56 protein-coding genes and 1 tRNA gene (2 of these 57 cut by a window edge) are annotated in these 55,760 nt (G+C 68.1%); 42 read left to right on the top strand and 15 right to left on the bottom strand.

What is annotated here, in order from left to right:
• From G5B31_RS13100 to ribD, 23 genes are all read left to right on the top strand, one after another.
• On the top strand, positions 1-1,485 hold the 3' portion of the coding sequence (locus G5B31_RS13100; RefSeq protein ID WP_165018357.1) for a CTP synthase. It extends 159 nt beyond the left edge of the window; the window shows 1,485 of its 1,644 coding nt (coding positions 160-1,644); its start codon lies beyond the left edge, outside the window; its stop codon occupies positions 1,483-1,485.
• A gap of 23 nt (positions 1,486-1,508) precedes the next feature.
• Positions 1,509-2,333, top strand: coding sequence for a hypothetical protein (locus tag G5B31_RS13095; RefSeq protein WP_165018355.1), 825 nt, complete (start codon positions 1,509-1,511; stop codon positions 2,331-2,333).
• 3 nt (positions 2,334-2,336) lie between these two features.
• Positions 2,337-3,116, top strand: coding sequence for a 23S rRNA (adenine(2030)-N(6))-methyltransferase RlmJ (gene rlmJ / locus G5B31_RS13090; RefSeq protein WP_165018352.1), 780 nt, complete (start codon positions 2,337-2,339; stop codon positions 3,114-3,116).
• A complete protein-coding gene (locus G5B31_RS13085; protein WP_165018350.1) occupies positions 3,113-3,997 on the top strand; it encodes a PhzF family phenazine biosynthesis protein in 885 nt (294 codons plus the stop codon). Before rlmJ ends, G5B31_RS13085 begins: the two co-directional genes overlap by 4 nt.
• 39 nt (positions 3,998-4,036) lie before the next feature.
• Positions 4,037-4,486: a TerB family tellurite resistance protein gene (locus tag G5B31_RS13080; RefSeq protein ID WP_165018348.1), complete on the top strand. Its 450-nt coding sequence runs from the start codon at positions 4,037-4,039 to the stop codon at positions 4,484-4,486.
• Positions 4,483-5,253 (top strand): phosphate/phosphite/phosphonate ABC transporter substrate-binding protein, encoded by a 771-nt coding sequence (locus G5B31_RS13075; RefSeq protein WP_165018346.1) that lies wholly within the window; start codon positions 4,483-4,485, stop codon positions 5,251-5,253. Before G5B31_RS13080 ends, G5B31_RS13075 begins: the two co-directional genes overlap by 4 nt.
• A 141-nt stretch (positions 5,254-5,394) precedes the next feature.
• Positions 5,395-6,165: an ABC transporter ATP-binding protein gene (locus tag G5B31_RS13070; protein ID WP_165018344.1), complete on the top strand. Its 771-nt coding sequence runs from the start codon at positions 5,395-5,397 to the stop codon at positions 6,163-6,165.
• Between the two features lie 4 nt (positions 6,166-6,169).
• Positions 6,170-6,880 carry a transporter substrate-binding domain-containing protein gene (locus G5B31_RS13065; protein WP_165018342.1) on the top strand — a complete coding sequence of 237 codons (711 nt, stop codon included), beginning with the start codon at positions 6,170-6,172 and terminating at the stop codon, positions 6,878-6,880.
• A 50-nt stretch (positions 6,881-6,930) separates the two neighbouring features.
• Entirely contained in the window at positions 6,931-7,683 is a 753-nt protein-coding gene (locus G5B31_RS13060; protein WP_165018340.1) for a transporter substrate-binding domain-containing protein, read from the top strand.
• Positions 7,684-7,790: 107 nt separating this feature from the next.
• Entirely contained in the window at positions 7,791-8,672 is an 882-nt protein-coding gene (locus tag G5B31_RS13055; protein ID WP_165018338.1) for an ABC transporter permease, read from the top strand.
• Positions 8,669-9,496, top strand: coding sequence for an ABC transporter permease (locus G5B31_RS13050; protein ID WP_165018336.1), 828 nt, complete (start codon positions 8,669-8,671; stop codon positions 9,494-9,496). The genes G5B31_RS13055 and G5B31_RS13050 overlap by 4 nt, the downstream gene beginning before the upstream one ends.
• 195 nt (positions 9,497-9,691) lie before the next feature.
• Complete coding sequence (locus tag G5B31_RS13045) at positions 9,692-11,026, top strand: glutamine synthetase family protein (protein ID WP_165018575.1); 1,335 nt, start codon at positions 9,692-9,694, stop codon at positions 11,024-11,026.
• A 134-nt stretch (positions 11,027-11,160) separates the two neighbouring features.
• A complete protein-coding gene (locus G5B31_RS13040; RefSeq protein WP_165018334.1) occupies positions 11,161-11,883 on the top strand; it encodes a type 1 glutamine amidotransferase in 723 nt (240 codons plus the stop codon).
• A 40-nt stretch (positions 11,884-11,923) separates the two neighbouring features.
• Positions 11,924-13,279, top strand: a complete 1,356-nt coding sequence (locus tag G5B31_RS13035) for a glutamine synthetase family protein (protein ID WP_165018332.1) — start codon at positions 11,924-11,926, stop codon at positions 13,277-13,279.
• Between the two features lie 5 nt (positions 13,280-13,284).
• On the top strand, positions 13,285-14,589 hold the full coding sequence (locus tag G5B31_RS13030; RefSeq protein ID WP_165018573.1) for an FAD-binding oxidoreductase: 1,305 nt from the start codon (positions 13,285-13,287) through the stop codon (positions 14,587-14,589).
• Positions 14,590-14,759: 170 nt separating this feature from the next.
• Positions 14,760-16,715: a DNA primase gene (gene dnaG / locus G5B31_RS13025; RefSeq protein ID WP_165018330.1), complete on the top strand. Its 1,956-nt coding sequence runs from the start codon at positions 14,760-14,762 to the stop codon at positions 16,713-16,715.
• Between the two features lie 91 nt (positions 16,716-16,806).
• The gene (gene rpoD / locus G5B31_RS13020; protein ID WP_165018328.1) at positions 16,807-18,798 is read left to right on the top strand and encodes an RNA polymerase sigma factor RpoD; all 1,992 of its coding nucleotides are present in this window, start codon (positions 16,807-16,809) and stop codon (positions 18,796-18,798) included.
• Between the two features lies 1 nt (position 18,799).
• Positions 18,800-19,159 (top strand): hypothetical protein, encoded by a 360-nt coding sequence (locus G5B31_RS13015; RefSeq protein ID WP_165018326.1) that lies wholly within the window; start codon positions 18,800-18,802, stop codon positions 19,157-19,159.
• Between the two features lie 45 nt (positions 19,160-19,204).
• Positions 19,205-19,480, top strand: coding sequence for a type II toxin-antitoxin system Phd/YefM family antitoxin (locus tag G5B31_RS13010; RefSeq protein ID WP_165018324.1), 276 nt, complete (start codon positions 19,205-19,207; stop codon positions 19,478-19,480).
• Positions 19,477-19,731 carry a Txe/YoeB family addiction module toxin gene (locus G5B31_RS13005; protein ID WP_165018322.1) on the top strand — a complete coding sequence of 85 codons (255 nt, stop codon included), beginning with the start codon at positions 19,477-19,479 and terminating at the stop codon, positions 19,729-19,731. Before G5B31_RS13010 ends, G5B31_RS13005 begins: the two co-directional genes overlap by 4 nt.
• 67 nt (positions 19,732-19,798) lie before the next feature.
• Entirely contained in the window at positions 19,799-20,281 is a 483-nt protein-coding gene (locus tag G5B31_RS13000; RefSeq protein WP_165018320.1) for a hypothetical protein, read from the top strand.
• A 165-nt stretch (positions 20,282-20,446) separates the two neighbouring features.
• Entirely contained in the window at positions 20,447-20,914 is a 468-nt protein-coding gene (nrdR, locus tag G5B31_RS12995; protein ID WP_165018318.1) for a transcriptional regulator NrdR, read from the top strand.
• A 38-nt stretch (positions 20,915-20,952) separates the two neighbouring features.
• A complete protein-coding gene (gene ribD / locus G5B31_RS12990; protein ID WP_165018316.1) occupies positions 20,953-22,017 on the top strand; it encodes a bifunctional diaminohydroxyphosphoribosylaminopyrimidine deaminase/5-amino-6-(5-phosphoribosylamino)uracil reductase RibD in 1,065 nt (354 codons plus the stop codon).
• 69 nt (positions 22,018-22,086) lie between these two features.
• Here the strand turns inward: ribD and G5B31_RS12985 are convergent, their stop codons facing one another.
• The 3 genes from G5B31_RS12985 to G5B31_RS12975 all read right to left on the bottom strand — a co-directional run bounded on the left by G5B31_RS12985 (position 22,087) and on the right by G5B31_RS12975 (position 24,881).
• Positions 22,087-22,515 carry a VOC family protein gene (locus G5B31_RS12985; protein WP_165018314.1) on the bottom strand — a complete coding sequence of 143 codons (429 nt, stop codon included), beginning with the start codon at positions 22,513-22,515 and terminating at the stop codon, positions 22,087-22,089.
• Positions 22,516-22,590: 75 nt separating this feature from the next.
• Positions 22,591-23,949: a lipopolysaccharide assembly protein LapB gene (locus tag G5B31_RS12980; protein WP_165018312.1), complete on the bottom strand. Its 1,359-nt coding sequence runs from the start codon at positions 23,947-23,949 to the stop codon at positions 22,591-22,593.
• Positions 23,946-24,881, bottom strand: coding sequence for a hypothetical protein (locus G5B31_RS12975; RefSeq protein WP_165018310.1), 936 nt, complete (start codon positions 24,879-24,881; stop codon positions 23,946-23,948). Before G5B31_RS12975 ends, G5B31_RS12980 begins: the two co-directional genes overlap by 4 nt.
• A 199-nt stretch (positions 24,882-25,080) precedes the next feature.
• Here G5B31_RS12975 and thyX point away from each other — a divergent pair, with 199 nt between their 5' ends.
• From thyX to G5B31_RS12955, 4 genes are all read left to right on the top strand, one after another.
• Positions 25,081-25,986: an FAD-dependent thymidylate synthase gene (thyX, locus tag G5B31_RS12970; RefSeq protein WP_165018308.1), complete on the top strand. Its 906-nt coding sequence runs from the start codon at positions 25,081-25,083 to the stop codon at positions 25,984-25,986.
• A gap of 36 nt (positions 25,987-26,022) precedes the next feature.
• Positions 26,023-26,607, top strand: coding sequence for a hypothetical protein (locus G5B31_RS12965; protein WP_165018305.1), 585 nt, complete (start codon positions 26,023-26,025; stop codon positions 26,605-26,607).
• A gap of 139 nt (positions 26,608-26,746) precedes the next feature.
• Positions 26,747-26,980: a hypothetical protein gene (locus G5B31_RS12960; protein ID WP_165018077.1), complete on the top strand. Its 234-nt coding sequence runs from the start codon at positions 26,747-26,749 to the stop codon at positions 26,978-26,980.
• A gap of 107 nt (positions 26,981-27,087) precedes the next feature.
• Positions 27,088-27,408, top strand: a complete 321-nt coding sequence (locus G5B31_RS12955; protein ID WP_165018303.1) for an arsenate reductase family protein — start codon at positions 27,088-27,090, stop codon at positions 27,406-27,408.
• A gap of 18 nt (positions 27,409-27,426) precedes the next feature.
• On the opposite strand, the gene G5B31_RS12950 is transcribed toward G5B31_RS12955, so the two are convergent.
• Positions 27,427-27,633, bottom strand: coding sequence for a cold-shock protein (locus tag G5B31_RS12950; RefSeq protein ID WP_165018301.1), 207 nt, complete (start codon positions 27,631-27,633; stop codon positions 27,427-27,429).
• A gap of 211 nt (positions 27,634-27,844) precedes the next feature.
• The gene (thrS, locus tag G5B31_RS12945) at positions 27,845-29,791 is read right to left on the bottom strand and encodes a threonine--tRNA ligase (protein ID WP_165018299.1); all 1,947 of its coding nucleotides are present in this window, start codon (positions 29,789-29,791) and stop codon (positions 27,845-27,847) included.
• Between the two features lie 202 nt (positions 29,792-29,993).
• On the opposite strand from thrS, the gene G5B31_RS12940 reads away from it, so the two are divergent.
• Genes G5B31_RS12940 through G5B31_RS12930 form a run of 3 tightly spaced genes read left to right on the top strand, consistent with a single transcriptional unit; the run spans position 29,994 to position 32,134 of the window.
• Positions 29,994-30,656 carry a DNA-3-methyladenine glycosylase I gene (locus G5B31_RS12940; protein WP_165018297.1) on the top strand — a complete coding sequence of 221 codons (663 nt, stop codon included), beginning with the start codon at positions 29,994-29,996 and terminating at the stop codon, positions 30,654-30,656.
• A gap of 27 nt (positions 30,657-30,683) precedes the next feature.
• The gene (locus G5B31_RS12935) at positions 30,684-31,430 is read left to right on the top strand and encodes a carboxylesterase (RefSeq protein WP_165018295.1); all 747 of its coding nucleotides are present in this window, start codon (positions 30,684-30,686) and stop codon (positions 31,428-31,430) included.
• Positions 31,427-32,134, top strand: coding sequence for an alpha/beta fold hydrolase (locus G5B31_RS12930; RefSeq protein WP_165018293.1), 708 nt, complete (start codon positions 31,427-31,429; stop codon positions 32,132-32,134). Before G5B31_RS12935 ends, G5B31_RS12930 begins: the two co-directional genes overlap by 4 nt.
• Before the next feature lie 55 nt (positions 32,135-32,189).
• Here the strand turns inward: G5B31_RS12930 and phaZ are convergent, their stop codons facing one another.
• The gene (phaZ, locus tag G5B31_RS12925; RefSeq protein ID WP_165018291.1) at positions 32,190-33,470 is read right to left on the bottom strand and encodes a polyhydroxyalkanoate depolymerase; all 1,281 of its coding nucleotides are present in this window, start codon (positions 33,468-33,470) and stop codon (positions 32,190-32,192) included.
• A gap of 99 nt (positions 33,471-33,569) precedes the next feature.
• On the opposite strand from phaZ, the gene G5B31_RS12920 reads away from it, so the two are divergent.
• From G5B31_RS12920 to G5B31_RS12905, 4 genes are all read left to right on the top strand, one after another.
• Positions 33,570-35,372, top strand: coding sequence for an alpha/beta hydrolase (locus tag G5B31_RS12920; RefSeq protein WP_165018289.1), 1,803 nt, complete (start codon positions 33,570-33,572; stop codon positions 35,370-35,372).
• Between the two features lie 608 nt (positions 35,373-35,980).
• The gene (locus G5B31_RS12915; protein ID WP_165018287.1) at positions 35,981-36,430 is read left to right on the top strand and encodes a Phasin; all 450 of its coding nucleotides are present in this window, start codon (positions 35,981-35,983) and stop codon (positions 36,428-36,430) included.
• Positions 36,431-36,569: 139 nt separating this feature from the next.
• Entirely contained in the window at positions 36,570-37,124 is a 555-nt protein-coding gene (gene phaR / locus G5B31_RS12910) for a polyhydroxyalkanoate synthesis repressor PhaR (RefSeq protein ID WP_165018285.1), read from the top strand.
• A 3-nt stretch (positions 37,125-37,127) separates the two neighbouring features.
• On the top strand, positions 37,128-38,069 hold the full coding sequence (locus G5B31_RS12905) for a LysR family transcriptional regulator (RefSeq protein ID WP_165018283.1): 942 nt from the start codon (positions 37,128-37,130) through the stop codon (positions 38,067-38,069).
• A gap of 76 nt (positions 38,070-38,145) precedes the next feature.
• Here the strand turns inward: G5B31_RS12905 and G5B31_RS12900 are convergent, their stop codons facing one another.
• The 8 genes from G5B31_RS12900 to G5B31_RS12865 all read right to left on the bottom strand — a co-directional run bounded on the left by G5B31_RS12900 (position 38,146) and on the right by G5B31_RS12865 (position 47,413).
• Positions 38,146-39,333, bottom strand: a complete 1,188-nt coding sequence (locus G5B31_RS12900) for a DegT/DnrJ/EryC1/StrS aminotransferase family protein (RefSeq protein ID WP_165018281.1) — start codon at positions 39,331-39,333, stop codon at positions 38,146-38,148.
• 376 nt (positions 39,334-39,709) lie between these two features.
• Positions 39,710-40,255, bottom strand: a complete 546-nt coding sequence (locus tag G5B31_RS12895; RefSeq protein WP_165018279.1) for a sarcosine oxidase subunit gamma family protein — start codon at positions 40,253-40,255, stop codon at positions 39,710-39,712.
• The gene (locus tag G5B31_RS12890) at positions 40,248-43,175 is read right to left on the bottom strand and encodes a sarcosine oxidase subunit alpha family protein (protein WP_165018277.1); all 2,928 of its coding nucleotides are present in this window, start codon (positions 43,173-43,175) and stop codon (positions 40,248-40,250) included. Before G5B31_RS12890 ends, G5B31_RS12895 begins: the two co-directional genes overlap by 8 nt.
• Positions 43,172-43,444 (bottom strand): sarcosine oxidase subunit delta, encoded by a 273-nt coding sequence (locus G5B31_RS12885; RefSeq protein WP_165018275.1) that lies wholly within the window; start codon positions 43,442-43,444, stop codon positions 43,172-43,174. Before G5B31_RS12885 ends, G5B31_RS12890 begins: the two co-directional genes overlap by 4 nt.
• A gap of 4 nt (positions 43,445-43,448) precedes the next feature.
• A complete protein-coding gene (locus G5B31_RS12880; protein WP_165018273.1) occupies positions 43,449-43,943 on the bottom strand; it encodes a hypothetical protein in 495 nt (164 codons plus the stop codon).
• 9 nt (positions 43,944-43,952) lie between these two features.
• Positions 43,953-45,203 carry a sarcosine oxidase subunit beta family protein gene (locus tag G5B31_RS12875; RefSeq protein WP_165018271.1) on the bottom strand — a complete coding sequence of 417 codons (1,251 nt, stop codon included), beginning with the start codon at positions 45,201-45,203 and terminating at the stop codon, positions 43,953-43,955.
• Positions 45,204-45,354: 151 nt separating this feature from the next.
• On the bottom strand, positions 45,355-45,888 hold the full coding sequence (locus tag G5B31_RS12870; RefSeq protein ID WP_165018269.1) for a dihydrofolate reductase family protein: 534 nt from the start codon (positions 45,886-45,888) through the stop codon (positions 45,355-45,357).
• 91 nt (positions 45,889-45,979) lie between these two features.
• Positions 45,980-47,413 (bottom strand): Glu/Leu/Phe/Val dehydrogenase, encoded by a 1,434-nt coding sequence (locus tag G5B31_RS12865; protein ID WP_165018267.1) that lies wholly within the window; start codon positions 47,411-47,413, stop codon positions 45,980-45,982.
• 429 nt (positions 47,414-47,842) lie between these two features.
• On the opposite strand from G5B31_RS12865, the gene G5B31_RS12860 reads away from it, so the two are divergent.
• The 8 genes from G5B31_RS12860 to G5B31_RS12825 all read left to right on the top strand — a co-directional run bounded on the left by G5B31_RS12860 (position 47,843) and on the right by G5B31_RS12825 (position 55,725).
• Entirely contained in the window at positions 47,843-49,495 is a 1,653-nt protein-coding gene (locus G5B31_RS12860) for a TadE/TadG family type IV pilus assembly protein (RefSeq protein ID WP_165018266.1), read from the top strand.
• Positions 49,492-50,019, top strand: a complete 528-nt coding sequence (locus G5B31_RS12855) for a TadE/TadG family type IV pilus assembly protein (RefSeq protein WP_205911932.1) — start codon at positions 49,492-49,494, stop codon at positions 50,017-50,019. The genes G5B31_RS12860 and G5B31_RS12855 overlap by 4 nt, the downstream gene beginning before the upstream one ends.
• 34 nt (positions 50,020-50,053) lie before the next feature.
• Complete coding sequence (locus G5B31_RS12850) at positions 50,054-50,671, top strand: TadE/TadG family type IV pilus assembly protein (RefSeq protein WP_165018264.1); 618 nt, start codon at positions 50,054-50,056, stop codon at positions 50,669-50,671.
• Between the two features lie 91 nt (positions 50,672-50,762).
• Entirely contained in the window at positions 50,763-51,068 is a 306-nt protein-coding gene (locus tag G5B31_RS12845) for a hypothetical protein (protein WP_165018262.1), read from the top strand.
• Between the two features lie 74 nt (positions 51,069-51,142).
• Positions 51,143-52,432: a homoserine dehydrogenase gene (locus G5B31_RS12840; protein ID WP_165018259.1), complete on the top strand. Its 1,290-nt coding sequence runs from the start codon at positions 51,143-51,145 to the stop codon at positions 52,430-52,432.
• Positions 52,433-52,521: 89 nt separating this feature from the next.
• On the top strand, positions 52,522-53,487 hold the full coding sequence (glpX, locus tag G5B31_RS12835) for a class II fructose-bisphosphatase (protein ID WP_165018257.1): 966 nt from the start codon (positions 52,522-52,524) through the stop codon (positions 53,485-53,487).
• Between the two features lie 344 nt (positions 53,488-53,831).
• Positions 53,832-55,580, top strand: a complete 1,749-nt coding sequence (recJ, locus tag G5B31_RS12830) for a single-stranded-DNA-specific exonuclease RecJ (RefSeq protein ID WP_165018256.1) — start codon at positions 53,832-53,834, stop codon at positions 55,578-55,580.
• Between the two features lie 70 nt (positions 55,581-55,650).
• Positions 55,651-55,725: transfer RNA gene (locus tag G5B31_RS12825), tRNA-Glu, on the top strand.
• Between the two features lie 5 nt (positions 55,726-55,730).
• Here the strand turns inward: G5B31_RS12825 and G5B31_RS12820 are convergent.
• On the bottom strand, positions 55,731-55,760 hold the 3' portion of the coding sequence (locus G5B31_RS12820; protein ID WP_346763914.1) for a tyrosine-type recombinase/integrase. The gene runs 984 nt beyond the window's last position; only the last 30 of its 1,014 coding nucleotides appear in the window; its start codon lies off the right edge, out of view; its stop codon occupies positions 55,731-55,733.

Here is a 55,760-nt window from a genome sequence, read left to right as displayed (position 1 = left end):
TTCGAGCATGGCGAGGTCTTCGTCACCGACGACGGCGCCGAGACCGACCTCGACCTCGGCCATTACGAGCGCTTCACCGGGGTCTCGGCCCGGCAGACCGATTCCATCTCCTCCGGCCGGATCTATTCCAACGTGCTGGAGAAGGAGCGGCGGGGCGACTACCTCGGCAAGACCATCCAGGTCATCCCCCACGTCACCAACGAGATCAAGGACTTCCTCCGCATCGGCGACGAGGAGGTCGACTTCATGCTCTGCGAGATCGGCGGCACCGTCGGCGACATCGAGGGCCTGCCCTTCTTCGAGGCGATCCGCCAGTTCATCCACGAACGCCCGCGCGGCCAGTCGATCCTGATGCACCTGACGCTGCTCCCTTACCTGGCCGCCAGCGGCGAGTTGAAGACCAAGCCGACCCAGCATTCGGTGAAGGAGCTGCAAAGCATCGGCCTTGCCCCCGACGTGCTGGTCTGCCGCTCGGAACACCCGATCCCGGAGCGGGAGCGCGAGAAGATCGCCCTCTTCTGCAACGTGCGGAAGGAGGCGGTGATCCCGGCCTACGACCTGTCCACCATCTACGAGGCGCCCCTGGCCTATCATCGCGCCGGGCTCGACCAGGCGGTGCTGGACGCCTTCGGCATCACCCCCGCACCGAAGCCCAACCTTGCCCGCTGGGAAGACGTGATGGACCGCATCCAGCACCCGGAGGGCGAGGTCCGCGTCGCCGTGGTCGGCAAATACACCCAGCTGGAAGACGCCTACAAGAGCATCGCCGAGGCGCTGACCCATGGCGGCATGGCGAACCGGACCAAGGTCCGCGCCGAATGGATCGACAGCGAGATCTTCGAGCGCGAGGACCCCGCCCCCTGGCTGGAGGGCTTCCACGCCATCCTGGTCCCCGGCGGCTTCGGCGAGCGCGGCACCGAGGGCAAGATCAAGGCCGCCCGTTTCGCGCGGGAAAAGAAGGTGCCCTACCTGGGCATCTGCCTCGGGATGCAGATGGCGGTGATCGAGGCCGCCCGCACCCTGGCCGGGCTGTCCGACGCCGGATCGGAGGAATTCGACCACGAGCGCGGCGGCAAGCGCTTCACCCCGGTGGTCTACCACCTGAAGGAATGGGTGCAGGGCAACCACACCGTCCGCCGCAAGGCCGACGACGCCAAGGGCGGCACCATGCGGCTGGGGGCCTATACCGCCAACCTGAAGGACGGCTCGGCGGTGGCCCGGATCTACGGCGCCACGGTGATCGAGGAACGCCACCGCCACCGCTACGAGGTGGACATCCGCTACAGGGACCAGCTGGAGCGCTGTGGCCTGATCTTCTCGGGCATGAGCCCGAACGGCCGCCTGCCCGAGATCGTCGAGGTCAAGGACCACCCCTGGTTCATCGGCGTCCAGTTCCACCCGGAACTGAAGTCGAAACCCTTCGCCCCCCACCCGCTGTTCGCGGATTTCGTGCGGGCGGCGGTGGAGGGGGCAAGGTTGGTGTGAGGGAGATGAGACAGGAGAGTGACGTGGGACCCATCACCGGGAAAGAGCTTTTTGATCGTGCCTGTGACTTTGCAGATAAGATAACCGACGGGCACAGAGAGAAAATTCTTGCCCATGCAACAGCCATGACGGTCCACTCGCGTCATGAGACAAAAAAAGCGCTGTTTTTCCGACTTCTAGGTTCGGTGACAAATGCCAACATGAAGGCGAAGGTCATTTGGGGATCGGGTGCGACCATCCAACAGACCGCTAACGAATTGAGGAAAGCACTGTTGGATTATGACGCATCCGAAGTGCTGAAGAAATGGGGGGCAGGACACGAAGCCCTGCTGGAACACCTCAAGAAAGGCGTTACGCGGGCCAAAGATGCCCGGGACAGCGGTGATCGAAGTATCTGGCTCCAGTTCGCCAAATCCACCCTTTCGGCGGCAGCATTTGTCGAAAGCTTTCCCGAGGTTGGCGATTTCTATCGCTGGGCAGAACAGTTGATCGAAGACCCGCGCAACTCTGCCGCTTTGCCCCTTGTCATCTCGCAGGAGGTCTTCGGCCTCGGCTATACCCTTGCATGCGATTTCATCAAGGAATCCGGATTTCCCGGCTATGGTAAACCGGATACCCATATCCGCAACCTTCTCTTCGACCTGGAGCTTTGCCCACGGGATGCGCCGGATTATGTGGTCCAGCGGCGACTGATCGAACTGGCGAAAGAGGCAGACGTAACCCCCTACACGTTCGACAAGGTTCTGTATCTGATCGGCAGCGGCCGCTTCGATGACGCAGGCCTTGCGAAAATCAAGGGGCAACGCGCCCAGTTCGTCGAGTCGGTGCGCAGGCAAGCCCAGAGATAACCCATGCTCTCCTACCAGCACGCCTATCACGCCGGGAACCTGGCCGATGTCCAGAAGCACGCGCTGCTGGCCTGGGTGCTGGATTACCTGACGCGCAAGGAGAAGCCGCTCAGCTATATCGAGACCCATGCCGGGCGGGGGCTCTACCGGCTGGGCGGGCCGGAAGCGCAGAAGACCGGGGAGGCGGCGCAGGGCATCCTCAAGCACGGCGGCTGGTTCGCCGAGGGCCATCCCTACCGCGAGCGGCTGGACGAGGTGCGGGCGATGTATGGCGCCGACGCCTATCCCGGCTCGCCGCTGATCGCCGCGCTCGGGCTGCGGGAAAGCGACAGCCTGCATCTGGCGGAGTTGCATCCGCAGGAACACGCGGCATTGGCCGAGACGCTCTCCTCCTGGGGGGCGCATGTCCACAAGGCGGACGGGCTGGACCTGGCGCTGGCGATCTGCCCGCCGACGCCGCGCCGCGGCCTCCTGCTCTGCGATCCCTCATACGAGGTGAAGGAGGATTACGACCGCATCCCCAGGGTCTTCGCGCAAGTCGCGCGGAAATGGAACGTCGGCATCCTGATCCTGTGGTATCCGATCCTGCGCGGGGCGCCGCACCTGCCGATGCTGCGCGCGCTGGAGGCGCAGCATCCCGGCCACCTGCGCCACGAGGTCCGCTTCCCCCCGGCGCGCGAGGGGCACCGGATGGAGGGCTCGGGCCTCTTCTTCGTCAACCCGCCTTGGGGGCTGGCGGAGGAGGCCGCCCGGCTGAGCGCGCTTTACGAGGGCCTGAGATGATCCGCTTCCACACCCTGGATGTCTTCACCGAGACGCCTTTCGCCGGCAACCCGCTGGCGGTGGTGCCGGGGGCGGACAGCCTGACCGCGGCGCAGATGCAGACCATCGCGCGCGAGTTCAACCTGTCGGAGACCATCTTCGTCATGGCCCCGCGCGACGCAGGCAATACCGCCCGGGTCCGCATCTTCTTCCCCACCGCCGAGATCCCCTTCGCCGGCCACCCGACCATCGGCTGCGCCATCCTGCTGGCGGAAGAGGCGCATCAAGGCGACTTCTCCGCCACGATCACGCTGGAGGAAGAGGCGGGGCTGGTCCCTGTCGCCGTCACCCGGCAGGGCGGGCGGACCCTCGCGGAACTGACCGCCCCGGTGGTCCCTTTCCCCGCCGGCGCCGCGCCCGATCCGGCGCTTATGGCCGCGGCGCTGGACCTTGCGCCGGAAGACCTCGGCCCGCACTCCCCCGGCTGTCACGAGGGCGGGCCGCGCTTCCTCTATGCCCCCGTCCGCAGTCTGGACGCCTTGGCCCGGGCCAGGCCGGTGGAGCCGCACTGGTCGCGGCTGATGGCGGCCCATGGCGTCGACAGCGCCTATCTCTACGCGCCGGGCGCGGATTGCGACTACCGCGCCCGCATGTTCAGCCCCACAGCCGGCATCCCGGAGGACCCGGCGACCGGATCGGCCACCGCGATCCTGGCCGCGCAGCTTCTGGCCAACGGCGCGATTGCGGACGGAACCACGGTCCTGACGCTGCACCAGGGGGTAGAGATGGGCCGCCCCTCCCTGCTGCGGCTGACCATCGAAGCGGCGGGCGGCGCGCTCACCCGCGTCCGCATCGCCGGCAGCGCGGTGCGGATCGGCGAAGGGCGCTTGCGGCTGCCGTGACGGCTGGCGCGCGCAGCGCAAAGCCCCTATCTTCCGCCCATGTTCGAGAATTTCCTCCGCCGTCTCCTCGCCCCCGAACCGCCCGCCCTGCCCGAGGCCGAGGCGCATCTGGCGCTGGCCGCGCTGATGGTGCGCGCCGCCCGCACCGACGGGCTTTACGCCGCCGAGGAGGTGGAGCGGATCGACCGGGTGCTGATGCAGGACCTGTCGATCGGCCCCTTCGAGGCGGCCAGGCTGCGGGCCGAGGCCGAGGTGCTGGAGGCCGAGGCCCCCGACACCGTGCGCTTCACCCGCGCCCTGAAGGCGGCGACGGCGCTGGAGGACCGCGCCCGGCTGGTGCAGGCGCTGTGGTCGGTGGCGCTGGCCGACGGCCTGCGCGAGGCCGAGGAGGACCGGCTGATGCGGCTGGTGGCGAACCTGCTGGGCCTGTCCGATGTCGAGAACGCGCAGGCGCGGCAGGCCGCCGAACGGGCGATGGGGCGGGAATGATCGCCAGCCTCGGCATGTATGACTTCGGCCCGGCGCAAGCGGCGAACGACCGGCTCTGGGCGCTGACCCGCGATGCCCTGCGGGCGGCGGGGCATCGGGCGCCCGAGGCGCTGACCCGCGGCGAGGGCGCCTATTGGCCGGCCTGGGAAGACCCCGGCCTGGTGCTGTCGCAGACCTGCGGCTATCCCTACCGCGCCCGGCTGCACGGGCATGTCACGCTGGTCGGCACCCCCGACTACGGCCTGCCCGGCTGCCCGCCCGGGCATTACCTCTCCGTCTTCGTCGCCCGCCGGGAGGACCCGCGCGAAACCCTGCGGGACTTCGCGGATGCCCCGATGGCCTTCAACGAGGACCTGTCGCAATCCGGCTGGGCCGGGCCGGCGCAGCACCTGCTGTCGCTGGGCCTGACGCCGCGCCCCGCGCTGCGCAGCGGCGGCCACCGGCTCTCGGTGCAGGCGGTGGCGGAGGGGCGGGCCGACCTGGCCGGGGTGGACGCGCTGACCTGGGCGATGCTGCAGGGGCAGGAGCCCGCCGCCGACCGGCTGAAGGTCGTCGCCGAGACCGCGCCGACCCCCGCCCTGCCCTATATCTCCGCCGCCGGCGCCGATGGCCCGTCGCTCTTCGCCGCGCTGCAAGGGGCCATCGCCGCGCTGGCGCCGGAGGACCGCGCAACCCTGCACCTGCGCGGGCTGGTGGCGATTCCCGCCGCGGCCTATCTGGCGGTTCCCACCCCGCCGCCGCCCCGGCACTTCGGCATGACGAATTGATCAAATCGACGCCACGGCAGGCTTTTCCGGGCTGAATCTCCGTTGCAATGCGGCGAAAACTGCGCCCTATTGAACCAAAGACAGCACCCGGACAGGCGCATCAGAACGCCGCCGGACCATCAGGGGAACCGAAGGGGAGCCATGGCCGACACCCCCGTCATCGAAATTCGCGACCTGCACAAGTCCTACGGCAACCTCGAGGTGCTGAAGGGCGTCGACCTGGTGGCGCCGCGCGGCAACGTGATCTCGCTGATCGGCTCCTCCGGGTCGGGCAAGTCCACGCTGCTGCGCTGTTGCAACCTCCTGGAGGACAGCCAGCAGGGCACCATCCGCTTCGAGGGCGAGGAGGTGCACTGGAAGGGCGCGGGCCACCACCGCCACCCGGCCGACCGGGCGCAGGTGACGCGCATCCGCACCAACCTGTCGATGGTGTTCCAGCAGTTCAACCTCTGGGCCCACATGACCATCCTGCAGAACGTGATGGAGGCGCCGGTGACGGTGCTGCGGCGCGACCCGAAGGAGGTGGAGGCCAAGGCGCGGGAATACCTTGCCAAGGTCGGCATCGCCGACAAGGCCGATGCCTGGCCGGCGCAGCTGTCGGGCGGCCAGCAGCAGCGCGCCGCCATCGCCCGGGCGCTGTGCATGGAGCCCCGGGCGCTCTTGTTCGACGAGCCGACCTCGGCGCTGGACCCCGAGCTGGAGCAGGAGGTCGTCCGGGTCATCAAGGCGCTGGCCGACGAGGGCCGCACCATGCTGCTGGTCACCCACGACATGAAGCTGGCCGCCGATTGCAGCGACCACGTGATCTTCCTGCACAAGGGCAGGATCGAGGAAGAGGGCGCGCCCGCCACCCTGTTCGGCAACCCGCAGACCGAACGGCTGCGCGGCTTCCTGTCGGCCACGGCGGCCTGATCCGATGGGCTGCTTCGCCTCCGTCTCTGCCCTCGGCGCCACGCTGACCCTTGCGGCGGCGGGCGACGGGCATGTGACCATCGGCACCGACGCCCCCTTCCCGCCCTACATGATCGTGGATGAGAACGGCGGCCTGACCGGCTTCGAGCAGCAGCTGATGGCGGAGATCTGCAGCCGCGAGCATCTGGCCTGCGACTGGCGGCGGGTGGCCTTCGAGGAGCTGATCCCCGGGGTGATGGACGGCCGTTTCGACGTGGTCCTGGGCGGCATGGCGATCACCCCGGAACGGCGGGCGCTGGTCGACTTCACCATCCCCTACCAGCAGACCGACGACACCGAATGGTTCGTCGGTCCCCCCGGCGCGCCCGCGCCGGACAGCGCCCATATCGCCGTGCAGTCCGGCACCCTGCACGAAGCCTGGCTGCGCGACGAGGGGCTGGACTACCGCGCCTACACCACCGAGGACCAGACCCTGCGGGCGGTGGAGGGCGGCGCCGCCGACCTGGCCTTCGGCCCCTTCGAGATCCGCCCCGACCTCGCGCCCCGCTTCGCGGCCGGGGGGCTGGACCTGCTTTATGAGGTGCAGATCGGCGACGAGGGCACCGCCATGGCGGTCTGCAAGGGCAACGACGACCTTCTGGCCCGGCTGAACGGCGCGATCCGCGCCATGCAGGCCGACGGCACCATCGCCACACTCGAATCCCGCTGGTTCTGAAGATGGAACCGGCGGCCGCGACAACCGAAGCAAACCAACGGGAGACCCTGATGAAAAAGCTGCTTCTCACCGCCGCCGTGCTGACGCTCGGCACCTCCGCCCTGGCCCAGGATGTCGTCCGCATGGGCACCGAGGGCGCCTACCCTCCCTACAACTTCATCAACGACGCCGGCGAGGTCGCCGGTTTCGAGCGCGAGCTGGGGGATGAACTCTGCAAGCGCGCCGGGCTGACCTGCACCTGGGCGACCAACGACTGGGATTCGATCATCCCCAACCTGCAATCGGGCAACTACGACCTGATCATCGCCGGGATGAGCGTCACCGACGAGCGCAAGGCGGTGATCGACTTCAGCGAGCCCTACCTGCCGAACTCGCCCTCGGCCTATCTGGCGCTGACGCCGGATGTCGACCTGACCTCCGGCCCGATCGCCGCGCAGACCGGCACCATCCAGGCCGCCTTCGTGGCCGAGAACGGGATGCAGGTGGTGGAATACGCCACGCCCGAGGAAACCGTCGCCGCGGTGAAGAACGGCGAGGCCGTGGCCGTGCTGGCCGACAAGGACTATCTCGCCCCGGTGGCGGCTGAATCCGGCGGCGAGCTGGTGCTGCTGGAGAAGGAGGAATCCATCGGCGGCGGCATCGGCATCGGCTTCCGCAAGTCGGACGGCGAGCTGCGCGGCAAGTTCGACGCGGCGATCAAGTCGATGAAATGCGACGGCACGCTGGATGCGATGATCCTGAAGCCGGAATATTTCGGCCCCGAGTCCATCCACTGGGGCGAAGAAGGCAAGCAGGGCTGCTGAGCCTGCCGGGGCCGGGGCGGCGCTGTCCGCCCCGGCCCCCTTGTCTTCGCCGAACCTCCTGACCCACGGATTTTCGTCGAAAATCCGCCTGCCGAACGGACCCGCCGATGTTCGATGCCTGCGCCGATCCGAAATCCATCGAGGGCCTGACCTGGGCCTTCTGCTACCTGACTTCGGCCAAGCATCTGGACTTCTACCGTTCCTTCCTGACCGTGATCGCGCTTCTCGCCATCACCGCGCCCGTCGCCCTTGCCATGGGCTTCGCCGGCGCCACCGCGGCGCGGTCGCATATCCCGCCGGTCAGTTGGCTGGGCCGCACCTATATCTGGATGGTGCGCGGGGTGCCGGACATCGTGTTCTTCCTGTTCTTCGTCATCGCGCTGGACCAGATGATCGAATGGACCAAGCACCAGTTCGTCTGCCCCGACTGGTCCGAGCCGATCCGCCAGGGCCTTGAATTCAAGGTCTGCCCGCAGGCCAAGGTGCCGCTCGGCGCCTCGGCGCAGATCTGGCACCAGGCCTATGGCTTCCTGCTGGCCGTCGTCACCTTCGCCATCGTCTTCGGCGCCTTCGCCGCCAACGTGCTTTACGGCGCGATGAACGCGGTGCCGCGGGCGCAGCTGGAAACCGCCGAGGCCTATGGCATGAGCCACCGCCAGGTGTTCCGCCGCGTGCTGGTGCCGCAGATGTGGGTCTATGCGCTGCCGGGCCTCGGCAACCTGTGGATGATCCTGATCAAGGCCACGCCCTTGCTGTTCCTGCTGGGCGTCAAGGACATCGTCTACTACGCCCGCGAGTTGGGCGGATCGAAGACCCAGGCCTACGAATACCCGCATGGCGACTGGCGGCTGTGGTATTTCCTCGGGTTGATGGTGTTCTATCTCTGCTGCACCCGCCTGTCCGAGATCGGCCTCGCCCGGCTGACCCGGCGGCTGAGCCACGGCCAGGCCACCGCGGCAGGCGAAGCGCTGAGGAAGGCCGCCGCATGACCTGCTGGGAAACCATCCAGGCCTATGGCCTGCGCTCCATCGGCATCGGCGAGAACCTGTTGCCGAAGACCGACTTCACCCTGTGCCAGCAGTTCACCCTGATCGGCTCGGGCCTGATCTGGAACATCTATTTCGGCGCGCTGGCGCTGTTCTTCGGCTTCTTCCTGGCCAATGCGGTGGCGCTGGCCAAGGCGGCGCGCAACCCCTGGGTCCGCAAGCCGGCCGAATGGTTCGTCTTCGTCTTCCGCGGCTCGCCGCTCTTCATCCAGTTCTTCCTGGCCTACGAGGCGCTGGTGCTGCTGCCCAAGGCCGGGATCGACATCCTCGGCCTGCACGTCAACACCTCCTGGACCACAAGGGCCTGGGCGGGGGCGCTGTTCGTGCTGTTCCTCAACACCGCCGCCTATTCGGCCGAAATCTTCTACGGCGCGCTGAAATCCATTCCGAAGGGCGACCTGGAGGCCGCCGAGGCCTATGGCCTGACCGGCTGGAACAGGTTCATCCGCATCGAATGGCCGACCATGCTGCGGCTCGGCTGGCCGGCCTATACCAACGAGGCGATCTTCCTGTTCCACGCCACCACGCTGGTGTTCTTCTCGGGCTTCCCGGCCTTCGCGCAGAAGGGCGACGCGCTCTATTACGCCAACTACTTCGCCGACAAGACCTTCAACCCCTTCGTGCCCTACCCCATCGTCGCCTTCTACTTCATCCTGCTGACGCTGGCGGTGACGGCGGTCTATGGCGCGGTCAACACGCGGCTGAACCGGCACCTGCCCTCGAACCGGCGGCAGAGAATCCGCTTGCGTCCGAACCTGATCCGGTAGTAGGTTACTTTTGATCAAATTATCCGGGCACCCGCCCGGACCCACGGGCAAAGCCGAAAACCAGGGCCCCGCGGGAAGGCGATCGAAACCAAGGGAAGGACCAAGGGCATGGTCCGAACTTGCGCATCAGGCGGGCCGCGGTGAAACCACCGGCGGCTGCGGGCGCGGGGACCGTGCCTTTCCTGATTTGACATGATGAAGGACTGGCTCAGAAAGCACCCCGACGTGCGGACCATTCGCGTGGCCGCCGCCGATCTCAACGGACAGGCCCGCGGCAAGCGCGTCCCCGCCCGCTTCGCCGACAAGGTGGTGAAGGACGGAACCCGCTTCCCCTTCTCCGTCCTGAACCTCGACATCTGGGGCGAGGACATCGACGACAGCCCGCTGGTGTTCGAACAGGGCGACCAGGACGGCGTGCTGAAACCCACCGAACGCGGCTTCATGCCAATGCCCTGGCTGGAGGCGCCGACCGCCCTGCTGCCGATCTGGATGTTCCGCGAGAACGGCCAGCCCTACGAGGGCGATCCCCGCCACGCGCTGCGCGCCGTGGTCGACCGCTACAAGGCCCGCGGCCTGACCCCGGTCTGCGCGATGGAGCTGGAATTCTTCCTGATCGACGACAGCGGCAAGACCATGCAGGTCCCCGCCTCGCCGCGGTCGGGCAAGCGGCGCAAGGCGGCGGAAACGCTGTCGATCCGGGCGCTGGACGCCTTCGACACCTTCTTCACCGATCTCTACGACGCCTGCGAGGCGATGGACATCCCGGCCGACACCACCACATCGGAAACCGGACTCGGGCAGTTCGAGGTCAACCTGATGCATTGCGACGACGCCTTGCGCGCCGCCGACGATGCCTGGCTGTTCAAGATGCTGGTCAAGGGGCTGGCGCGCCGCCACGGCTTCGCCGCCAGCTTCATGGCCAAGCCCTATGCCGATTACTCCGGCTCGGGCCTGCACACCCATTTCTCGATCCTCGACGAGAAGGGCGAGAACATCTTCGACTCGGGCGGCCCCAAGGGCACCGCGCAGCTGCGTCATGCCATCGCCGGATGCCTGTCGGCGATGCACGATTCCACCCTGCTGTTCGCGCCGCATTTCAACAGCTACGAGCGGCTGGTGCCCGACAAGCACGCCCCCACCGCCATCAGCTGGGGCTACGAGAACCGCACCTCGGCCATCCGCATCCCCGCCGGAAATCCGGCGGCGCGGCGGATCGAGCACCGGGTCGCGGGCGGCGACGTGAACCCCTATCTGATGCTGGCCGCCATCCTGGGCGCCGCGCTGACCGGGCTGGAGGATGCGGTCGAGCCGCCGCCGCCGGTCACCGGCAACGCCTATGCGATGGACCTGCCGCAGATTCCCGCCACTTGGGAAGCCGCCATCGACGCCTTCGAGAACTCGGACATCCTCTACCGCTTCCTGCCCAAGGAGATCATCCGCAACCTGGTGCAGACCAAGCGGCAGGAGGTGCATTACATCGCCGAGCTGACCCCCGAGGAGCGGGTGGAACTCTATCTCGACACGGTCTGAGCGGCTCTTCCGGCGCCTTCGGCTTGTCGTCGCCCGCGCGAGGAGAAGCCGAAGGCGAACGACGCGCCCGCTCAATCCCTCTTGACCGCCGCCCCCCACACGACCCACCTTGAAGAAAAACCAGGGAAACAAAGATGCAGATCGGCATCCTCCAGACCGGCGAATCCCCCGACGCCCTGCGCGCCGACATGGGCGACTACCCGGATTTCTTCGAGACCCTGCTGGCGGGCCGCGGCCTGACCTTCCGCCGCTGGCCGGTGCTGCGGAACGACTTCCCCGACAGCGTGACGGAATGCGAGGGTTGGCTGATCACCGGCTCGCGCTTCGGCGCCTATGAGGACCATCCCTGGATTCCGCCCTTGGAAGACTTCATCCGCAAGGCCTATGCCGCCCGCGTCCCGGTGGTCGGCATCTGCTTCGGCCACCAGATCATCGCCCAGGCCATGGGCGGCAAGGTGCAGAAATACGGCGGCGGCTGGTCGGTCGGCCCCACCGAATACGACTTCGGCGACGAGAAGATCACGCTGAACGCCTGGCACCAGGACCAGGTGGTGGAAAAGCCGGAAGGCGCGCAGGTGGTGGCCTCCACCCCCTTCTGCGAGAACGCCGCCCTTCTCTACGACGACCGGATGTTCTCGGTCCAGCCGCACCCGGAATTCCGCAAGGAATTCATGGAAGGGCTGATCAAGTATCGCGGCCCCGGCCTGGTGCCCGATGGCACCCTGGCCGAGGCCAAGGCCCGGATCGACACGCCGCTGGACAGCCCGAAGATGGCGGACCGGATCGCCCGGTTCTTCCTTGACCACCAGACCAAAACCAAAGCCAAGCCCACTGGGGCCGAGAAGCTCCGCGCCTGATCCCGGGCCGCGGGGGCCACCCCCAACCATAGTGTGACCCATGTCCAAATGGACCGAACAGCTGCCCGAGGCGGCGCGCGACTACATCGGCAACCGCCGGGTGGACGAAGTGGAATGCATCATCGGCGACATCGCCGGGGTGGCGCGCGGCAAGGCGATGCCCGCCGCGAAATTCGCCAAGCAGACCAATTATTTCCTGCCCAACTCGATCTTCCTTCAGACCATCACCGGCGAATGGGCCGACAACCCGTTCGACGCCTTCACCGAACCCGACATGATCCTGGAGCCGGACTGGTCCACCGCCACCGCCGCGCCCTGGACCGCCGACATCACCCTGCAGGTGATCCACGACGCCAAGGACCAGGAGGGCAACCTGGTCCCCTTCTCGCCGCGCAACGTGCTGCGCCGCGTCCTGGCGCTCTACGAGGCGCAGGGCTGGCGCCCCGTGGTCGCGCCGGAGATGGAGTTCTTCCTGACCGCCCGCAACACCGACCCCAACATGCCGGTGATCCCGCCGATGGGCCGCTCGGGCCGCCGGGCGGCGGGCAAGCAGGCCTATTCGATGTCGGCGGTGGACGAATACGGCAAGGTCATCGACGACATCTACGACTTCGCCGAGGCGCAGGGGCTGGAGATCGACGGCATCCTGCAGGAAGGCGGCGCCGGGCAGGTGGAGTTGAACCTCGCCCATGGCGACCCGCTGGAACTGGCCGACCATGTGTTCTTCTTCAAGCGGCTGATCCGCGAGGCGGCGCTGCGCCACGACTGCTTCGCCACCTTCATGGCCAAGCCGATCGCCGACGAACCCGGCAGCGCCATGCACATCCACACCTCGGTGGTGGACACGAAGACCGGCAAGAACATCTTCTCCGGCCCGAAGGGGGTGGAGACCGAGGCCTTCCTGCATTTCATCGGCGGGATGCAGAAGCACCTCGGCGCCGCGGTGGCGCTGTTCGCGCCCTACGTGAACAGCTACCGCCGCTATGTCCCCGACTTCGCGGCGCCGATCAACCTGGAATGGGGCCGCGACAACCGCACCACCGGGCTGCGCATCCCGATCTCCGGCTCCGCCGCGCGGCGGGTGGAGAACCGGCTGCCGGGGATGGACTGCAACCCCTATCTCGGCATCGCCTCGACCCTGGCCTGCGGCTATCTCGGCCTGATGAACAAGGTCGCGCCGCGGCCGGAATGCAAGGGCGACGCCTATTTCGACTCTGCCGAGATCCCGATCAACCTCGGCGACGCGCTGGACCTGCTGGACGAGGACGAGGCGCTGAAGGATGTGATGGGGCAGGAGTTCGCCAAGGTCTACGACTCGGTGAAGCGCAACGAATACAAGGAGTTCCTGCAAGTCATCAGCCCCTGGGAGCGCGAGCACCTGCTCCTGAACGTCTGATGGGCCTGAACCTTCTCCACGCCAACGACCGGGCGGGGGAATACCCCGCCAGCTACTACGCCGCCACCGCGGTGCCGCTGGAGCCCTTCGCGCCGCTGCAAGGCGAGACGACGGCGGATGTCTGCATCGTCGGCGGCGGCTATACCGGCCTCTCCGCCGCGCTGCACGTGGCGCAGAAGGGCCTCAGCGTGGTGCTGCTGGAAGCGCATCGCGTCGGCTTCGGCGCCTCGGGACGCAACGGCGGCCAGGTGGGGTCCGGCCAGCGGCAGGACCAGATCTGGATCGAGAAGGCCGTGGGCCGCGAAGACGCCCGCCGGCTGTGGGACATGGCCGAGGACGCCAAGGCGCTGGTCCGCGACCTGATCGAGGCCCACGCGATGGAGGGGGTGCATTGGCGCCCCGGCATCGCCCATGCCTGCTGGTCCGATGCCGAGGTCCGCGACCTGCACCTTTACGCCGAGAAGCTGCGCCGCGACTACGGCTACGAGCAGCTGGAGCCGCTGGACCGCGACGGCATAAGGGCGCTGATCGGCTCCGAGGTCTACAAGGGCGGCGAGATCGACCGCGGCGCGGCGCATCTCCACCCGCTGAACTACGCCATCGGGCTGGCGAAGGCCGCCGCCGCCGCGGGGGCGCGGCTGCACGAAGGCAGCGAGGTGCTGGAAATCCGCCAGGGCGCCAGGCCCCGCGTCGTCACCGCCGAAGGCGCCGTCACCTGCTCCACCATCCTGCTGGCGGGCAACGGCTATCTCGGCGGGCTGGAGCCGAAGGTGGCGGCGCGGGTGATGCCGATCAACAACTTCATCCTCGCCACCGAACCCCTGGGCGAACGGGCGAAGGAGATCCTCTCGGAACCTGTCGCCGCCCATGACACCAAATTCGTCGTCAACTACTGGCGGCTCTCCGAGGACAACCGGCTGCTGTTCGGCGGCGGCGAGAGCTACGGCTACCGCTTCCCCGATCTGGTCAGGACGGTGTCGAAGCCGATGCTGGAGGTCTATCCCCAGCTGAAGGGCGCCCGCATCGACTATGCTTGGGGCGGCACCCTGGCCATCACCCTGAACCGGATGCCCTGCTTCGCCCGCCCGCAGCCGAACGTGCTGTCGGCCTCGGGTTATTCCGGCCATGGCGTGGCGCTGGCGACGCTGGCCGGCAAGCTGCTGGCCGAGGCCGCCGCCGGCCGCTCCGCCGGCTTCGACCTGATGGCCGGGCTGCCTCAGCGCGGCTTCCCGGGCGGCGCGATGCTGCGCTGGCCGCTCCTGGTGCTGGCGATGACCTGGTTCTCCACCCGCGACCGCATCGGCTTCTGAAACGTCGCAGCGGGGGTTTCACACCCCCGCACCCCCGTGGAGTATTTCTGCCAAGATGAAGTCTAAGCTGCTTCATCTTGGCCCCAAATACTCTCGGGGGTCCGGGGGGCGAAGCGCCCCCGGGGCTGGTCCGACTCGACTCGGGACCCACGAAGGCCCATATCTTCACCATGTCGCTGCCCCCCGGTTTCCTCGACGAGTTGCGCACCCGCGTCTCGCTTTCCGCCGTCGTCGGGCGGAAGGTCACCTGGGACATGCGCAAGTCGAACATGGCCAAGGGCGACTGGTGGGCGCCCTGCCCCTTCCATCAGGAAAAGTCGGCCAGCTTCCACGTCGACGACCGCAAGGGCTATTACTACTGCTTCGGCTGCCAGGCGAAGGGCGATGCCGTCACCTTCGTGAAGGAGACCGCCAATCTGTCCTTCATGGAGGCGGTGGAGGAACTGGCGCGCGAGGCCGGCATGACCATGCCCGCCCGCGACCCAAAGGCCGCCGAGAAGGCCGACCGCCGCGCCCAGCTGGCGCAGGTGGTGGAAGAGGCGATCCGCTTCTACCGCCTGCAACTGAAGACCGGCGCCGGGGCCGAGGCGCGGCGTTATCTGCTTGAAAAACGCCGGCTGTCCGAGGCCGCCTGGGATCGCTGGGAAATCGGCTGGTCCCCCGACAACGCGCAGGCGGTCATCGAGGCGCTGGCGGCCAAGGGGTTTTCGCAGGAGCTGATGATCGCCTCCGGCGTGGTGGCGAAGACCGACTCGGGGAGGGTCTACGACCGCTTCCACAGCCGCATCATCTTCCCGATCCGCGACGCCCGCGGCCGGGCGATCTCCCTCGGCGGCCGCAGCCTCGACCCCAACGCCCGGGCGAAATACCTGAACGGGCCGGAGACGGACCTCTTCGACAAGGGCCGCAACCTGTTCAACCAGGGCCCGGCGCGCGAGGCGGCGGGCAAGGGCAAGCCGCTGATCGTCGCCGAAGGCTACATGGACGTGATCGCGCTGTCCGAGGCCGGCTTCACCGCCGCCGTCGCCCCGCTCGGCACCGCCGTCACCGAGGACCAGCTGCGGCTGATCTGGCGCATCGCCGACGAGCCGGTGATCGCGCTGGACGGCGATACCGCCGGGCTGCGGGCGGGGCTGCGGGTGGTGGACCTGGCCCTGCCGCTGCTGGAGGCCGGCAAGGCGCTGCGCTTCGCGCTGCTGCCCGGCGGGCAGGACCCGGACGACCTGATCAAGGCCCATGGCGCGCCGGCGATGCAGAAGGTGCTGGACGAGGCGCAGCCGATGGTGCGCCTGCTCTGGCAACGCGAGACCGAGGGCCGGGTCTTCGACAGTCCCGAGCGCAAGGCCGCGCTGGACAAGGCGCTGCGCGCCACGCTGAAGCGCATCGCCGACCCCTCGATCCGCGCCCATTACGGCGAGGAGATCAAGGAGCTGCGCTGGCAGCTCTTCGGCACCCGTCGCCCCGCCCCGCGCCGGGACCGGCCCTGGACCCCGGGTCAGAAACGCTTCCAGCCCGAACCGATGCCGACCGAGGGCACCCGCGCCTCCTGGCTCGCCACCGCGCCGGCGCCCGAGGATGCGCTGCGCGAGGCGGTGATCCTGGCCGCCCTTCTGCAGCGGCCCGCTCTGATCGCCCGCTTCGAGTCCGCATTGGAACGGCTGGAGTTTTCCACCGAGGACCACAACCGGCTGCTGAACCTCATCCTCACCCACGGCCCTGCGCAGGACTGCGCCGATCTGGTCCGCGCCGACAGCCCCGGCGCCCTTGACCGGCTGATGGCCAATCCCCATGTGCGGATCAACCCCGCCCTCCAGCCGCGCGCCGACGAGGATTTCGCCGCCGCCTGCATCGAGGAGGCGCTGGCCCGCCTGCAGGCCGACCGCGCCCACCGCGCGGAACTGGCCGAGGCGCAGCAGGATGTGGAGGGTCTGGCCGACGAGGGCCTGACCTGGCGCATCGGCAAGGCCGCCGAGGCCCGCGCCAGCGCCGCCCGAGGGCCGCAGGAACAGAAGTCCGAGGCGATAGTTGCCCCGAACGGAGTCGAACTGGACCGCGAGGAACTGGACCGCGCCCGCCGCCTGCGCGAGCAGATCGACTTCACCCGGGGCGGCAAAGCCCGGTTTTGAACCGTTCGCTGGGGTGATTCGGGATGCCCCCGCCTGTGATTCGCGTTATTGATCCGTCACCCGAACCTGATTCGCACCTGCAGGAGCAAGCATGGCCCTCAAGGACGCCGACGACGCCAAGCCCGACACCGAGGAACCGGATGTCTCGCTGGACATGAGCCAGGCCGCCGTCAAGAAGATGATCGCCGACGCCAAGGAGCGCGGCTACATCACCTACGACCAGTTGAACCAGCACATGCCGCCCGAGCAGGTGTCCTCGGAACAGATCGAGGACGTGATGTCGATGCTGTCGGAGATGGGCATCAACGTCATCGAGGATGAAGAGATCGAGGAGGGCGAGCCTGCCGCCGCGGGCGAGCTGGTGGAAACCTCCACCTCGCGCGAGGTCGCCATCGCCGGCACCGCCTCCGAGACGCTGGACCGCACCGACGACCCGGTGCGGATGTATCTGCGCGAGATGGGCTCGGTCGAGCTGCTGAGCCGCGAGGGCGAGATCGCCATCGCCAAGCGGATCGAGGCCGGCCGCAACACCATGATCGCGGGCCTCTGCGAAAGCCCGCTGACCTTCCAGGCCATCACCATCTGGCGCGACGAACTGCTGTCCGAGGAAATCCTCCTGCGCGACGTGATCGACCTGGAGGCCACCTTCGGCCGCAGCCTGGACGGCGACGAGGAGTTGGAAGGCCCGCAGCTGGACGAGATGGCCGTGGGCGGCCCCGCCCCCCGCCGCGCCGGCGAGGAGCCGGAGCTGGACGCCGACGGCAATCCGATCCTGCGCGAGGATGACGGCGACGAGGACGACGAGGCCTCGAACATGTCGCTGGCGGCGATGGAGGCCGCGCTGAAGCCGAAGGTGCTGGAGACGCTGGAGATCATCGCCCGCGACTACGGCCGCTTGGCCGAGATGCAGGACAGCCGGATGAACGCCGCGCTGTCGTCGTCGAGCCGCTTCTCCACCTCGGAAGAGGCCGCTTACCAGAAGCTGCGGTCCGAGATCGTGCTGCTGGTGAACGAGCTGCACTTGAACAATTCGCGCATCGAGGCGCTGATCGACCAGCTTTACGGCATCAACAAACGCATCATGTCGATCAATTCCGGCATGGTGAAGCTGGCCGACGCCGCCCGGATCAACCGGCGCGAGTTCATCGACGAATACCAGGGCTACGAACTGGACCCGACCTGGCTGGACCGCATGGCGGCGAAGTCGGGCCGCGGCTGGCAGGCGCTGCTGGAACGCTCACGGGCGCAGATCGAGGATCTGCGGGCCGAGATGGCGCAGGTCGGGCAATATGTCGGCGTCGACATCAGCGAATTCCGCCGGATCGTGAACCAGGTCCAGAAGGGCGAAAAAGAGGCGCGGCAGGCAAAGAAGGAAATGGTCGAAGCGAACCTTCGGCTGGTGATCTCCATCGCCAAGAAATATACCAACCGCGGGCTGCAATTCCTTGATCTCATTCAGGAAGGCAACATCGGCCTGATGAAGGCGGTGGACAAGTTCGAGTATCGCCGCGGCTACAAGTTTTCCACTTATGCGACATGGTGGATCCGGCAGGCGATCACGCGCAGCATCGCCGACCAGGCCCGCACGATCCGCATCCCGGTCCACATGATCGAGACGATCAACAAGCTGGTCCGCACCGGCCGCCAGATGCTGCACGAGATCGGCCGCGAGCCGACGCCGGAGGAACTGGCCGAGAAGCTGCAGATGCCGCTGGAGAAGGTCCGCAAGGTGATGAAGATCGCCAAGGAGCCGATCTCGCTGGAGACCCCGATCGGCGACGAGGAGGATTCGCAGCTCGGCGACTTCATCGAGGACAAGAACGCGATCCTGCCGCTGGATTCCGCCATTCAGGAGAACCTGAAGGAGACCACGACCCGGGTGCTGGCCTCCCTGACCCCGCGCGAGGAACGGGTGCTGCGGATGCGCTTCGGCATCGGTATGAACACCGACCACACGCTGGAGGAAGTGGGCCAGCAGTTCAGCGTGACCCGGGAACGCATCCGGCAGATCGAGGCCAAGGCGCTGCGGAAGCTGAAGCACCCGTCGCGGAGCCGGAAGCTGCGCAGCTTCCTGGATCAGTGAAGTGAAGATCGCCGATTTGCGCGACGAGATCGTTGCGGCGGAGGCGAAAGCCGCCTTCGACGTGCTGGTCGACGGCTTTGCGGCGCTTGCCGGCTTCTCGGTCCAGGCCCATGAGCAGGGATTCCTGAACAGCCTGCGGATCAGGCGGGGGGACGATTTCTGCTTCGCCGCCATCCCCAACGACGAATGGGTTCTGGCCTATATCCGCAGGCCGGAACTGCGGCGGGGGCAGTTGACGCCCGAAAGCGTGATGGCGGCCTTTCCGGAGGCCCGCCTGAACAACAAGGGCGAGATCATCCTGCGCATCCGCGACGCGGCGACCGCGGCGCGCTGGCTGGAGATGATCCGGGCGGTGGCATAGGTCCCCCTTGCCACATGTTACGCAATCGCGTACATTCTGCCCATCATGCGCACCCTCTCCTCCACCGACCTCCGCCAGAACCTCTCCAAAGTCATGGACCGGGTGAACGACGATCATGAACCGGTCATCGTCACCCGCGCCAAGGGCAAGCCCGTGGTCATGGTCTCGCTGGAAGACTGGGCCAGCATGGACGAGACGACCTATCTGCTGGCCTCGCCGGCCAACAAGGCGGCGCTGGACAAGGCGATTGCCGAATGGAAGGCGGGGGCGCCCGGCATCGTCAAGACCATGGAAGAACTCCGGGCCTATGAGGACGAATGAAAGTCGTCTTCCTGTCTGATGCCTTCGGCCAGTATGTCCATTGGCAGGACCGTGACCGGAAAGGTCTGGTCAAACTGAATCGCTTGATCGAGGAATGTCGACGGCACCCTTTCGAGGGCACCGGCAAGCCCGAGCCATTGAAGAACGATTACTCCGGCTGGTGGTCCCGCCGCATCGACCGCGAGCATCGGCTGGTGTATCGGGTCGAAGGTGACGCCCTGATCATCATCCAGTGCCGCTACCACTACTGACCTCCGCCTTCCCCGACCTTGCGCCCCGCCCCCTCTCCGCCGCACACTCGCGCGCAAAGGACATCCCATGCGCATATCCCTCCTGACCCTCGCCTTCCTCCTTCCCACCGCCGCCTTGGCCGACTGCCCCGGCGGCGCGGAGGTGTTCTCCTGCACCATCGGCAAGAAGGCCCTGGAAATCTGCCACCGGCAGAACGCGCTGACCTACAGCTTCGGCCCGCCGGGCGCCCCCGACCTCACCCTCACCCAGCCGCTGGCGGCCGTCGCCTTCACCCCTTGGCCCGGTGTCGGCAGCACCATCTGGGAAAGCATCGCCTTCCCGAACCAGGGCTATACCTATGAGGTCTGGACCGCCGTCGAGCGTGATCCCGAGGCGACCGGCGGCCTGCAAGGCGGCATCAACGTGCTGAAGGGCGAGGCGTTGCAGGCGCAATTGACCTGCGATCCCGGCACCGCCAGCCAATCGCTGGACGCGATCTTCGGCCTCAAGGAATCCATCGGCCAGTGCTGGGACTTCGACAGCCGCAGCTGGGCCACGACCTGCAACTGACCACACGAAGGCGTGAGTCCCCGACGCCACACATTGCCCCCCAGATGCAGGGGGTGCAACTTCGCTCTGGCCCATATCCTCGCCCCGCCCCTATAGTCGGCGCAAAGACCCGGGGGCGACACCCGGGCTTGAGGCAGGCCGACAACAACAAGCAAGGAGGGCGCGATGCGCTGCCCATTCTGCGGCAATATCGACACCCAGGTGAAGGACTCGCGCCCGGCCGAGGACCATGTCTCCATCCGCCGCCGGCGCTTCTGCCCGGCCTGCGGCGGGCGCTTCACCACCTATGAACGGGTCCAGCTGCGCGACCTGGTGGTGATCAAATCCTCGGGCAAGCGCGAGGATTTCGACCGCGACAAGCTGGAACGCTCGATCCGCATCGCCATGCAGAAGCGGCCGATCGACCCGGAGCGGATCGACCAGATGATCTCCGGCATCGTCCGCCGGCTGGAGAGCCTGGGCGAGACCGACATTCCCTCGAAGCAGATCGGCGAGATCGTGATGGAAAGCCTGGCCCGGATCGACACCGTGGCCTATGTCCGTTTCGCCAGCGTCTACAAGAACTTCCAGGCCGCCGACGACTTCGACCGCTTCGTCAGCGAGCTGCGGCCCGGCGACAAGACGGACGAGTGAGCCCCGGCCCGGCAGATCGGGCCGCGGATGAGGTCCACATGGCCCATGCCCTGCGCCTGGCCGCGCGGGGCCTGGGCGCGACCTGGCCCAATCCTGCGGTCGGCTGCGTGCTGGTGCGGGACGGGCTTGTCATCGGCCGCGGCACCACGCAACCGGGCGGCCGCCCCCATGCCGAGCGGGTGGCGCTGGCGCAGGCCGGGGAAGCAAACGGCGCCACCGCCTATGTCACGCTGGAGCCCTGCGCCCATCACGGCAAGACCTCGCCCTGCGCCGAGGCCCTGGTGGCGGCCGGAGTCGCCCGCGTCGTCACCGCGCTGACCGATCCCGATCCCCGCACCGCCGGGCGCGGCCATGCGATCCTGCGCGCGGCCGGGATCGGGGTGACCGAGGGCATCCTCGCCGCAGAGGCGCGGCGGATCGCCGCCGGCTTCCTCAAGCGCGTCACCCGCGGCCTGCCGCAGGTCACGCTGAAGCTCGCCGCCACGCTGGACGGCCGCATCGCCACCGCCGCGGGCGAGTCGCGCTGGATCACCGGGGCGCAGGCCCGCGCCCATGTTCACCTGCTGCGGCTGACCCATGACGCGGTGCTGGTCGGCTCCGGCACCGCCCGCGCCGACGACCCGGAGCTGACCGTCCGCGGCCTGGGCGCCCCGCGCCAGCCGCTGCGGATCGTGATCGACAGCCGGCTGAGCCACAGCCCCGACAGCCGGCTCGGGCGGACGGCGCGGGAGGTGCCGGTCTGGCTGCTCCACACCGCCGAGGCCCCTGCCGCGGCCCGCAAGGCCTGGGACGCCGCCGGCGCGCGGCTGATCGAATGCCCCGAAACGGCAGGCCATGTCGACCTGCCCGCCGCCTTCCGCCGCCTCGGCGAGGAAGGTCTGACCCGCATCCTCTGCGAAGGCGGCGGCACGCTGGCCGCCGGGCTGGTTGCCGCCGACCTCGCCGACGACCTCGCGCTTTACTCCGCCGGCTGCCTGATCGGCACCGACGGCATCCCGGCGCTCGGCCCACTCGGCCTGACCGCACTGAAGAATGCACCGAGGCTGACGCTGACGGAAACGCGAACTCTGGGCCCGGACAGCTTCAGCCTCTGGCGCTTCTGACCGGCCTGCCCGTCGCTGCCTTCTACGCTGCTCGCCCGAGGAGAAGCCGAAGGCGAACGACGAGGCCGCTCACCAATGCCCTGTGTTCGGCATCGAGGCCCAGGGCTCTGCCGGCGCCTTCGCCTCTCCGGCCTGCAACAGCTCCACCGACACGTTGTCGGGGCTGCGCACGAAGGCCATGTGCCCGTCGCGCGGCGGCCGGTTGATCATCACCCCGTTGGCCTGCAGATGCGCGCAGGTCGCGTAGATGTCGTCGACCTCATAGGCCAGATGCCCGAAATGCCGGCTGTCGCTGGGCAAGCCGTCGTCGCCGTCCCAGTTCCAGGTCAGCTCCACCGGACAGTCCGGCTGCCCCGGAGGCGCCATGAACACCAGCGAGAACCGCCCGCCCTCGTTATCGTAGCGCCGGATCTCCTCCAGCCCCAGAAGCCGGTAGAAGGCCATGGACTTCTCCAGATCCAGCACCCGGACCATGGTGTGCAGATAGCGTATCGTCATCGGGAAACCTCCTTGTGCGGAGGCCAGCTTACCGCGCGGGCCGGGCAGGCGGTAGGGCCGGGTTCGCCCCGCCGTTCAGAACTGGCTGGAAATGCCGAAGGAGATGCCGATCTCCTCGGTATCCCGCACTACCACGTCGGACCAGGTCCGCGCCGCCGACAGGGTGACCGTGGGGTTGAATCCCATCACTTCCAGCGAGGGCAACTCGGCCGTGACCGCCATCGACAGCCATTTGTCGGCATCGAAGCTGGGGGTCCGCCAGTAGTCGCGCCGCTCGGCCTCCAGATCGACGGTCAGGCCGAAGGATTCGCTGCGGACCGGCGGGCGCCAGGACAGTGCCAGCGCCGGACCACGCCAGGCGATGCCTGCGGCATCCGATTCCACCCGCACCGTCCCGGCCTCGGCGGTCAGCGCCCCCAGCCAGTCCGCCCGATGGCTGGCCGAGACCGAAACCCGGCCGGTCAGGCTGTCCGCTACCGCATCGCCGGGAATGTCCACCGCCTCCAGCAGCAGGCGGCCCGCGACCACCCAGTCCTCGCTCAGGCCCCGGCGCAGCTCCACCGACCCGCGCAGGATGTCGGCGCCGACCTCGCCGCCGTTCCAGCGCCGCCCGATGGAGCCAGAGGTCAGCACGGCGAACCGTCCCTTCCCGTCCTGCCAGACATGGTCCAGCCCCAGCGACAGCTGATCCTGCCGGTAATCGCTGGCCCGGGCCGAAGGGTCCATCGCCCGCGCCCTGTCGCCCAGCACCACCTCGCGGTGCGACCAGACCAGCACCGCCCGGGTCCGCGGCGACAGGCCGTAGCTCAGCTGGGTCGAGACTCCGTAGACCTGCCCCGGGATCGCCTGGGTGATCGGGATCGGGATGCCATAGAACCAGAAGGTGTCGTGCAGGCTGCCGCCGTTGACATTGTCCGACGGTCCGCCGAACAGCGAGACCGCGATCCCCAGCCGGCTCTGCGCCGAGACGGAGCGATAGGCGTAGGACAGCACCGCTTCATGGTCCCTGGTGGGCGCATAGAGATCGGCCCGCCGCAGCCACAGCTTCGCCGCCCAGGGACGGCCCGCCGCGGCCAGCGCCTCGGCGGTCAGATAGGCGCCCTCGAACCGGGCCTCCTTGCTCCCGGCCAGCCGGAACCCGCGCTTCGCCACCGGAACCGCCTGATCGGGCGCCCCGCTCCGGGTCAGCGCCGCCGCGAGGATCATATGTGCGCCGGGATCGCCGGGTGCCTGAGCGAGGATTTGCCGGGCAATGGAGACCGCTACATCGGCCCGGCCGATCGCCAGCGCCCTGCGCGCCATCTCGACCGCACCGGCCAGGTCGGTGGAGACACCCGCCTCTTCGCCGGATTGGGCAGCAGCCGTAGACCAAGGCAGCGCCCCCTCCCCCGTGCAGAGCGCCCCCGCCAGCACGAGCGGGAGCAGCTGCCTCACGGACATGCACCCGAAGAGGTCAGGGCGCAGGGCGCGACGATGATGCCCTGTTCCATCATGTCGCCGACCGGATCGAACAGCATGATGATTCCCACTTCGCTGCCGTTGCCTCCGAAGACGCCGTCATATCGCCCCGCAGCCGTCCAGTCCTGAGGTTGGCCTGGATTCGCCGGCGGAACGGTGTCCCCGCGATAGACCACGCCGCTGAAGTCGCCAGTGGTTTCGATCCCGGTCGTCCACAAGGCGATGTCGGGCAGCGCAGTGCCGGTATCCACGACCTGCCGCCCGGTCACGCCGCCCGAAACCTTCATGCGGGTGAAATCCGCCGTGATCAACGCGGTGCCCGAGGTCCGATAAGGCTCGGTCGGGGCCAGACTCCCGGGCGGCGAGCCCGCTGCGGGGCCGACGTTCAGCAGGCCGGCATAGCTGCCCTGATAGTTGAACAGGCCGCCACCGCTCGGCCGGGTGAAAACACTGGCCCGATAGATCGCCCCGCCCGAGTGATACATGTCGGGCGCGCCGTTGGCGAACTGGCCCGGCTCCATGGCCACCATCGCCTTCACGCTGCCTTCACCGCGCACGAGAACCACGGCCTTCCGGTTCAGCGAAGTGCTCTGGAAGCTGTAGCCATAGTAGGTCATGCCGTCACGGACCACGTCGAAGGCGGCATCGCGGGTGAAATCGCCGGTCACACCAGGCAACACCTGCGCATCCATGCGGACGCGGATCACCCCTGCCCCAGCCGACCATTGTGCCAATTCTGCACCCTCGACCGCGCCCGACACGGCATCCTCGGGCATGAAGTTATCCGGCACATCCGGCGGCGGATCGGGGTTCACCGGCTCGGGCACCACCGGCGCGAACGGGTTTCCGCCGCACCCCATGAGCATCAGCGTCAGGACAAGGGCGGTGGTGGTGGTGCGCAGCGCCATGAGAACTTCACCCGATCTTGAAAACAATTGCATCAGCAATGCCCGCAAACCCCTTGAAAGTCAAAACAGAACCCGTTTCGCCTCAATTCCGCCCCATTCCGTTGCGCCCCCGCATCACGCTTCATGTCGCGGTTCCCCCGGTGGCCGCCCCAAGATATAGTCCCTCCCGACTCATCCGTCCGACCGAAAGGCCAAGCCCATGCCCCTCACCCCCGACCAGTTGGCCGAGATCGACGCCGCCCGCACCACGCCGCGGCAGACCCTGCGCGCGGTCTCCGAGGGGATGGAGGCGCATCTCTACCGCGCCCATCCGGTGCTGGACCACGGCTTCGTCCGGGTGATCGACTACATGGGCGACGATGCCGCCATCGTGCAGGCCGCCCGCGTATCCTACGGCGCGGGGACGAAACATGTCTCCAACGACGAGGGGCTGATCCGCTACCTTATGCGGCACTGGCATTCGACCCCCTTCGAGATGTGCGAGGTCAAGCTGCATGTGAAGCTGCCGGTCTTCGTGGCGCGGCAGTGGATCAGGCACCGCACCGCCAACGTCAACGAATACTCCGCCCGTTATTCGATCCTCGACCGCGAGTTCTATATCCCCGAACCCGCCCAGCTGGCGGCGCAGTCCACCGTCAACAACCAGGGCCGCGGCGCGGTGCTGGAGGGGGCCGAGGCCGCGCGGGTGCTGGAGACCCTGAAGCGCGACGCCGCCACATCCTACGACCATTACGAGGAGATGCTGTCGCAGGAGGGCCAGCAGGGCCTGGCGCGGGAACTGGCGCGGATGAACCTGCCGATGAACATCTATACGCAATGGTATTGGAAGACCGACCTGCACAACCTCTTCCACTTCCTCCGCCTGCGCGCCGACACCCACGCCCAATACGAGATCCGCGTCTATGCCGAGGCCATCGCCGCCACCGTCCGCGACTGGGTCCCGATCGCCTTCGCGGCCTTCGAGGACTATCGGATGGGCGGGGTGACGCTGTCGGCGAAGGCGATCACGGTGCTGAAACGGCGGCTGGCCGGGGAGGCGGTCGGGCAGGAAGACTCCGGCATGTCCAAGGGCGAATGGCGGGAGTTCGTGGAGGTCTGGGGGTAAGGCGATATCGGCATTCAATGCTTGGAGGTAAGTAGAATGAAGAAAATCAAGCTGAGCACCTCACGTGCGATCTACGCCATGACCATTTCGATGATGCTCTGTGTTCCCGGATATACCCAAGATACATCAACAGAAAGCTCCGTGACTGATCCTTTGGATCTTTCACGATACGAGGAAATGATGAATGATGAGGGTTTTCCTACAGTTGAAGAGGTGAACGTCCTTGAAGTTCGAGCCAACGAAGCCTTCAAGAGTGGTGATTGCACTACGGCGCTACCGATAATCGTTGAGTTCTACACAAAGGCGAACACGCTCGGGAATGTGTTGAAGCAGGGCTTGGAACCCTATTACAGTGCTGGCTACAAGGATCGAGATGAAGCAGACTTAAGTGCAGAGTTCCGCGAGTTGGTGAGCGTAGAGACAGAATTCAACAAGCTTGTCAGAAAGCGCAACGCAGCTTGGGTTATGGAGGCCGAGTGCCTGATTAAGAATGGTCAGAAAGACGAGGGATTGGTAAGGCTTTTTCGTGCTCTCGAGTTCATTTCAATTGGCATCGAAGATCGTGAATTGTGGAAAAAGACGCGACGGTTGCTTTGGGAGCAGGTTGGCTACACTCCGTAGTTCTGAACTCCACTATAGGCGCACTTGGAACCCAGCCATGCAGCACGTGCAGGGCGATGTCATTTACCATCGTTTGCATCCCATCTTGCCAGAGCACCTATTCTAATATATTTTCTAGCGCATCACAGGATCCACGGCCATGACCCGCCTTCTTACCCCCCATATCGCCACCATGACCGAACTGCGCGAGCCGCATAAGGTGCTAGAACGCTCCGGCGGCAAGCCGGTGGCGATCCTGCGGAAGTCCGAAGTCGTGGCCTATTTCATACCTGCCGAACTCGCCCATCCCGAATGGGCTGATCCTGACCATCCCGGCTACGGATCGTGGGATGAAGTGTTCGCGACAGTTGGGCTGCAAGACCGGACAGCGTAATCCTTTGCACCTGCTCCCGACCAATGTTGGGAAAAGATCGACCCGCCACGGCCAACCCCTTGATATTCCATCGCCGCCCGTTCCGGGCGCATCCCGAAAGGCCCGCCATGATCCTCTACGGCATCCCCACCTGCGACACCTGCAAGCGCGCGCTGAAGACCCTGCAAGCCGCCGGCAGGGAGGTGACCTTCCGCGACATCCGCGCCGAGCCGCTGAGCGATGCCGAGATCGCCGAGATCGTCGGGGAGTTCGGCTCGAAGGCGGTGAACACCCAGTCCACCACCTACCGCTCCTTCAGCGATTTCCTGAAGGCCTCGGAACCCGAGGCACAGATCAAGGCCCAGCCGACGGTGATGAAGCGGCCCGTCATCAAGGCGGACCGCTGGTATCTCGGCTGGGACGCGGCCACCGAAGCGGCGCTGACGTAGGGACCCCCCCCACGCCCCTTACAGAAGCTGCAAATCCCCGGCCGAGGACCGTCCGTCCCGGCCCGACAGCAGTTCATACGAGATCTTCTGGTTGTCGTTCAGCCCCTTGAGTCCGGCGCGCTCCACCGCCGAGATATGGACGAACACGTCCTTGCCCCCGTCGTCGGGGGCGATGAAACCGTAACCCTTGGTCGAATTGAACCACTTCACGGTGCCGGTCGGCATTCGTCTCTCCCATTCTGATCCCCCGCGGCACCATTGCCGGCAGGGTGTAGCCGCCAGGTCTTCCAGGGCCTTCCGTCAGAGAGAGGCAGTCGGAATTCTGTGGTCACGGGAATATGATGCCATCCCGCCGCCGAAAATCAAGAAGCAAGCAAAACAGCCCGGCGCAAGCGCGCCGGACTGCGTGGAAACCGGGCAGATATGCCGGGCCGTGTCAGCCCATGTCCGGGGGCAGCGCCAGCCGGCCGAACTCGGCCACCGCGGCCTCGAGCGACATGGTTTCGGTCCGGGTCTCGCCGAGGCGGCGGACGGAGACCGTGCGCTCCTCGACCTCCTTCATGCCGACGGCCAGGATCGCCGGCACCTTGCCGACCGAATGCTCGCGCACCTTGTAGTTGATCTTCTCGTTGCGCAGGTCGGCCTCGGCCCGCACCCCCGCCGCCACCAGCGCCGCTGTCACCTCTTCCACGAAGGGATCGGCGTCCGAGACGATCGAGGCCACCACCACCTGCCGCGGCGCCAGCCAGAACGGCAGCTTGCCGGCATGGTTCTCGATCAGGATGCCGATGAAGCGCTCGAACGACCCGAGCACCGCGCGGTGCAACATGAAGGGCCGGTGCCGGGCGCCGTCCTCGCCGATATAGGCCGCGTCCAGCCGTTCGGGCAGGTTGGGGTCCAGCTGCAGGGTGCCGCATTGCCAGTCGCGGCCGATGGCATCGGTCAGCACGAATTCCAGCTTCGGCGCGTAGAAGGCCCCCTCGCCGGGGAAGATCTCGTAGGCATGGCCGGCCGCGGTGACGGCATTGGCCATCGCCGCCTCCATCCGGTCCCACATCTCCTCGCTGCCCACCCGCTTCTCCGGCCGGGTCGACAGCTTGATCCGCCACTTGTCGAAGCCGAGGTCCGCGTAGATCCGGGCCAGGAATTCGATGAACTTCTGGCTCTCGGCCTCCACCTGGTCCAGCGTGCAGAAGATATGCGCGTCGTCCTGGGTGAAGCCGCGCACCCGCATGATGCCGTGCAGCGCCCCCGAGGGCTCATACCGCGCGCAGGAGCCGAATTCGGCGATCCGCAGCGGCAGGTCGCGGTAGCTCTTGATGCCCTGGTTGAAGATCTGCACATGGCAGGGGCAGTTCATCGGCTTCAGCGCGTTGATCACCTTGTCCTTCGCGCCCTCCTCGTCGACCTCGACGATGAACATGTTCTCGCGGTAGTTCTCCCAATGCCCCGAGGCTTCCCAGAGCTTGCGGTTCACCACCTGCGGCGTGTTCACCTCGACATAGCCGTCGGCGCGCTGGCGGCGGCGCATGTAGTCCTGCAGCGTCGTGTAGATCGTCCAGCCGTTCGGGTGCCAGAACACCTGGCCCGGGGCTTCCTCCTGCATGTGGAAAAGGCCCATCTCGCGGCCCAGCTTGCGGTGGTCGCGCTTGGCGGCCTCCTCCAGCATGTGCATGTGGGCCTTCAGGTCCTCGCGGTTCTTGAAGGCAAGGCCGTAGATCCGTTGCAGCATCGGCCGCGAGGAATCGCCCAGCCAGTAGGCCCCGGCGACATGGGTCAGCTTGAAGGCATCCGCGGGCACCTGCCCGGTGTGCTGGAAATGCGGGCCGCGGCAGAGGTCCTGCCAGTTCCCGTGCCAATACATGCGGATGTCCTGATCGGCGGGGATGCGGTCCAGAAGCTCGATCTTGTAGGGCTCGCCCTGGTCCTCATAGTATTTCCGGGCGCGCGCGCGGTCCCAGACCTCGGTGCGCACCGGATCGCGGGCGTTGATGATCTGCTTCATCCGCGCCTCGATCTGGCCGAGGTCTTCCGGCGTGAACGGCTCGGCCCGGTCGAAGTCGTAGAACCAGCCGTAATCGCGCACCGGGCCGATGGTGACCTTCACGTCGGGCCAGATCTCCTGCACCGCGCGGGCCATGATATGGGCGCAGTCGTGGCGGATCAGCTCCAGCGCCGGGCCGTCGTCCTTCATCGTGTTGATGGAGACGGTGGCATCGGACAGGATCGGCCATTGCAGGTCCCAGTGCTGGCCGTTGACCTGCGCCGAGATCGCCGCCTTGGCGAGGCTGGGCGCGATGGAGGCCGCCACCTCGGCCGGGGTCACGCCCGCGTCGAAGCTGCGTTTGTTGCCATCGGGAAATGTCAGGGAAATCTGGGCCATCGGCCTGCTCCTCGTCTGTCTGGCGCCCACGGAACGCCCGGTTGCGGGTTATGTCCGCGCCTCTTGCGCCCGCGGCGCGGCGAAGTCAACGGGGGCTCGTCGGGCGCCTTCGGCTTCTCCTCGCACTGTGTCCCGCGACGAGTGTCGAAGACAACGAGGAGCCCCCGGTGACAGCCCTGCTCCGCCCTGCTAGCCTGCCCCCATGCGCCCCTTCGCCGAGATCGCCGCCATCGCCGAGGCCCGCAAGGGCAGCCTCGCCGTCCTCCTCGCCGGCGCCGCCCCGGTGAAGACGCCCGAGGAACTGGCCGCCATCCCCGACGACCGCTGGCTTTCGCAGATGGCGAAGGGCATCTTCCAGGCCGGGATCAGCTGGGCGGTGGTCGAGACGAAATGGCCCGGCATCGAGGCGGCCTTCCACGGCTTCGACCCCGGCCGCGCCTCGATGATCGAGGGCGAGGCCTTCGACGCCCTCCTTTCCGACCCGCGCGTCATCCGCTCCGGCGCCAAGATCGCCGCCATCCGCGACAATGCCGCCGTGCTGCGGGCCAACCCGGGGATGGGCCGCAAGGTCGCCGACTGGCCGGCAGAGGATTTCGTCGGGCTGGTCGGCGGACTGGCCCGCGATTTCAGCCGGCTGGGCGGCACCACCGGCCAATATCTGATGCGTTTCATGGGCAAGGAGAGCTTCATCCTCTCCCGCGACGTTGTGGCGCGGCTGCAGGCCGAAGGGGTGATCGACGGCCTCGCGACCTCGGCCAAGGCGCTGCAGAAGGTGCAGGCGGCGTTCAATACCTGGAAGGCGGAATCCGGCCTGACGCTGAACCAGATCGGCCGGGTGCTGGCGCAATCCATCGACGCAGGCTAGGGTCGCGGCGCCAGAAGGACTCCCCTGATGACCGAATACCTGACCAGCCCGCAGGGCCGCCGCCTCGCCTGCAACCGCCTGCCCGGCACCGGCCCGGGCGTGGTCTTCCTCGGCGGTTTCAAGTCGGACATGGAGGGGTCGAAGGCCCGCTTCCTGGAGGATTGGGCCCGCGCGCAGGGCCGCGCCTTCCTGCGCTTCGACTATTCCGGCCATGGCACCTCCGGCGGCGATTTCGAGCAGGGCTGCATCGGCGACTGGCGCGACGACGCCCGCGCCGTCCTCGACGCGCTGACCGAGGGGCCGCAGGTCCTCGTCGGCTCCTCGATGGGCGGCTGGATTTCTCTGCTCCTTGCCCGCGAAAGGCCGGAGCGTATCGCCGGCCTCGTCACCATCGCCGCCGCGCCGGATTTCACCGTCACCACCTGGGACCACGAACTGACCGAGGCGCAGCGCGAGGAGGTCCGCCGCACCGGCCGCACCGAAATGGAATCGGGCTACGCCGACAATCCCTATGTCTTCACCGCCCGACTGTTCGAGGATGGCGCAAACCAGCGGGTGATGGACCGGCCGCTGCCCCTGCCCTTCCCCACCCGCCTGCTGCAAGGCACCGCCGATGCGGACGTGCTGCCGCAGGTGGCCATCGACCTGCTGAACCACGCCAGCGGCCCCGACATCCGGCTGCTGCTGGTCAAGGGCGCCGACCATCGCTTCTCCACCCCCGACTGCCTGGCGCTGATTGCTGCGGCCATCGAAGACGTCCTGGGGCGGGCATGACCGAGCCGCTGGTCATCCTGCCCGGCTTCCTGTCGGATGCGCGGGGCTTCCTGCCGCAGATCGTGCATCTCGGGGCCGACCGGCAGGTGGTGCTGCCGCATCTGACCGGCGATACCGTCGAGCAGATGAGCCTGAACGCCATCCGCGACCTGCCCCGCCGCTTCGCCCTCCTGGGCCACGGGCTCGGCGGGCAGGTCGCCATCGACATCCTGCGCCGCCTGCCCGAGGCAGTGACGCGGATCGTCCTGGTCTCCACCGACCCGCTGGCCGAGCCGCCCGCCACCGCCGCCTCGCGCGAGACCCGGCTGGTCGCGGCGCGGGCGGGCCGGCTGGCCGAGGCCGCGGCGGGCGAATACCCCGAGACCGCCTTCGCCGCCACCGACTGGCGCGGCGAGGTGATGGCGCTGGTGCAGGACATGGCGGCCGGGCTGGACATCGACTCCTATGTCCGCCAGACCCGCGCCATGCAGCGCCGCCCGGACCAGCAGAAGACCCTGCGCAAGGTGCGGGTGCCGGCGCTGATCGTTGCGGGCGAGGCCGACCCGCTGGTGCCGCTGCGGCGGCAGGAGTTCCTGGCCGAGCTGATGCCCTTCGGCCGGCTGTATCTGGTGGCCGAGGCCGGCCACATGCCGCAGCTGGAACAGCCCGAAGCCGTCACCGCGGCGCTGCGCGACTTCCTGGCCGGGCCGATGCTGCTGCGCTAGGGGCCCGATTTTTCGCCGAAAAATCGTGAAATCACGGGTTTTCGGCGAAAACCCGTTACTTCGCCGCCGCCAGCCGCACCGCCGGTTTCCGCGCCGGGCGCGGCGCGGCGGAATTGGCGTCGATGAAATCCAGCACCAGCGGCCGGATGTTCAGCCGCCAGCTCTTGCCGGCGAAGATGCCGTAATGGCCCGCCCCCGGCTCCAGGTGGTTGGCCTTCTTCGCCTCCGGCAGCCCGGTCAGCAGGTTCAGCGCCGCGATGCACTGGCCGGGGGCGGAGATGTCGTCCTCGGTCCCCTCCACCGTCATCACCGCCACTTCGGTGATCGCGGCGATGTCCACCTTCTTGCCCGCCACCACGAATTCGTTCAGCGCGATCTCGCGATTCTTGAAGATGCGCTCCACCGTGGACAGGTAGAACTCGGCCGTCATGTCCATCACGGCGAGGTATTCGTCGTAGAAGCGGTTGTGCGCGTCGTGGTCCGCCGCCTCGCCGCGGGCGGCCTTCAGGATCTGCTCGCTGAAGGCCCGCGAATGGCGGTCGAGGTTCATCGAGATGAAGCCCGCCAGCTGCATCAGCCCGGGGTAGACCAGCCGCCCGGCGCCCTTGTAGCTGAAGCCGACGCGCTGGATCACCAGATGCTCCAGCTGGCCCATGGTCACCCGGCGGCCGAAATCGGTGACCTCGGTCGCGGCGGCGTCGGGGTCGATCGGCCCGCCGATCAGCGTCAGCGTGCGCGGCTGCGCCGCCGGCTCCTCGCCCGCCAGATAGGCGGTGGCGGCCAGGGTCAGCGGCGCCGGCTGGCAGATGGCGATCACATGGATGTCCGCGCCCAGGTGGCGCATGAAATCCACCAGGTAGAGCGTGTAATCCTCGACATCGAACTTGCCGGCGCTGACCGGGATGTCGCGGGCGTTGTGCCAGTCGGTCACGAAGACATCGGCATCGGGCAGCAGGCTGGCGACGGTGGACCGCAGCAGCGTGGCGTAGTGGCCCGACATCGGCGCCACCAGCAGGATGCGCCGCGCCATCGGCGGGCGGCGGCGGACGAAGAACTGCACCAGGTTGCCGAAGGGCCGCTCCACCAGCGTCTTCACGTCGACCAGGTGGTCCTGCCCGTCCGGCCCGACGATGGAGCGGATGCCCCAGTCCGGCTTGATGATCATCCGGCTGAAGCTGCGCTCGGCCACGTCGCCCCAGGCCGCCATCAGCGGTAGGAAGGGGTTCATCGACAGCGCGAACAGCGGATAGCGGGCGAAGGCCCGTGCCGAGGCGCCCAGCCACTCATTGGTATTGCGGGCGCTTTCCATCAGGTCGTAGGTGGCCATATACTTCACAGGCGTCTCCTTCGGGCGGGTACCGGCACCCTGGCCGCGGCCCCCCCAATGGCCGACGACGAATGCTGCATGGCAGCAAAATAGGGGGGAACGATTAACATGGCAACTGAATCCGACGATCCGGGTGCAAGGCAGGACCGTCTCAACGCCAACCTCGCCCGCGTCGAAGAGTTGTCGAAACGCCTCGCTTCCGCCTTGGCGCAGCGCCGCCCGGCCGATCCGGCGCTGGCCGGCCCCTCGTCGGATGTCTACATGAAGGCCGCCGCCGCCTATCTGGCCGAGATGATGCAGAATCCCGCCAAGGTGCTGGAGCATCAGATCGGCTATTGGGGCAAGACGCTGAAGCATTACGTCGAGGCGCAGCAGGTGCTGGCCAAGGGCGAGTTCAAGGCCCCGCCCGACCCCGGCCCGAAGGACCGCCGCTTCCAGAACCCGCTCTGGGACAGCCATCCCTTCTTCAATTTCCTCAAGCAGCAATATCTTCTGAACGCCGAGGCGATCTCCACCGCCGTCGGCGACATGGAGACGCTGCCGGCCGAGGACCGCCGCCGGGTGGAATATTTCACCCGCCAGATCGTCGACATGTTCGCCCCCACCAACTTCCTCGGCACCAACCCCGACGCGCTGGAAAAGGCGGTGGCGACCGATGGCGAAAGCCTGGTGCAGGGGCTGGAGAACCTGGTCCGCGACATCGAGGCCAACCAGGGCGACCTCCTGGTGACACTGGCCGACAAGGAGGCCTTCCACGTCGGCCAGAACATCGCCACCACGCCCGGTTCGGTGGTCTACCGCAACCGGATGCTGGAGCTGATCCAGTATGCGCCGACGACGGAGAAGGTCCACAAGACCCCGCTGCTGATCTTCCCGCCCTGGATCAACAAGTTCTACATCATGGACCTGAAGCCGCAGAATTCGCTGATCAAGTGGATCGTGGACCAGGGCTTCACGCTGTTCGTGGTCAGCTGGGTCAACCCCGATCCCAGTTATGCCGGTGTCGGCATGGACGACTACATCCGCGACGGCTACCTGCGCGCCATGGCCGAGGTGCGGCGGATCACCGGCGAGAAGCAGATCAACGCCGTCGGCTATTGCATCGCCGGCACCACCCTGGGCCTGACGCTGGCGCATCTGCAGAAGGCCGGCGACAGATCGGTGAACTGCGCCACCTTCTTCACCACCCTGACCGATTTCTCCGACCCGGGCGAGGTGGGCGTCTTTCTGGCCGACGATTTCGTCGACGGGATCGAGCGGCAGACGGCGCAGGACGGCATCCTGTCGTCCTTCTTCATGTCCCGCACCTTCTCCTTCCTGCGCTCGAACGACCTGATCTACACCCCCGCGATCAAAAGCTACATGATGGGCGAGGCGCCGCCCGCCTTCGACCTCCTGTTCTGGAACGGCGACGCCACCAACCTGCCGGCGAAGATGGCGGTGGAATACCTGCGCGGGCTTTGCCAGCAGGACGGCTTCGCGCGGGGCCAGTTCCCGGTCTTCGGCGAGCCGGTCAGCCTGTCGGACATCAGGCTGCCGGTCTGCGCGGTGGCCTGCGAGACCGACCACATCGCCCATTGGAAGGGCTCGTTCAACGGGGTGAAGCAGATGGGATCGAAGGACAAGACCTTCATCCTGTCCGAGTCGGGCCATATCGCCGGGATCATCAACCCGCCGTCCAAGGGCAAATACGGCCATTACACCAGCTCCGCCCCGGTGGCCGGCGCCCCCGAGGACTGGCTGGCCGGGGCCGGGAAGACCCCGGGCAGCTGGTGGCCCCGCTGGGGGGAATGGCTGGCGGACCGCTCCGGCCCGATGGTGAAGGCGCGCCAGCCCGGCGACGGGGCCGAGGTGCTGGCCCCCGCCCCCGGCACCTATGTGGTGGCCGGGCCGGAGACTCCGGCGGCCTGACGCCTGACCTTTGTTCCAGCCGGATCGACATCCGTGCAGGACGCTCCCCGGCCTCCCCGGGCGGGAGCAGGCGAGGCACTGCCTCGCCCCGCCCGTGCGCGGCGGGTGCACCAAGAGACGGTCGTGGCACGAGACCCCGAGAGGCCAGCGCCCGACCGAGGCCGAGCGAGAAGCGCCCGCCGAGGGCGGGGCGGGCGCTGGCCGGGCCTTTGAGGCCCGGCCGGACAAGGGGAAGCGTTGCTCCGTGGCGAAGGCGATGGCCTTCGCCAGACAAATCCGCCGCAGCGCAGCGATTCGCTTTCCCGGCCAGGAAAGGGGGAGGTCGCCACATGGCGCCGGCAGCTTCCATTTCGCCGCAGACGGAGACCGGATGCCTTCCGGGCAAGGATTCCCCGCCCGCCGCACCATGGTAAATCCCGCATTCTCAACCGCTTCCGGGTTTCCGTAGCGTCACTCTCCCACAGGGCGAGCGTCATGTCCCTGTCATGCGCCCACGGTAATGCTGCATTGCAGAAACTGTCTTGAATTTCTGCACTGCAGCATGTATATCCTTGCCCATGAAACGGGCCCCGGACAGCCGGCAGACACCCGGACAAAGGAGAGATGAAATGACCAAGACCACGGATTTCACCAAAGTCGTGCAGGACATGATGGCCCAGTTCCCCGTTGACGCCTCGGCGTTCCAGAACGCGTTCAAGACCCAGGCCGCCTTCGGCGAGAAGCTTGCCAAGGTCGCGCTGGAAGCCGCCGAGAAATCGACCGAGATCAGCGCCAAATGGGCCAAGGACTCGATCGCCCGCATGAGCGACGTCGCCAAGGCCAAGGCCGAGCCGACCGAATACACCAAGTCGGTGACCGACTTCGCCTCGGCCGCCGCCGAGATCGCCGCCGAGAACCTGGCCGCCTTCGCCGAAGTGGCGAAGAAGGTGCAGATGGAAACCGTCGAGCTGATGCTGGCCGCCGGCAAGGAAGCCTCGGCCGATGCCACCGCCGCCGTGCAGAAAGCCACCGCGGACGTGACCGCTGCGGCCAAGAAAGCCGCCGCTGCCGCGAAGTAATCCTTCGGGATCAGGGCGTTCTCCGCCTCCTCCCTGTCGGACGGACGCCTCGGGCGGGCCCTTTGCGGCCCGCCCTTGCTTTTTGTGCGGCGCGCGCCTTAAGCTTCTCTGCAAGCGCAAAGCCATGGGGGTGCCGCGGATGGCCGATACCGACAAGCCGCTTCTGATCAAGCGCTATGCCAGCCGGCGTCTCTACAACACCGAGACCTCGGATTACGTGACGCTGGAAGACATTGCCGGCTTCATCCGCCAGGGCCGCGAGGTGCAGATCGTCGACCTGAAGACCGGCGACGACCTGACCCGGCAATACCTTCTGCAGATCGTGGCCGAGCATGAATCGAAGGGCGAGAACGTGCTGCCCGTCGACGTGCTGACCGATCTGGTGCGCAGCTATGCCACCGGAATGCAGTCGGTGATGCCGCAGTTCCTGGCCTCCAGCTTCGAGATGCTGCGCAACAGCCAGGCCAAGATGCTGGAGAACATGGCGCATTTCCCCAACCCCATGGCCGCCGTGCCGGGGTTCGAGGCTTTGCGCAAGCAGCAGGAAGCCTTCCTGAAGTCGATGATGGGCGGAATGCCCGGCTGGGGCGGCTCCGGCCCCGCGCCCGAGGCCGAGAACCCGGCCAAGGGCGACGACATCGCCGAGATCAAGCGCCAGCTGGCCGAATTGCAGTCGAAGCTCTCGAAGCTCTGATCCATGGCCGAGACGGAAGGCCGCGTCACGCTCTGGGGGATCGAGGTCTTCCTTGCCGCCGCGGAAGAGGGCGCCATTTCCGCCGCGGCGCGGCGGCTTGGGGTCAGTCCCTCCGCCGTGTCGCAGCAACTGACCGGGCTGGAATCGGCGCTCGGGGCGGCTTTGCTGGACCGCAGCACAAGGCCGATGGCGATCACCCCGGCCGGCACGATGTTCCGCCGCCACGCCCAGACCATCCTCAACGCCGCCGAGGAAGCGCGGGCCGAACTGGCGCTGGCCGATCTGGCCGGGCTGACCACGCTGCGCCTCGGCATGATCGAGGATTTCGAGGCCGACGTGACCCCGCGGCTGCTGTCCGCGCTGGCCGCGGAATTGAAGGGCTGCCGGTTCCTGCTGGAGACCGGCCCCTCGCATCGGCTGCTGGACCTGCTGGAGGCCCGGGCGCTGGACCTGGTGGTCGCCGCCGACACCGGCGCGCCCGAGGGCGACTGGCGCGAGGTGCATCCGATCCTGCGCGAGCCCTTTCTGGCCGTCTGCCCCAAGGGGCGCACGCCCGAGGGCCTGCCGCTGATCCAGTATACCGCCCGCCACCTGATGGGCCGCCAGATCGCCGCCCATCTGGCGAAACTGGGGCTGAAACCCGCCTCGCGGTTCGAGCTGGACAGCTACCACGCCATCCTTTCCATGGTGGCGGCGGGGGCCGGCTGGGCGATCCTGACGCCGCTCGCCCTGCATCAGGCTCGCCGCTTCCGCGACCGGGTGGACGTGCTGCCGTTGCCCTTCGCCGGTCTGGACCGCACCCTGTCGCTTTCGGCCCGCGCAGGCGTGCTGCGCGAGGTGCCGGGGCAGATTTCCCAACGGCTGAAGGGGCTTATCCAAGCCGAGGTGGTGGACCCGATGCGTGCATCCCTGCCCTTCCTGGGGGACAGCCTGCGCATTCTCTGAGGGCTCGTCGCGCGCCTCCGGCTCCTCCTCGCCCTGCGACGAGGCACGAAGTGTCCGAAGAGCCGCCCGCCGCCCCTCAGCCCTTCACATCCGCCACCGCGCCGAGGATCGCCCCGGCGATGAAATCCAGCTCTCCCAGGTTCAGCCGGGTCGGCAGCCGCACGTCGCAGGCGCGCATCAGCATGGCGCGGGTCTGCGGCAGATCGGGCTGCGGCCCGAGGAACTGCCAGTTCCAGAACGCCCGGGCATTGCCCTCGCTCAGCCCGAAGACCTGCACCGAGACGCCGCGCGCCTTGGCCGCGTTCTGGAACGCCCGCGCCTCGTCGTCCGTCCACTCGCCCACAAGGTTGAACTGGATCGAATCCGGCGCGCGCTCCTCCGGCCCCAGCGGATCGGGCACCCGAAGATGCGCGCAGGCGTTGAGCTGTGCCGCCACATGGTCGTGGTTCGCCCTGCCCTTCTCCACCCGCCCGGCCACCATCGGCAGCTGCGGCCGGATCACCGCGGCGGACAGGTTCTGCATCCGCAGGTTGTAGAGCGGCAGCTTGTTCTGCCAATGCGCGCAGGAGTTCGACAGGCCCGGATGCTTCTTCCAGTTCTCCTCGTAGGCGCCGGACATGATGATGGCGCGGGCGGCGATCTCGGAGTCGTCGGTGACCATGATCCCGCCCTCGCCGGCGTTCACCAGCTTGTAGGACTGGAAGGAGAAGCAGCCGACCTTGCCGATGGTGCCGATCCTGCGCCCGCCCCAGACGGTGCCGAGGCTATGCGCCGCATCCTCGATCACCGGAATGCCGGCGGCGTCGCACAACGCCATGATCGCGTCCATGTCGCTGGTATGGCCGCGCATGTGGCTGATCATCACCGCATCCGCCCCCGGCAGCTTGGCGGCGAAATCCGCCATGTCGACGCGATAGTTGTCGCCCACCTCGACCAGCACCGGCACGCAATCGGCATGGACGACGCTGGAGGGGACGGCGGCGAAGGTGAAGGCCGGGATCAGCACCTTGGCGCCCTTCGGCAGGTCCAGCGCCTTCAGCGACAGGAACAGCGCGGCGGAACAGGAGGAGACCGCCAGCGCATAGCGCGCGCCCAGCAGGTCGGCGAATTCCTGTTCCAGCAGGGCGACCGGCGCGTCCGAGGGCGCGGTGTAGCGGAACAGGTCGCCCGAGGCCAGCAGCCGGTCGATCTCGGCCTTTGCGGCTTCGGGGATGGATTCGGCCTCGTGGACATTGGGGGCGAGGATCTGACCGTCGGGCGCCATGTTCAGCTTTCCTGAAAGTATGCTTCAGGAAGTGTGTAGACATGCGGAGGGTGACATTCCAGCGACAATTCGGCCGATGGGCCGGAATTTGCCGGTTTGGAAAGGTTTCGGGTCCTGCCAGACTTCCAACTGGGTCACCCTCGGCGGGCGGGAAGAGGCGAGGCACTGCCTCGCCCCCGCCCGTGCGCGACGGATCACCCAGAAACGGCAGTCACGAGAACCCCGAGAGGCCAGCGCCCGACCCGGCGGGCGAGAAGCGCCCGCCGAGGGCGGGGCGGGCGCTGGCCGGGCCATTGAGGCCCGGCCGGTCCAGTTGAAACGGTGCGCTGTGGCGAAGGCGATGACCTTCGCCACGGCTATCGGCAGAATGACCGCCCTACCCCTTGACCGCCGCGCGGGCCTCCAGCTTCTCCATCGCCTCGACCAGTTCGTGCCAGGCGGTGCGGGCCATCGAGCGGAAGGTGTAAAGCTCGAAGGCCTCGGGGCCGGTGCGCAGCAGCACCAGCGACATGTGGTTCAGCGCCGCCCTTGCCGCCCGTCCCACCGGAAAAGCCGCGGCGCGCAGGTCCAGCGGCACCAGCCGGGCCAGCACCGCCTCGGCCCCCGGCCCCGACAGCCCGAACCCGGCCCAACCGTCGCTCTGGTCCGTCACCGCCGCGCCGTCCAGCGCGGGCGCGGGCGCGCCGATCAGGAAGGCCTGCTCGCGCCCGGTCCAGACGATCCGCGCCGCGTCTTTCGCAACCCATGTTCCCGGCCCGGGGAAAGTCAGCCCGATAGTCTTCAGCCCCTTGGAAGCCGCCTTCTCCCCGCCGGGAAACAGCGCGATGGAGGTGATGGGCCCGGAGTCCAGCAGGGCCAGAGTGGCGCCGCCCCGGGTCACGGGCGCGGCGTCGAGCGCGGGTTTGGCAATCAGGTCAGGCACGGAGCTTCCCTCCCTCCGGGTCGTGGAACACCGGGTCGCAGACTTCGCAGGGCACGTCGATGCCGCGCAGGTGGTCGACCAGCCGCACCGTCTCGCCATGGCGGGCGCGGCCGTCCAGCAGGAAGCCCATCCCCAGCCAGGCATTCAGCGTCGGCGACCAGCACACGGAGGTGACATAGCCCTGGTCGTTCACCCGCTCCACCGTATCGCCCGGCCGGAACAGATGCGCGCCGGCGCTGATCGGCGCGGCGGCCTTCAGGCCGACCAGCTGCTCGCGCTCCGGCCCGACCATGCCGGGACGGGCAGCGGCGGCCTTGCCGATGCAGTCCTTCTTGGCCGAGACCATCTTCTCCATGCCGATGTCGAAGGCCGTGGTGCGGCCGTGAATCTCGGCATGGGTGATGAAACCCTTCTCGATCCGCAGCACGTTCAGCGCCTCCATCCCGTAGGCGCCGCCGCCCATGGTCTCAGCCCGCGCCAGCAGGTCGCGGAACAGTGCCTCGCCGTAGCGGGTCGGAACGGCGATCTCATAACCCTCCTCGCCCGAGAAGGAGATGCGGAAGAGCCGCCCCTCCACCCCGCCGATCTGCACCGGGGCCACGCCCATGAACGGCAGTTCCACCGGCTGGCCGAGATAGCCCGACAGCAGTTCCCGCGCGCGCGGGCCGGCGACGGCGAATTGCGCCCAAGTCTCGGTGACCGAGATGAAGCGCACCTCCCAATCGGCGCAGAAGGCCTGATGGACGAAATCCAGATGCCGCATCACCAGCCCGGCGCCCGCCGTGGTGGTGGTCATCAGGAAATGGCTGTCGCCCAGCCGGGCGGTGGTGCCGTCGTCCAGCACCAGTCCGTCCTCGCGCAGCATCAGGCCATAGCGGACGCGGCCGACCGGCAGAGTGGAGAAGGTGTTGGTATAGACGAAATCGAGGAAGCGCGCCGCATCCCGGCCCTGCAGGTCGATCTTGCCGAGGGTCGAGACATCCGCCACCCCGACCGCCTGCCGCACCATCATCACCTCGCGGTCGCAGGCTTCCTTCCAGGTGGCTTCGCCCGGCTTGGGGAAATAGGACGGCCGATACCACAGCCCGGCCTCGGTCATCGGCGCGCCGCGGTCGCGGCTGGCCTGATCCGAGGTCAGGAAGCGCTGCGGCGCGAAGCCCGCGCCCCGGCCGCCCGCGCCCATGGCGGCGATCGACACCGGCACGAAAGGCGGCCGGAAGGTGGTGGTTCCGGTCTCCGGGATGCCCCGCCCGGTCGCATCGGCCAGCACCGCCAGCGCCGCGACGCTGGAGGTCTTGCCCTGGTCCGGCGCCATGCCTTGGGTGGTGTAGCGCTTCATATGCTCGACGCTGCGGTAGTTCTCCTGCGCCGCCAGCCTGACGTCCTTGACCGTCACGTCATTGGCGAAGTCGAGCCAGGCGCGGCCCCCCGCCCCGCTTTTGGTGCCGGAGACCGCCCAGGTCGCCGTCACCGCATAGGGCGCGTCCTCGGCTGCCGGCACCGCCACTTCGGCCGGCCGGATCTCCAGCGCTTCCAGCGCCTCGACAGCCGCCGCGCGGCCGGCGGCCAGCGCGCCATGGGTGGACATGGTGCCGTTCGCCGCCCCCGCCGCCAGCAGCCCGGGCACCGCGCCTTCGGAGGGCACGAAGGCCGCCAGGTCCTCGTTCCACCGGGGCCGGCCGTTCATGTGGCAGGTCAGGTGCAGGGTCGGGTTCCAGCCGCCGGACATCGCCAGGCAATCGGTCTCGATCCTGAACTCCTCGGCGCCCTTGCGCACGGTGATCTCGCGCAACCCGTGGCGGCCGCGGCTGTCCACCACCTCGGCGCCGACATGGACCGGGCAATCCTCGACCGAACTGGCATCGGGCCGCGGATCGACGATCGCCGCCACCTGCACCCCCGCCGCCATCAGCTCGCGCACGGTGGCGCGGGCGGCGTCGGTGTTGGCGAACAGGGTCACCCGCTTGCCCGGCACCACGCCGAAGCGGTTCAGATAGGTCCGCACGGCGCTGGCCAGCATGATCCCCGGCCGGTCGTTCATCGGGAAGGCGATGGGGCGCTCCAGCGCGCCCGCCGCCAGCACCGACCGCTTCGCCACGATGCGCCAGAAACATTCCCGCGGCAGGTTCGGCCGGGCGGGCTTGTGCAGCCCCACCCGCTCCAGCGCGCCATAGGTGCCGTGGTCGTAGGCGCCGGTCACCGTGGTCCGGGTCATGATCCGCACGTTCGGCAGGCTGCGCAGTTCGGCCTCCACCGCCGCCACCCAGATCGCCGCCGGCGTGCCGCCGACATGGCCGAGGTCCGAGACCAGCCGCCCGCCCAGCATCGGGTTCTCGTCGGCCAGGATCACGTCGGAGCCCGAGCGCGCAGCCACCAGCGCCGCCATCAGGCCCGCCGGCCCGGCGCCGATCACCAAGAGGTCGCAGAAGGCATGGGCCTTCTCGTAGACCCCTTCGTCATGCCGGCCCGACAGGCTGCCCAACCCCGCCGCCCGCCGGATCGCCGGTTCGTAGAGCTTTTCCCAGAAGGCGCGCGGCCACATGAAGGTCTTGTAGTAGAAGCCGGCGCTGAAGAAGGGCGCCATCAGGTCGTTCACCGCCAGAAGGTCGAAGCGCAAGCTGCCGAGCCGGTTCTGGCTGCGCGCCTCCAGCCCGTCGAAGACCTCCTGCACCGTCGCCCGCACGTTCGGGGTCTGGTTGGTGCGGCCGACCACCTCGACCAGCGCGTTCGGCTCTTCCGACCCGGCGGTCAGCACCCCGCGCGGGCGGTGATACTTGAAGCTGCGCCCCACCAGCCGCACGTCGTTGGCCAGAAGCGCCGAGGCCAGCGTGTCGCCCTTGTAGCCGCCGTATTCCCGCCCGTCGAAGCGGAAGCTGACGGGGCGGGTGCGGTCGATGATGCCCTTGCCGTCGATCCTCATTCCCTGGCCCCCTTCAGACCGGCCACCAGCTCGACCCGCAGGATCTCATGCGTCACCGTGCTGCGCGTCACCGCCAGCCACTGGGCGCAGCCCTGTTCGTGATACCACAGGTCGCGGGTGATCCCCGCCGGGTTGTCGCGGTTGTGCAGATAGTCGTCCCAGGCGGACGCCGGCGCCTCCGGCCCGGGCCGGTCGAGATAGTCGTCCGAGCCGTAATAGTAGAACTCCCGCCGGTCGCGGTCGCCGCAGAGGGGGCAGGTCAGGCGCATCTCGTCAGCCTCCGAGGCAGGCCGAGGCGGCCGCCTTCTTCAAGCGATAGGTGGTGGAACCGGCGTCCTCGGCCAGGTCGAAGGCGCCACCGCATTCGTCGGTGTCGCCGACGAGGAAGTAATCCGTCGTCACCTCCAGCGTGTCGCCGGACAGCCTTCCGATCCGCATGACCCCGCCGTCGCATTCCACGCCGCAGGTCCATTGGCCGGCCTCGGCGAAGCAATAGGCGGTCTGGGCCAGCATGGCGCCGCCCCTGCCCTCGGCGCGGGCGCGGCCCTGGTCGGCCAGCCGCACGAGGACCTCCATGGTGGGCACGTCGCCCGAGGCCCCGGTGCCGGGCAGGAAGTTCAGGCGGATGGCCGCGACGTTCTGGCCCGGGTTCTGCTGCAGGTGCTGCGCCGTGTAGTCGCGCGCGAAGCAGCCCGTCGGCAGATCCTGCGCCAGGGTGGGCGCAGCCGGGGCGAGGGCGGCAAGGAGGCCGATGGCTTGGCGGATCATCCGGGCCTCCTAGTGCAGGTTGTGCTGGCTGCCGGTGCCTTCTTCGTCCAGAAGGTGCCCGGTGGCGAAACGGTCGAGGCGGAAGCGTTTGGCAACCTCGTGCGGCTGGTCGGTGGCCATCAGATGCGCCATGCACCAGCCGCTGGCCGGGACGGCCTTGAAGCCGCCGTAGTTCCAGCCGCAGTCGAGATAGAGCCCCTCGACATGGGTCCTGTCGATGATGGGCGACCCGTCCGGCGACATGTCCATGATGCCGCCCCAGGACCGCAGCACCTTGGCGCGGCCGATCATCGGCATCAGGGTCATGCCCGCTTCCATCACATGCTCCACCATCGGCAGGTTCCCCCGCGCGGCGTAGCTGGCGTAGAAGTCGAGGTCGCCGCCGAAGACGAGGCCGCCCTTGTCGGACTGGCTGATGTAGAAATGCCCCATGCCGAAGCTGACCACATGGTCGATCACCGGCTTCAGCCCCTCGGTCACGAAGGCCTGCAGGATGTGGCTTTCGATCGGCAGCCGCATCCCGGCCATGGCGGCGACCTGGGACGACCGGCCGGCGACCACGATCCCCACCTTGGCCGCGCGGATCGCGCCGCGGGTGGTCTGGACGCCGCGGACCTTGCCGTTCTCGATGTCGATGCCGGTCACTTCGCAGTTCTGGATCAGGTCCACCCCGCGCCGGTCCGCGCCGCGGGCATAGCCCCAGGCCACGGCGTCGTGCCGGGCCGAGCCGCCGCGGGGATGCAGCAGGCCGCCGTAGATCGGGAACCGCGTCTGCTCGAAATCCAGATAGGGCAGATGCTCGCGCACGCCCTCGCGGTCCAGCAGGATGGCGTCGTCGCCCTGGTTGATCATCGCATTGCCGCGGCGGACGAAGGCGTCGCGCTGGCCGTCCGAGTGGAACAGGTTGATCAGTCCGCGCTGCGAATGCATCACGTTGTAGTTGAGCTCGGCCTCCAGCCCCTCCCACAGCTTCAGCGAATGCGAGTAGAATTCGCTGTTGCCGGGCAGGAAGTAGTTCGCCCGCACGATGGTGGTGTTGCGCCCGACGTTGCCGCCGCCGAGATAGCCCTTCTCCAGCACCGCGACATTGGTCAGGCCGTGGTTCTTGGCCAGGTAATAGGCGGTGGACAGTCCATGGCCGCCGCCGCCGATGATGATGGCGTCGTATTCGGGCTTGGGGGCCGGGTCGCGCCAGGCCGGTTTCCAGCCCTTGTTGCCGAACAGCCCTTCGGTGAAGACCCTGAAGCCTGAATAGCGCATCGCCTGCCCCGTGCCTGGTCCATCTTCGGCCCCGGTGCGGGCCGCGACCTCTGCCGGACATCTGATCCGGCTTTGCTGCTCTTATCAAGCGTTCCGCAGCAAAACCTTGCCTTCGGGCGACATCGGATGTCGCTGCGGCCGTGCGCAGCGGTCATGCCGTCGCGGCAGCGCGGCGATACTTCACATGGATGGCGCCCTTGCGCCAGGGGCGGGCGAAGTCCAGTTCCAGCTTCAGCTCCGGCGTGCCGGGCGGGAACAGCGGGATGCCGTCGCCGAGGATGATCGGGATCACCGCCATTTCCAGGATGTCCAGCTTGCCGATTGCCATCATGCCGCGGATGACCTGCCCGCCGCCCTCGACCCAGACGGTGCCGTGGCCCTCGGCCTCCAGCTCCGCCGCCACCGCCGCCAGATCGCCCGACCGGACGCGCACGCCGGGCGGCGGCGCCTCCAGCGGGCGCGAGGTCAGCACCGTCACCGCCTTGCCGGCATAGGGCCAGTCCTGGCCCGCGGCGGCGTCATAGGTGCCGCGCCCCATCAGGATGGCCCCGACCCCGGCATAGAACTCCTCGAACCCCAGCCCCTCGGGCGGGTAGTCGGCGACCAGCCAGTCCTCGACCCCGCCGTCGGGCCGCGCGATCTTGCCGTCCAGCGAGACGGCGATGTGGCAATGCCAGACGGTCATGCGTTCCCCCGGATCAAACCGGGAACGAGGCTAGCCTGCCGCAGGCCGGGCCGCAATGCGGAAGGGGCGGCGGAAGCGCCGCCCCGCCGGCTCACAACCCCTTGGAGCGGTAGGCCGCCGCCACCCGGCCGATCGACACCAGATAGGCCGCGACCCGCAGATCCTCGACATCGTTGCGGCCGTGCCAGACCTCGCGCATCGCCTGATAGGCGGTGCGCATGGTGTCGTCGAGGCCCGAGCGCACCAGCGCCAGTTCGTCCGAGCCCTGCAGGAACCGCTCCTTGAAGTCGTCGGCCAGCGACCAGCCCAGGCCCTTGTCCGAGGACAGCCGTTCCAGCTCCTCGACCAGCAGGCGGGACCGCGCCTCCTCGGCCCGGCGCTGCATCCGGCCGAAGCGGATGTGGCTGAGGTTCTTCACCCATTCGAAATAGGAGACCGTCACCCCGCCGGCATTGGCATACATGTCGGGGATGATCACCACACCCTTCTGCCGCAGGATCTCGTCGGCGCCGAAGGTGATCGGGCCGTTCGCGGCCTCGATGATCAGCGGCGCCTTGATGCGGGGGGCGTTCTCCTTGTGGATCACTCCCTCCAGAGCCGCCGGAATCAGGATGTCGCAGGGCTCCTCCAGCACCGCGGCCCCTCCCTCGACATGGGTGCCGCCGGGATAGCCCGCGACCAGGCCCTGGTGGCCCACCATCCATTGCCGCAGGTCCTCGATGTCCAGGCCCTTGTCGTTCAGGATGGCGCCGTCCCGCTCGATCACCGCCACGATCTTGCAGCCGTCCTCCTCGGACAGGAACTTCGCCGCGTGGTAGCCGACGTTGCCCAGGCCCTGCACGATGACGCGCTTGCCCTCCAGCCCGCCGGACAGGCGCGCCATCGCCACGTCCTCCCGGTGGCGGAAGAACTCGCGCAGCGCGTATTGCACACCGCGGCCGGTGGCCTCCACCCGGCCCTGGATGCCGCCGGCGTGCGGCGGCTTGCCGGTGACACAGGCCTTGGCGTTGATGTCGGTGGTGTTCATCCGGGCATACTGGTCGGCGATCCAGGCCATCTCGCGCTCGCCGGTGCCCATGTCGGGCGCGGGCACGTTCTGCGCCGGGTGGATCAGGTCGCGCTTGATCAGCTCGTAGGCGAAGCGGCGGGTGATCTGCTCCAGCTCGTGGTCGTCCCATTGCCGCGGATCGATGCAGAGCCCGCCCTTCGAGCCGCCGAACGGCGCCTCGACCAGCGCGCATTTGTAGGTCATCAGCGCGGCCAGCGCCTCCACCTCGTCCTGGTTCACCGCCATGGCATAGCGGATGCCGCCCTTGACCGGCTCCATATGCTCGGAATGGACCGAGCGGTAGCCGGTGAAGGTCTCGATCTTGCCGCGCAGGCGGACGCCGAAGCGCACGGTATAGGTCGAATTGCAGACCCGGATCTTCTCTTCCAGCCCGGGGCTCAGGTCCATCAGCCGGACCGCCCGGTTGAACATCAGGTCGACCGAGTCGCGGAAACTGGGTTCACCAGCCACTTTCATACTGTTCTCCTCCCAAGGAGCGCCGTGCGCTGGCGGCAGTCTATCCCAGCCGCCCCCGAAAGAAACCCGGCAGAAGTGTCGAAAACACCGGGTTCCTGCAGGCAGTTGTTAACCCCTGCCGGCGGAATGTGATTCGCCCGGGCCGGGACGATTCGCCGCCCGCCCGGCCGGCGCAGCGTTCCCGGCCGGCGGACAATCCGCGCCCGTGCAGGCCAACCGTTTCCGCGCCCCGCGAATGCCCCGCGCCCGGCTCCGGCCCGCCACAATTCCGCCCGATCCCGCCGGCTTACTCGCCGCGGGAAATCCCGTCCGACGAAGGGCGGGAGCAAGGTGACTATTACGAGGGCCTTCGAGATGACCAACCGTCGGACGAGAAAAGCGGCTGCGCTGAACCGGGTTGCGCCCTTCCTTCGGGATGAAAGCGGCGTGATGGCGCCGCATATCCTGATCTTCTTCTTCCTGATGCTGCTGGTCGGCGGCATCGCCGTGGACCTGATGCGCTTCGAGAACAAGCGCGTGGCCGTCCAGCAGACGATGGACCGCGCCACCCTGGCCGCCGCCAGCCTGGAGAACGACCTTCAGCCCAGGCAGGTGGTGGAAAGCTATTTCGCGACCGCCGGGGTCGAGAGCGAACTCGACGAGGTGGTGGTGGTCCAGGCGATGAACTCGCGCACGGTGAAGGCCAAGGCCAAGGTGCATTCCGACAACTACTTCATGTCGATGATGAACACGCCCTTCCTGGAGGCCGACAACCGCTCGCAGGCCGAGCAGCGGGTGACCAATGTCGAGATTTCCCTCGTGCTCGACATCTCGGGCTCGATGGCCTCGAACAACCGGATCAACAACCTGAAGACGGCGGCCAGCGAATTCATCGACACCGTGCTGGACCAGGACACCGAGAACAAGATCTCGATCTCGATCGTGCCCTACAACGGCCAGGTGAACCTGGGCCCGGTGCTGTTCTCGAAGTTCAACGTGACCAACGCGCATGGCAACGTCGACACGCGGGAAGATTCCTATTGCCTCGACCTGCCGACCTCGACCTACAGCTCCACCGCGCTGTCGCGCACCACGCCGTTGCCGCAGACGCCCTTCGTCGACAGCTGGTCCTCCACCACGCAAGGCACATCCTACGTGGCGATCACCGGGCCGACGATTTCGGGCGGGCTCTACTCGAACATGTGGTGCCAGCCGAACGAAAAGACCTATGTCTCGGTCCACCGCAACAACCGGACCGCGCTGAAAAGCCAGATCAACAACCTGATCGCCGTCGGCGCGACCTCGATCGACCTCGGGCTGAAATGGGGGGCGATGCTGCTGGACCCCGGCTCGCGCTCGATCGTGTCCGAGATGTCGGCGGCCGGCGAGGTGCCCGGCTATTTCTCCACGCGTCCCGCCGCCTACGGCGACAAGGAAACCCTGAAGGTCATCGTGCTGATGACCGACGGCGAGAACTTCGAGCAGGAACGGCACGGCGACAACTACCGCACCGGCATCTCGGACATCTGGCAGACCGGCAGCAACGGCTACATGTCGATCTTCCATGCCTCGAAGGTGGACAACAAGGACGCCACCACCCTCTGCAACAGCCGGCCGTTCTATGTGCCGCATCTGAATGCCTGGCATTCGCGGCCCTGGAACGGCTCCACGCCCGGGTCCAAGGACTGCTATAAGCCCAACCCCTCGCCTCCCTATACCAACGTGCAGCGGTTGACCTGGCAGGCGGTCTGGGCGCAGGCCCGGACCAACTGGGTGGCCTGGCAGCTTTACGCCCGCGCGCTCGGCGGCTCCAGTTCCTCCAGCCGGAACGCCTATTTCGACACCTGGGTCAACAACTTCCGCAGCTACACCGACACCGGCACCATGGACGCGCGGCTCGACCAGGTCTGCGAGGCGGCCAAGGCCAAGGGCGTGCTGATCTACGGCATCGCCTTCGAGGCCCCGGCCGGCGGCGCCAGCGCGATCAAGGGCTGCGCCTCCTCGCCCGCATCGACCTATTTCTTCGACGCCAACGGGCTGGAGATCCGCACCGCCTTCGCGCTGATCGCCTCGAACCTCAGCCAGCTGAGGCTGACGCAATGATCCGCCGCGCCCTCTCCCGTCTGTTCCGGCGCGAGGACGGCACCGCCACGGTGGAATTCGTGCTGGTCGTGCCGGTGGTGATCTCCATCTTCATGGCCTCGGTCGAGGCCGGCTTCTACATGGCGAAGCACGTGATGCTGGAACGCGGGCTGGACCTGGTGATGCGCGACATCCGGCTGGGCAACCTGGGCACCTTCGAGAACAACAAGCTGCGCAAGCTGATCTGCGAGGCGACGCCGATCCTCGTCGATTGCGAGAATACCCTGATGGTCGAGATGCGCCCGATCTCGACCAGCACCTTCGCCATTTCGGCGGACCCGGCCACCTGCGTCGACCGCGGCGAGTCGACCGAGGTCGACGACCATGTCGAGCCCGGCGGCTCGAACGAGATCATGATCATCCGGGTCTGCGCGATCCAGGACCCGATCTTCCCCTCCACCGGCATCGGTCTGCACCTGCGGGCCGACGCCCGCGGCGGCTACCAGATGGTGACCGCCTCCGTATTCGTGAACGAGCCGCGGTGATGCAAACCGCGCCGAGAGCAGAGGTGACCCGAGCATGACATCCCTTCTTCGCCAGATGCGCCGCTTCCGCGACCGGGAGGACGGGCTCATCATGACCGAGTTCCTGGTCCTGCTGCCGCTGCTGGTCTGGACCTTCATCGCGCTCTTCGTCTACTGGGACGCCTTCCGCACCATCAACCAGGCCCAGAAGGCCGCCTATTCGGTCTCGGACCTGATCTCGCGGCAGAACGAGGTCGACAGCACCTTCGTCAGCGGGATGCAGACGGTGACGGAATACCTGCTGAACGATTCCCCGAACGTGAAGCTCCGCATCACCTCGGTCAAATACAAGGAATCGGACAACAAGCTTTACGTGCTGTTCTCCCGCTCGCCCGGGAACAAGATGCCGGCGCTGACCAACACCAGCGTCAACACCTCCGCCTTCCGCGCCCGCATCCCGATCATGGCCAACCAGGACAGCGTGGTGATCGTCGAGACCGAGGTGGATTATCACCCGGGCAAATACAACCACACCCGGCAGGGCACCAACGGCGTGCGCTACAGTTTCGACGTCGGCATCCCGGATTCCACCTTCCGCAATTTCGTGGTCACCCGGCCGCGCTATTACCTGCAGGTCTGCTTCAAGGGCGTGGCCTGCCCCTCGATCATCTGACCGCTTCCTGCCGCCGCGCCGCCGGGCCCTTCCGCCCGGCGGCGCGCGCGTCTATCCTGCCGCGACCGAAGCCACAGGACCGTCCCGGCAGATGCCCCTTTCCCGCCGCCCCCGCCTTCTGCCCTGCCTGCTGGCGCTGGTGCTGGCCGCCTCCTGCACGCCGCTGCCGGATTTCGCGGCCTTCCCCGAAGGCGCCGACGCCCCGCCGCCCGCCCTGCTGCCGATCGACCAGCTGCTGGCCGGGACCGACGCCCCCGCCGTGGCCGAAGCACAGGGACAGGGCCTCTCCGCCCGCGCCGCCAGGCTGCGCGCCCGCGCCGCGCTGATGCGCGGCCCGGTGCACGACCCGGAGACCCGCGCCCGGCTGGCCGCCGCGGTCCGGGCCGGGCGGGCCTGACCCCGCCGCCGCATTGCGCGCCGCCGCCCGAACGGCTAACACCCTGCCCGAACGCCTCTCCGAAAGGTCCTGCCATGCCCGCTGCCCCCCTCCGCCTCGGTCTTGCCGGTCTTGGCACGGTGGGCATCGGCGTGGTGAAGATCGTCCAGGCCGAGGCCGAGCTGATCGCCGCCCGCGCCGGCCGCCCGGTGGCGATCACCGCCGTCTCGGCCCGCGACCGCAGCAGGAACCGCGACGCCGACCTGTCCGGCTATGCCTGGGAGACCGATCCCGTCGCGCTGGCGCGGCGCGGGGACGTGGATGTCTTCGTCGAGGTGATGGGCGGCCATGAAGGCGCCGCCAAGGCCGCCACCGAAGCCGCCCTTGCCGCCGGCAAGCATGTGGTGACCGCCAACAAGGCGCTCCTCGCCCATCACGGCCAGTCCTTGGCCGAGGCCGCCGAGGCCGCCGGCCTGTCCCTGCGCTTCGAGGCCGCCGTCGCCGGCGGCATCCCGGTGATCAAGGCGCTGACCGAGGGCCTCGCCGGCAACCGGATGAAGCGAGTGATGGGGGTGATGAACGGCACCTGCAACTACATCCTGACCCGGATGCAATCGGCCGGCCTGCCCTACGACCAGGTGTTCGAGGAGGCCCGGAGCCTCGGCTATCTGGAGGCCGACCCCAACCTCGACGTGGGCGGCATCGACGCCGGCCACAAGCTTTCCCTGCTGGCCGCCATCGCCTTCGGCACCCGCGTCGCCTTCGACGCGGTGGAGCTGGAGGGGATCGGCAATGTCTCCATCGACGACATCCGCCTGGCCGAGGACATGGGCTACCGCATCAAGCTCCTCGGCGTCGCCCAGATGACCGGCCGCGGGCTGGAACAGCGGATGACACCCTGCCTGGTCCCGGCCGACAGCCCCTTGGGCCAGTTGCAGGGCGGCACCAACATGGTGGTGCTGGAGGGCGACTCCGTCGGCCAGATCGTCCTGCGCGGCCCCGGCGCCGGGATGGGGCCGACGGCATCGGCGGTGATGGGCGACGTGATCGACCTCGCCCGCGGCTTCCGGGTGCCGACCTTCGGCATCCCCGCCGCGCAGCTGGTGCCCGCCCAGCCGGCCCGCGCCGCGACACCCGCGCCCTACTACCTGCGGATGACGCTGGTCGACAAACCCGGCGCGCTGGCCAAGATCGCCACCTGCCTGGGCGACGCCGGCGTCTCCATCGACCAGATGCGCCAGTATGGCCACGAGGGCGCCAATGCCCCGGTGCTGATCGTCACCCACAAGGCCGCGCCGGACGACCTGGCCCATGCCATGGCCCGCTTCGCCGCCACCGGCGTGCTGACCGGCGCCCCGGTGGCGATCCGCATCGAAGAGGTCTGACCGGGATTCCCCGCCGTTAGCGTCACCACGCTTGCGGCCCCGTCCCGCTTCCGGCTAAGCCTCGGGCAAACGCCAGAAGGGGACAGATCATGGCCGACGCCAAGGAATTCCAGGACCGCCTGCTTTCGCTGGGCCTCGCCCGCGTGTCCGAGGCCGCGGCGCTGGCCTCCGCCCGGCTGGTCGGCCGCGGCGACGAGAAGGCCGCCGATCAGGCCGCCGTCAACGCCATGCGCGACCAACTCAACCTCCTCGACATCAAGGGCGTGGTGGTGATCGGCGAGGGCGAGCGCGACGAGGCGCCGATGCTTTACATCGGCGAGGAGGTCGGCAGCGGCAACGGCCCGGCAGTCGACATCGCGCTGGACCCGCTGGAAGGCACCACGCTGACGGCGAAGGACATGCCGAACGCGCTGACCGTCATCGCCATGGCCCCGCGCGGCACGCTGCTGCACGCCCCCGATGTCTATATGGAGAAGCTGGCCATCGGCCCCGGCTACAAGCCCGGCACCGTGACCATGACCATGAGCCCCTCCGAACGGGTCTCGGCGCTGGCCGCCGCCAAGGGCGTCTCGACCGAGAACATTACCGTCTGCGTCCTCGAACGTCCCCGGCACGAGGAGATGATCCGCGAGATCCGCTCCACCGGCGCCTCGATCCGGCTGATCACCGACGGCGACGTCGCCGGCGTCATGCATTGCGCCGAGCCGGAAGTAACCGGCATCGACATGTATATGGGATCGGGCGGCGCACCCGAGGGGGTGCTGGCCGCGGCGGCGCTGAAATGCATGGGCGGGCAGTTCTTCGGCAAGCTCCTCTTCCGCAACGACGACGAGCGCGGGCGGGCCAGCAAGGCCGGCATCACCAATTTCGACCGGGTCTATACCCGCGACGACCTGGTGCGCGGCGACGTGATCTTCGCCGCGACCGGGGTCACCACCGGTTCCCTTCTGGCCGGCATCCGGCGCGAGCCCGGCTGGGTGACGACCGAGACCCTGCTGATGCGCTCGAAGACCGGCTCGGTCCGCCGGATGACCTACCGCAGCCCGCTGCGGTAGGCGCCCCCCGCATCCTCCACCTCCTCTCGGCCCGTGCCGGGGGCGCAAGATGACCTGAGGGCCCGCCCCGGCTGCGGTCGCCATATTGCGCGGCTTCGCCGCAAGCCTTTCCTCTCGCCTCTGCGCGCAAGCGCGCAACCGGCTCGGAGGTGCCTCCGGCGGGGATATTTAGGGGCAGGTGAAATGGAAGAGAGTTCTCCTTCAAATTCACCTGCTCCAAATATCCTCTGGGGGTCCGGGGGGCGAAGCGCCCCCGGTCCGACGGCGGCGGCAAGGGGCTCCGCCAGCCTCCCGCGCAGGGCAAAGCGCTTGCAGCCGCCCGCCCGCTCTGGCACCCCTTGGCCATGTTCCCTTCCCCCGCCTTCCTTTCCGTCGAGTCCTCGCTGACCGGCCGCCGCTGGACCGGCCCCGATCCGGCGCAGGACCGGCTGGCCGAGGCCATCGCGCAAGGCTCCCGGCTGCCGCTGCCGCTCTGCCGCATCCTCGCCGCCCGCGGCGTGGCGGCCGACGGGGCCGAGGCCTTCCTCGCCCCGACGCTGAAGGACCTGCTGCCCGACCCGCGCAGCTTGCGCGACATGGAGAAGGCCGCCGCCCGTTTCCTGGCCGCCGTCGCCGCCCGCGAGAGGATCGCCGTCTTCGCCGATTACGACGTGGACGGCGGCGCCTCCGCCGCGCTGCTGATCTGCTGGCTGCGCGCCATGGGCCGCGAGGCCACGCTCTACATCCCCGACCGCATCGACGAGGGCTACGGCCCGAACGTTCCCGCCATGCAGGCCCTGGCCGCCCGGCATTCCCTGATCCTCTGCGTCGATTGCGGCACCCTCAGCCATGCGCCGGTGGCCGCTGCCGCCCCGGCCGAGGTGATCATCCTCGACCACCACCTCGCGGTGGAGACCCTGCCGGCGGCGCTGGCGGTGGTGAACCCCAACCGGCAGGACGAGGACGGCAGCCTGTCGCATCTCTGCGCCGCCGCGGTGGTCTTCCTGATGCTGGTCGAGGCCAACCGGCAGCTGCGGGCGCAAGGGGCGCGGGGGCCCGACCTGATGACGATGCTGGACCTGGTGGCGCTGGCGACGGTGGCCGATGTGGCGCCGCTGACCGGGGTCAACCGGGCGCTGGTGCGGCAGGGGCTGAAGGTGATGGCGCGGCGGGAACGGCCGGGGCTGCGGGCGCTGGCGGACATCGCGCGGATGGATGCGGCGCCGACCTCGCACGCGCTCGGCTTCCTGCTCGGCCCGCGGGTGAATGCCGGCGGGCGGATCGGCCAGGCCGATCTCGGCGCCCGGCTGCTGGCCACCGCGGACGAGCGCGAGGCGGCGGCGCTGGCCGAACGGCTGGACCAGCTGAACAGCGAGCGGCGCGAGATCACCGAGCGGGTGCGCGAGGAGGCGCTGGCCCAGGCCGAGGCCCGCGGGCTGGACGCGCCGTTGGTCTGGGCCGCGGCCGAGGGCTGGCATCCCGGCGTCGTCGGCATCGTCGCCGCAAGACTGAAGGAGGCCACCGGCCGCCCCGCCGTGGTGATCGGGCTGGAGGGGGCGGAGGGCAAGGGCTCCGGCCGCTCCGTCCCCGGCGTGGACCTCGGCGCCGCCGTGCAGCGCGTCGCCGCCGAGGGGCTGCTGGTCAAGGGCGGCGGCCACCGGATGGCGGCCGGGCTGACCGTGGCCCGCGACCGGCTGGAAGAGGCGATGGCGCGGCTTTCCGATCTGCTGGCCCGGCAGGGTGCCGGCGCCGGCGGAGTGCGGGAGCTGCGGGTCGACGGCCTGCTGATGCCGCAGGCCGCCACGCTGGCGCTGGCCGAGCAGATCGAGGCCGCCGGCCCCTTCGGCGCCGCGGCCCCCGCCCCGCGCTTCGTGCTGCCCGAGGTCACCCTGACCGCCCGCCGCATCGGCGAATCGCACCTGCGGCTGTCGATCCGCAACCCCGGCGGCCAACCGCTTGAGGCTGTGGCCTTCGGCGCCTTCGACGGCCCGCTCGGCTCGGCGCTGGAGACCACGGGGACCCGCCCCTTCCACCTGGCGGGCAAGCTGGAGGTCAACAGCTGGGGCGGCCGCAACCGGGTGCAGCTGCGGCTGGACGACGCCGCCCCGGCCTGACGGAAAAGCCTTCACTTTTCCTCTTGCGCATCGCGGCGGCCCCGATTAGACACCGCTCCACCGACAGCGTGGCCCGTTCGTCTATCGGTTAGGACACCAGGTTTTCAACCTGGGAAGAGGGGTTCGACTCCCCTACGGGCTGCCACTTCGTCATGATTTCCCTTTCTTTTCATGATGTTG

Source organism: Rhodobacter sp. SGA-6-6 (genome assembly GCF_011043545.1).
Classification (GTDB): Bacteria; Pseudomonadota; Alphaproteobacteria; order Rhodobacterales; family Rhodobacteraceae; genus Pseudogemmobacter.
Note: the sequence above shows the minus strand (reverse complement) of the source record. Positions and strands in the feature narration are given on the sequence as shown.

What these genes read in the sequence shown, in the direction of transcription:
- G5B31_RS12900 (WP_165018281.1), bottom strand. Translation starts at nt 39,333, where the DNA reads ATGGCGCCCGACGGTCAGATCCTCGCCCCCAATGTCCACGAGGCCGAA.
- G5B31_RS12885 (WP_165018275.1), bottom strand. Translation starts at nt 43,444, where the DNA reads ATGCGCCTGACCTGCCCCCTCTGCGGCGACCGCGACCGGCGGGAGTTC.
- G5B31_RS13080 (WP_165018348.1), top strand. Translation starts at nt 4,037, where the DNA reads ATGTTCGAGAATTTCCTCCGCCGTCTCCTCGCCCCCGAACCGCCCGCC.
- phaR (WP_165018285.1), top strand. Translation starts at nt 36,570, where the DNA reads ATGGCCGATACCGACAAGCCGCTTCTGATCAAGCGCTATGCCAGCCGG.
- G5B31_RS12880 (WP_165018273.1), bottom strand. Translation starts at nt 43,943, where the DNA reads ATGATCCGCCAAGCCATCGGCCTCCTTGCCGCCCTCGCCCCGGCTGCG.
- G5B31_RS12955 (WP_165018303.1), top strand. Translation starts at nt 27,088, where the DNA reads ATGATCCTCTACGGCATCCCCACCTGCGACACCTGCAAGCGCGCGCTG.
- thyX (WP_165018308.1), top strand. Translation starts at nt 25,081, where the DNA reads ATGCCCCTCACCCCCGACCAGTTGGCCGAGATCGACGCCGCCCGCACC.
- G5B31_RS13065 (WP_165018342.1), top strand. Translation starts at nt 6,170, where the DNA reads ATGGGCTGCTTCGCCTCCGTCTCTGCCCTCGGCGCCACGCTGACCCTT.
- G5B31_RS12950 (WP_165018301.1), bottom strand. Translation starts at nt 27,633, where the DNA reads ATGCCGACCGGCACCGTGAAGTGGTTCAATTCGACCAAGGGTTACGGT.
- G5B31_RS12855 (WP_205911932.1), top strand. Translation starts at nt 49,492, where the DNA reads ATGATCCGCCGCGCCCTCTCCCGTCTGTTCCGGCGCGAGGACGGCACC.
- G5B31_RS12870 (WP_165018269.1), bottom strand. Translation starts at nt 45,888, where the DNA reads ATGACCGTCTGGCATTGCCACATCGCCGTCTCGCTGGACGGCAAGATC.
- G5B31_RS12890 (WP_165018277.1), bottom strand. Translation starts at nt 43,175, where the DNA reads ATGAGGATCGACGGCAAGGGCATCATCGACCGCACCCGCCCCGTCAGC.
- G5B31_RS13005 (WP_165018322.1), top strand. Translation starts at nt 19,477, where the DNA reads ATGAAAGTCGTCTTCCTGTCTGATGCCTTCGGCCAGTATGTCCATTGG.
- recJ (WP_165018256.1), top strand. Translation starts at nt 53,832, where the DNA reads ATGTTCCCTTCCCCCGCCTTCCTTTCCGTCGAGTCCTCGCTGACCGGC.
- G5B31_RS13070 (WP_165018344.1), top strand. Translation starts at nt 5,395, where the DNA reads ATGGCCGACACCCCCGTCATCGAAATTCGCGACCTGCACAAGTCCTAC.
- G5B31_RS12860 (WP_165018266.1), top strand. Translation starts at nt 47,843, where the DNA reads ATGGCGCCGCATATCCTGATCTTCTTCTTCCTGATGCTGCTGGTCGGC.
- G5B31_RS13075 (WP_165018346.1), top strand. Translation starts at nt 4,483, where the DNA reads ATGATCGCCAGCCTCGGCATGTATGACTTCGGCCCGGCGCAAGCGGCG.
- nrdR (WP_165018318.1), top strand. Translation starts at nt 20,447, where the DNA reads ATGCGCTGCCCATTCTGCGGCAATATCGACACCCAGGTGAAGGACTCG.
- G5B31_RS12960 (WP_165018077.1), top strand. Translation starts at nt 26,747, where the DNA reads ATGACCCGCCTTCTTACCCCCCATATCGCCACCATGACCGAACTGCGC.
- G5B31_RS12840 (WP_165018259.1), top strand. Translation starts at nt 51,143, where the DNA reads ATGCCCGCTGCCCCCCTCCGCCTCGGTCTTGCCGGTCTTGGCACGGTG.
- G5B31_RS12845 (WP_165018262.1), top strand. Translation starts at nt 50,763, where the DNA reads ATGCCCCTTTCCCGCCGCCCCCGCCTTCTGCCCTGCCTGCTGGCGCTG.
- G5B31_RS13000 (WP_165018320.1), top strand. Translation starts at nt 19,799, where the DNA reads ATGCGCATATCCCTCCTGACCCTCGCCTTCCTCCTTCCCACCGCCGCC.
- G5B31_RS13055 (WP_165018338.1), top strand. Translation starts at nt 7,791, where the DNA reads ATGTTCGATGCCTGCGCCGATCCGAAATCCATCGAGGGCCTGACCTGG.
- G5B31_RS12940 (WP_165018297.1), top strand. Translation starts at nt 29,994, where the DNA reads ATGCGCCCCTTCGCCGAGATCGCCGCCATCGCCGAGGCCCGCAAGGGC.
- G5B31_RS13040 (WP_165018334.1), top strand. Translation starts at nt 11,161, where the DNA reads ATGCAGATCGGCATCCTCCAGACCGGCGAATCCCCCGACGCCCTGCGC.
- dnaG (WP_165018330.1), top strand. Translation starts at nt 14,760, where the DNA reads ATGTCGCTGCCCCCCGGTTTCCTCGACGAGTTGCGCACCCGCGTCTCG.
- G5B31_RS12975 (WP_165018310.1), bottom strand. Translation starts at nt 24,881, where the DNA reads ATGGCGCTGCGCACCACCACCACCGCCCTTGTCCTGACGCTGATGCTC.
- G5B31_RS12915 (WP_165018287.1), top strand. Translation starts at nt 35,981, where the DNA reads ATGACCAAGACCACGGATTTCACCAAAGTCGTGCAGGACATGATGGCC.
- G5B31_RS12850 (WP_165018264.1), top strand. Translation starts at nt 50,054, where the DNA reads ATGACATCCCTTCTTCGCCAGATGCGCCGCTTCCGCGACCGGGAGGAC.
- G5B31_RS12935 (WP_165018295.1), top strand. Translation starts at nt 30,684, where the DNA reads ATGACCGAATACCTGACCAGCCCGCAGGGCCGCCGCCTCGCCTGCAAC.
- G5B31_RS13045 (WP_165018575.1), top strand. Translation starts at nt 9,692, where the DNA reads ATGAAGGACTGGCTCAGAAAGCACCCCGACGTGCGGACCATTCGCGTG.
- G5B31_RS13060 (WP_165018340.1), top strand. Translation starts at nt 6,931, where the DNA reads ATGAAAAAGCTGCTTCTCACCGCCGCCGTGCTGACGCTCGGCACCTCC.
- G5B31_RS12865 (WP_165018267.1), bottom strand. Translation starts at nt 47,413, where the DNA reads ATGAAAGTGGCTGGTGAACCCAGTTTCCGCGACTCGGTCGACCTGATG.
- rpoD (WP_165018328.1), top strand. Translation starts at nt 16,807, where the DNA reads ATGGCCCTCAAGGACGCCGACGACGCCAAGCCCGACACCGAGGAACCG.
- G5B31_RS12920 (WP_165018289.1), top strand. Translation starts at nt 33,570, where the DNA reads ATGGCAACTGAATCCGACGATCCGGGTGCAAGGCAGGACCGTCTCAAC.
- ribD (WP_165018316.1), top strand. Translation starts at nt 20,953, where the DNA reads ATGGCCCATGCCCTGCGCCTGGCCGCGCGGGGCCTGGGCGCGACCTGG.
- G5B31_RS12985 (WP_165018314.1), bottom strand. Translation starts at nt 22,515, where the DNA reads ATGACGATACGCTATCTGCACACCATGGTCCGGGTGCTGGATCTGGAG.
- G5B31_RS13050 (WP_165018336.1), top strand. Translation starts at nt 8,669, where the DNA reads ATGACCTGCTGGGAAACCATCCAGGCCTATGGCCTGCGCTCCATCGGC.
- G5B31_RS12905 (WP_165018283.1), top strand. Translation starts at nt 37,128, where the DNA reads ATGGCCGAGACGGAAGGCCGCGTCACGCTCTGGGGGATCGAGGTCTTC.
- G5B31_RS13085 (WP_165018350.1), top strand. Translation starts at nt 3,113, where the DNA reads ATGATCCGCTTCCACACCCTGGATGTCTTCACCGAGACGCCTTTCGCC.
- thrS (WP_165018299.1), bottom strand. Translation starts at nt 29,791, where the DNA reads ATGGCCCAGATTTCCCTGACATTTCCCGATGGCAACAAACGCAGCTTC.
- G5B31_RS13010 (WP_165018324.1), top strand. Translation starts at nt 19,205, where the DNA reads ATGCGCACCCTCTCCTCCACCGACCTCCGCCAGAACCTCTCCAAAGTC.
- glpX (WP_165018257.1), top strand. Translation starts at nt 52,522, where the DNA reads ATGGCCGACGCCAAGGAATTCCAGGACCGCCTGCTTTCGCTGGGCCTC.
- G5B31_RS12875 (WP_165018271.1), bottom strand. Translation starts at nt 45,203, where the DNA reads ATGCGCTATTCAGGCTTCAGGGTCTTCACCGAAGGGCTGTTCGGCAAC.
- G5B31_RS12965 (WP_165018305.1), top strand. Translation starts at nt 26,023, where the DNA reads ATGAAGAAAATCAAGCTGAGCACCTCACGTGCGATCTACGCCATGACC.
- rlmJ (WP_165018352.1), top strand. Translation starts at nt 2,337, where the DNA reads ATGCTCTCCTACCAGCACGCCTATCACGCCGGGAACCTGGCCGATGTC.
- G5B31_RS13035 (WP_165018332.1), top strand. Translation starts at nt 11,924, where the DNA reads ATGTCCAAATGGACCGAACAGCTGCCCGAGGCGGCGCGCGACTACATC.
- G5B31_RS12930 (WP_165018293.1), top strand. Translation starts at nt 31,427, where the DNA reads ATGACCGAGCCGCTGGTCATCCTGCCCGGCTTCCTGTCGGATGCGCGG.